We start from the raw sequence: 49,561 nt of genomic DNA on the forward strand, positions 1-49,561 counted from the left end.
AGGATCAAACTCTCCATAGAAAAGTTATCCTTAGCTTTTGTACGCTTTTCGCTTCGTTCAGTTTTCAAGGAACATCTCGTCGCTTTTGAAGCGACCTTTTTAATATAACATTTACTGTTTTCTTTGTCAACATTTTTATTCATCTTTTTCCGTGCTATCTTCAACACGGACGATTAGTAATATATCATATTTGATTATCTTTTAGCAATATGTTTTTTTACTTTTTTCAAAAAAAGTCCCGATCGTCTCGGGACTTTCATCATTACTTATGACGCATTTGAGGGAACAGCAACACATCGCGAATCGATGGTGAGTTCGTTAACAACATAACAAGGCGATCAATACCAATTCCTAACCCACCCGTTGGTGGCATACCGTACTCTAGCGCTTCGATAAAATCTTCGTCCATCTCATGCGCTTCGTCATTTCCTTGTTCTTTTTCTTTTAATTGCGCTTCAAATCGTTCCCGTTGATCAATTGGGTCGTTTAATTCTGTGAATGCATTTGCATGCTCACGGGCAACGATAAATAGTTCAAATCGATCTGTAAAACGAGGATCTTCTGGATTTTTCTTCGCTAAAGGCGAAATTTCAACCGGATGACCGTAAATAAATGTCGGCTGAATGAGGTGTTGTTCTACCTTTTGCTCAAAAAATTCATTTACAATATGACCGAATGTCATATGCGGAGCTACTTCTACTCCGTGTTCTTTCGCTAGTTGACGAGCTTCTTCATCGCTCATATGCTTCCAAAAGTCAACACCAACATACTCTTTAATCGCATCAACCATATGAAGTCGTTTCCAAGAAGGAGTTAAATCTACTTCATATTCTCCATATTGAATTTTTGTAGTTCCAAGCACTTCTTGGGCAATATGCGCGATCATATCTTCTGTCAATTTCATAATGTCTGTATAATCAGCATAAGCTTCATAAAGCTCAAGCATTGTAAACTCCGGATTGTGGCGCGTTGAAATACCTTCGTTTCGGAATACACGACCGATTTCATATACCTTTTCTAATCCACCAACAATTAAACGTTTTAAATGTAATTCGATCGCAATACGCATATACAACGTCATATCTAAAGCGTTATGATGCGTAATAAACGGACGAGCCGCAGCCCCTCCAGCAATCGAATGCATCATAGGGGTCTCTACTTCTAAATATCCCTTTTGATCTAAATAGCGACGCATGGACTGAATGATTAAGCTGCGTGTAATAAATGTTTTTTTGCTTTCTGGATTCATAATTAAATCGAGATAACGTTGGCGGTAACGTTGCTCAATGTCTTTAAGCCCATGGTACTTTTCAGGGAGTGGACGCAACGATTTTGTTAACATTTCATATGCATGCACTTTAATAGATAGCTCGCCCACTTTTGTTTTAAATACTGTGCCTTGGACACCAACAATATCCCCTAAATCTGACGTATCGAAAATTTCATACTGCTCTTCGCCAACATCGTCTTTGCGCACATAAATTTGAATTTGCCCTGTTAAATCTTGAATATGTGCAAATCCAGCTTTTCCTTTGCCACGCTTTGTCATAATGCGACCGGCTACAGAAACATGAATTTGTTTCTCCTCAAGTTCCTCTTTCGATAAATGACCGTATAGCGCAAACAACTCTTCAGCTTTATGTGTGCGCTCGAATCGTTTCCCGAATGGATCAATTCCTTTTTCGCGTAACTTATGTAACTTTTCACGACGAACTAACAGTTGATCATTTAATTCTTCATGTGACATAACAAAGTTCACTCCAATGACCTTTTATTTTTTAAGCCATACTGCCAGCATGAGCTGACAGTATGCTTTATACTTCCATCACAACATCACTTTCTTTTGCTTCAACTTCTTCGACAAAATTCATAAGTAACGTCACAAGCTCATCGCGCGTCTGGCATTCGTTAATCGCATTGCGTACTTTGGCGTTTCCGCGAATACCTTTTAAGTACCACGCAGCATGTTTGCGCATTTCTTTTACAGCGATATACTCGTTTTTCAAAGCGATTAAACGATCTAAATGCAAAATGCATACTTCGATTTTTTCACGCACAGATGGTTCCGGAATGAGATCACCTGTTTCCAAATAACGAACTGTACGATAAATCATCCACGGATTACCAAGGGCAGCTCGGCCAATCATCACACCATCGACGCCCGTTTGCTCTAACATTCGTTTTGCATCTTGAGGAGTCTGGACATCGCCGTTACCGATAACAGGAATGCGAACGGCTTCTTTTACTTGTTTAATAACGTTCCAATCCGCTTTTCCTTCATACATTTGTACGCGTGTTCGCCCATGGACCGCAACAGCTTGTCCGCCTGCTCGTTCCACCGCCTGAGCATTTTCAACAGCATAAATGTGGTTTTCATCCCAACCAATCCGCATTTTTACCGTTACAGGCTTTTCTACGGCATCAACAACCGCCGCTACCATGTCGTAAATTTTATTTGGATCTAATAGCCATTTTGCCCCCGCATCACATTTTGTAATTTTCGGAACAGGGCATCCCATGTTAATATCAATAATGTCCGCATTCGTATGCTTATCTACATATTTGGCCGCTTGTACAAGCGTTTCTTTTTCTCCACCAAAAATTTGCAAGCTTAATGGTTTTTCACGCTCATCAATATAGAGCATGCCCATTGTTTTTGGATTATTAAATAAAATCGCTTTATCGCTAACCATCTCTGCACAAACAAGTCCTGCACCAAACTCTTTTACAGTTAGACGAAAAGCTGAATTACATACGCCCGCCATCGGAGCAAGCACGACAGGATTATTAATTTGTACATTTCCGATTTTAAACATTAAACTCCCTCCTTTCTTTCTAACATAAATTGTTCCTCCACCGCTTTGCGACTTTTCCATATACGAACGCCTTGGTCCGATAACTGTTCAACGTACGAACGTAAAGGACGTTGAACTGAAGGAATAATTAGCGATTCATCTATTTCAAACAACGGGATTAATACAAACGCCCGTTCATACATGCGCGGATGCGGAATGATAAGTTGTTCTGTTTCAATATTTTCGTGATTATATAGCAAAATGTCAAGGTCTAACGTTCGTGGCCCCCAATGAACTTCTCGTTTGCGACCAAACTGTTTTTCAATGTCCATCGTTGCTTCCAACAAAGCAAATGGAGATAGCGACGTAGCAACTTTTACAACCATATTTAAAAAACAAGCTTGGTCGACATATCCAACCGGATCTGTTTCATAAACGGAGGATGTCGCTAAAACCGAAATACATGGGTGGTTATTTAAAGCCGCGACCGCTTTACATAAATAATCAAAACGATCTCCTATATTTGAGCCTAATGCAATATAAGCAATATGTTCCATTTGTTAACGCCCTCTCGTCATTTCAACTGCCACATACGCATAGTGACCTTTAATAGGTGGATTTGGCTTCGTCACCTTGACTGTACACGACGAAATCGTTGTATACGTAGATAAAATTTGCTCAGCAATACGTTCCGCTACTGCCTCGATCAATTTAAACGGCTTTCCTTCAACGATACTTTGACATATGTCATATATATGTGCGTAATTAACCGTTTCACTTAAATCGTCCGTTACACCTGCTTTTCTTAAATCCGTTTCAATCATAACATCAACGTAAAAACGTTGACCGAGTTTATTTTCCTCAGGAAACACCCCGTGATAACCGTAAAACTCCATTTGCTGAACGTAAATTTTATCGCTCATGCTCCCACCCTCTCCCGATCATCGCATCCATCATTTTAGCCATTCTAGCGATCGGTAAAACGTCATGTACGCGAACGATATGCACGCCTTTCGCAATGCCGAGACAAACGGTTGCTCCCGTTCCTTCTACTCGTTCGTGGACGGGTAAATCAAGCACATGCCCAATAAATGACTTTCGTGATGTTCCTAACAAAATAGGATAATCAAGGACTGCAAACTCATCTAATCGACGCATCACTTCTAAATTATGCTCTACTGTTTTAGCAAAACCAATACCTGGATCGATAATAATTTGTTCATCGGTCACACCTGCTTGTTTTACAAGATGAATACTCTCTTTTAAATCATTGATCATATCTGAAATAAAATGTTTATAATTGCGATCGTGACGATTATGCATTAATACAATCGGAACACCGTAATTAGCCGCTACTTTAGCCATATTCGGATCGGCTTTTGCTCCCCAAACATCGTTAATCATCGTAGCCCCTGCTTCAATGGCTTGTTTTGCGACTTCTGCTTTATACGTATCGATAGAAATTGGCACATCCACCGCTTTGGCTACTGCTTCCACAATGGGAATGACGCGACGCAATTCTTCTTCAAGCGGTACTTTTTCAGCCCCGGGGCGAGTTGATTCCCCCCCGATATCAATGATGTGCGCTCCCTCAGCTACAAGTTGTTTTGCCCGTTCAATTGCCTGCTCTACGTGATTGAACTTCCCACCATCAGAAAAAGAATCAGGAGTTGCGTTTAAAATGCCCATAATAACTGTTTGTTTTCGTAAATCTAACTTATGCTTTCCGCAATAAATGACATCAATCAATTGACGTACCCATCCTTTCTGTCGTACCTTGTCCATAAATGCGTTGTAAACGATGCGTACGCACGTTGTAGACGTTTTGTTATTTCCCCACATTTCCCGGGATATATATCCTCATCTAGCCGACAAACCGGCACAACTTCTTGAATGGAATTTGTTAAAAAGATTTCATCTGCGCTTTTTAGCTGTTGTAGCGAATAAAAACCTTCTTCCACACGAATGCCCCATGAGTGTAGTAAATCGATCACAAACATTCGGGTCACACCGTTTAAAATCCCCGTTTGTACGGCAGGGGTGTACACAACACCATCTTTCACCCAGAAAATGTTAGAAACAATCCCTTCTGCTACACATCCTTCTTCTGTAAGGAAAATGCCTTCTACATTTGGATGATGACCAATTTCCCTTTTACCTAAAATATTGTTTAAATAGTGATGCGATTTTAAGCGAATACACCCTTCTGGCGTATTTCGTTTCACTTGTAAAGTTTTACATACTTTCTCTTCCGCAAAGGCTGGAATACGTTTCATATACATAATGATCGTCGGATGTGTATATTGTTCCACTTGCAACCCAACATCTCCGATTCCAGCTGAAACGTTTAAACGAACATATGCATCGCGATAACCGTTAGCCTGTAACAATTGGGAAAGAATATGCAAAACATCATTTCGAGTGATAGAACATGAAATGTTGAGCATATCGAGTCCGTTATGAAGACGAGCTAAATGATCATCGAGCAAAAATGGATGTCCATCATATACGCGAAACGTTTCAAACACCCCAAGCCCATACATAAATCCATGATCAAACGGAGAAATACGAGCATCTTCCTTTTTTACAACTTGTCCATTTACATAAACGAACATAAGGCATCACTTTCGTCTATATAGTGTAATGAAATTTTTAAGCATCTCTAAACCATATTCCGTCATGATCGACTCAGGATGAAACTGCACCCCTTCAATCGGCAATGTTTTATGGCGAATGGCCATAATTTCTCCTTCTTCTGTCCATGCGGAAATGTCAAAGCAATCGGGCAATGTTTCTCTTTTTACAATTAACGAATGATAACGCGTAGCGGTAAACGGATTCGGAATTTGAGTAAAAATCGTCTTTCCATCATGAAAAATGGGCGATGTTTTCCCGTGCATTAAACGTTCCGCCCGAACAACTTCCCCGCCAAACACTTGCGCAATCGACTGGTGACCAAGACATACACCAAAAATCGGGATCTTCCCTGCGAAATATTGAATCGCCTCCATGCTGATGCCTGCTTCATTCGGACTGCAAGGACCAGGCGAAATCATTAAAAAATGTGGCTGAATTTGTTCAATTTGAGCAATCGTTACTTCATCGTTTCGTTTAACGATTAATTCTTCCCCTAATTGCCCTAAATATTGAACTAAGTTATACGTAAATGAATCATAATTATCAATCATTAAAATCATTTTGCTCACCTCATGCTTAATTGTACATACTCTTCTTCGCTCAGCTCTTTTGCTTTCCATAAGGCAAATGCTTTCTTTAAACATTCTTTATATTCATGTTCTGGTTGAGAATCAATAACGATCCCTGCCCCCGCCTGTACATAGGCAAGACCATCTTTCGCAATCATCGTTCGAATCGCAATGTTTAGCTCCATATCGCCGTTAAATCCGATCCAGCCAATGGAACCTGTGTAAACACCACGTCGAACAGGCTCTAGCTCTTCAATAATTTCCATCGTTCGTACTTTCGGTGCCCCTGTAATCGTTCCACCTGGAAACACAGCTGATATCACATCAAACGCATCTTTCCCTTCTGCAAGTCGTCCAGAAACATGGGAAACGAGATGCATTACATGAGAATATTTTTCAATTACCATAAACTCGTCTACGTGTACCGTCCCATATGCACATACACGTCCAAGATCATTACGCTCCAGATCAACAAGCATTAAATGTTCCGCTCGCTCTTTTTCGTTTGCTAATAATGACTGCGCAATTTGTTCATCTTCTTGAATCGTTTTGCCGCGTGAACGCGTTCCTGCAATCGGACGTGTACTTACATACTCCCCCCTTTTTTTCACGAGTAGCTCTGGGGAGCCGCTCACGATTTGAAATTCAGGAAAATGCATATACGCCATGTATGGTGATGGATTTAATGTACGTAATTTTTCATAAATCGCAAACGGATGAGTAAGTAACCGTTTCGACTGTCGCACAGACAAGTTCACTTGAAAAACATCGCCTTGCGCAATATACGCCCGCACTTTTTCGACAGCTTCCATAAACTGCTCTTCGCTGATTGACACCGTTTCTTCTTTTTCATAGTTCGGAATAAACGGACGAGAAGCATCTGTAAATTCCGTTGTCCATAATCGCTCGTACCGTTCAAGACGTTCACGCGCTTGGCGTTCTTCCCCATTTACATAATGAGTAATAAAATAAAGAGATGATTCATCATGGTCATATACAAACACATCGTCAAATACTAAAAAATATAAATCAGGCATGTTTAAATCGTCACGTGCGATCGAAGGGAGCTTTTCAATATACCGGGCACAATCGTAACTAATGTAGCCGATCGCCCCACCTTGAAAGTCTGGACCTTCCTCTAATTTGTCTATCTTCCATTGATTCAACCATTTTTTTAATGATTGCAATATATTCCCTTCAAACGTCTCTGTGCGATGCTTCTGCCACACTGTCAACTTGTCATCTTTTCCAATGACAACCGCAAATGGTTGTAAGCCGATAATACTGTATCGGCCGTCCCGACCGCTTTCAAGCAAAACATGATGCAACTGTTTTCGCGACAATGCTTTATATTGCAAAAACCAGTCACGTTGTGCGTATGAGATTTTTTTCATCATCGGTCGTCGCTTTTGCTGGCTCAAAGATGTCACTCCTCTCCATCAGTCCATACGCTTATTGTACAACGAACATATAGAAACAATCACGAAAAAAAATTCGGCAAGAATGTCCTTGCCGAATTATTCTTCAAACTGATATAGTGGTGTGCTCAAATAACGTTCACCGTTACTCGGAATAATTGCTAACACTTTCTTTCCTTTTCCTAATTTTTTCGCCACTTGCAATGCTACATGAATCGCTGCACCAGATGAAATGCCTCCTAAAATACCTTCTTGGCGAGCAGCTAGACGAGCCGCTGCAAATGCTTCTTCTGTCTTTACAGTGACGACTTCATCGTAAATGGATGTATTTAAAATATCTGGAACGAATCCTGCACCGATACCTTGTATTTTATGCGGACCTGGTTTTCCACCTGAAAGCACAGGAGAGTCAGCTGGTTCAACAGCATAAATTTTAATGTTTGGGTATGCTTGGCGCAACACTTCTCCAGCTCCTGTAATCGTTCCACCCGTTCCAATGCCAGCTACAAACGCATCTAATTGATCGCCCATTTGTTCAACGATTTCTTTTCCTGTCGTTAAACGATGCACTTCCGGATTTGCTTCGTTTTTAAATTGTTGCGGCATAAAATAACCGTGCTCTTGTGCAAGCTGCTCTGCTTTTTGAATAGCACCTCGCATCCCTTCGCTCCCTGGGGTTAACACAAGCTCCGCTCCATAAGCGCGAAGTAAGTTGCGACGCTCTAAACTCATCGTATCAGGCATAACAAAAATGGCTTTATATCCTTTTGCAGCAGCAACCATCGCTAAACCAATTCCCGTATTTCCACTTGTCGGTTCAATGATTGTATCCCCAGGCTGAATTTTTCCGGCTTTTTCTGCTGCTTCAATCATCGCAAGCGCAATTCGGTCTTTTACGCTGCTTCCCGGATTCATAAACTCTAACTTCAAATATACGTCTGCGCTATTTTCATCAACGATGCGATTTAACTTCACTACCGGTGTTTGACCAATTAACTCTGTAATGGATTGTACTACACGCGCCATTTCATCCACCTCTAATCCCGAGTATTTTTATAGAATTTGTAACCAATTTATCAGTTATTTTCGAAATTGTCAATCATTTATTTTTGTTTTGCTAATTTTTTTAACTCCTCAAGATCTTCGGCCGAAAATATGTACGTTTCATTACAAAAATGACAAGATGCTTCCGCTTTCCCTTCCTCATCAATCATTTGCTGAATTTCTTCCGCTCCCAAGCTAATAATAGCATCTGCTACTCGTTCACGCGAGCAACGACAAACAAATGACACGGGCATCGTTTCGAGAATTTTTACATTTTGTTCCCCACCGAGCAGTTCATATAAAATTTGTTCCGGCGTCAAACCACTTTCGATCATTTTGGAGATCGGCGGAATAGTAGCTAAATTTTTTTCAATGTCGGCAATTGTTTTTTCTTCTGTTCCCGGCATGAGTTGTAAAATAAAACCACCAGCCGCTAATATCGTATAATCTGGGTTAACTAACACACCAACCCCAACGGACGATGGCGTTTGTTCAGAGGAGACGAAATAGTATGTAAAGTCTTCACCAAGTTCTCCAGATACGAGCGGAACTTGTCCTGTAAAATAATCGCGTAACCCTAAGTCTTTCACCACTGTTAATGTCCCATTTGTCCCAACTGCCCGGGCGACATCGAGCTTCCCATTCGCATTTACATGTGGATTGGATACGTAACCACGCACATGTCCTTTGGCGTTACTATCAACAAGAATATGTCCAATAGGTCCGCCACCTTCAATTTTAATTGTAATTTGGCTATCTCCTTTTAACATGGCCCCCATCATCACACCCGCCGTCATGGCACGACCTAAAGCAGCAGACGCTGTTGGCCACGTTTCATGTCGCCTTTGTGCCTCCTGAACCGTTTCTGTTGTTCGTGCTGCATACGCTCGCACTTGACCATCGTATGCCAACGCTTTTACTAAATAATCTCCCATTGCTGTCACTCACCTTTCTTGTTTCGCTCATATAACAATTGCAATCCTTTTAACGTTAAAAACGGATCGACGATATCAATCACACTCGATTCATGGGCAATTAGTGATGCTAATCCACCTGTTGCAATTACTTTTGGAGGAATAGTGCTTTTTTCTTTCATCCGTGACACAATTCCTTCTACTTGTCCGACATATCCATATAAAATACCAGCCTGCATCGCACTTACTGTATTTTTCCCAATAATATCGTCTGGACGGGCAATTTCAATACGCGGAAGTTTAGCGGCTCGAGAATAAAGCGCTTCTGTGGAAATCGTAATACCTGGCGCAATAGCTCCTCCCATATATTGTCTATGCTCGTTAATATAACAGTATGTTGTTGCTGTACCGAAATCAACGATAATAAGCGGTGCACCGTACAAATGAATGCCCGCTACAGCATTGACAATTCGGTCTGCTCCGACTTCTTTCGGATTGTCATACTTAATGTTCAGCCCTGTTTTAATGCCTGGACCGACAATGAGGGGCTTAATATGAAAATATTTTGTACACATTCGTTCTAACGCAAACATAATTGGCGGAACAACGGAAGAAATAATGATGCCGTCAATGTCAGAAAAATGCAATCCGACATCTTGCAACAACATTTTCACAATCATCCCGTATTCATCTTCTGTTTTGCTTCGGCTCGTTTCAATGCGCCAGTGAAACTTCAGTTCGTCTCCATCATATACACCTAGTACTGTATTTGTGTTTCCAACGTCTAATACAAAAATCATCACTCATCCCCACTTTTCGCAATTTGTTCCTTTTTTCATCATACCATACTCGTTTGAACGGACGGTAAAAAAAGATGCCTCTTATAAAAAGAGACACCTTTATTCTTCTTTTTTCGTTTGAATATTTACTTTTACCTCATCTTGTTGATTGCCATTTCGATTTGGTAACGTACCGTGCTCGAACAAATGCTTAATTTGCTCCGCATCAAGTGTTTCAACTTCAAGCAACGTATTCGCAATGAGGTTTAGCTTGTCGCGATTTTCTGTTAATACACGCTTAGCTTTTTCATAACATTCTTTAATAATGCGTTGCATCTCAAGGTCAATTTCGTATGCGATTTGATCGCTGTAGTTTTGCTCGTTATGCAAATCACGACCTAAAAACACTTGACCGTGAGATTGACCAAACTGCATCGGTCCAAGTTTATCGCTCATACCAAACTCCGTAACCATGCGACGAGCGATGCTTGTTGCACGTTGGAAATCGTTATGTGCTCCTGTACTCACCTCGCCAAAAACAATTTCCTCCGCCACGCGTCCACCGAGAAGACCTGTAATTTTATCAAGCAATTCTGGTTTTGTCATAAAATAACGATCTTCTTTTGGCAACATGACCGCATAGCCACCTGCTTGACCGCGCGGTACAATCGTTACTTTATGTACCATTTCCGCATCAGCAAGCACCATGCCAATGACTGTATGACCTGCTTCGTGATAAGCGACAATTTTTCGTTCTTTTTCAGAAATGACGCGACTTTTCTTAGCAGGACCAGCAATGACACGATCCGTTGCTTCATCAATATCGCTCATATCAATTTTTTTCTTGTTACGTCGAGCAGCAACAAGTGCAGCCTCATTTAATAAGTTTTCTAAATCTGCACCAGAAAAACCAGGTGTACGCATCGCAATCGCTTTTAAATCAACAGATTCATCAAGAGGCTTGTTGCGCGCGTGCACACGAAGAACCGCTTCACGTCCTTTCACATCTGGACGGTCAACCGTAATTTGACGGTCAAAACGACCCGGACGTAAAAGGGCAGGGTCTAAAATGTCTGGACGGTTTGTTGCGGCGATAATAATAATGCCTTCATTTCCGCTAAATCCATCCATTTCAACAAGCAATTGGTTTAATGTTTGCTCCCTTTCATCGTGACCTCCACCTAAGCCAGCACCACGTTGACGCCCGACCGCATCAATCTCGTCAATGAAAATGATACAAGGAGCATTTTTCTTCGCTGTTTCAAATAAATCACGTACACGCGAAGCACCGACACCGACAAACATTTCAACGAAATCTGAACCGCTAATAGAGAAAAACGGGACACCTGCTTCTCCAGCAACAGCTCTTGCCAATAACGTTTTCCCTGTTCCTGGTGGTCCGACGAGAAGAACCCCTTTTGGAATGCGAGCGCCAAGCTCGACAAACTTGCGAGGATCTTTTAAAAACTCAACAATTTCAACAAGTTCTTGCTTTTCTTCATCCGCACCGGCAACGTCTTTAAAGCGCACGCGCTTCTTATCTTCGTTATACAGTTTCGCACGGCTTTTGCCAAAATTCATCACTCGGCTGCCGCCGCCTTGCGCTTGATTTAATAAAAAGAAGAACAAAATAAAAATGATGATAAACGGAATAATGGACGTAAAAAACGTCACCCATCCGCTCGTTTCATCAGCAGGCAACACTTCTACCTTCGCCTGCTTCGCTGCCTCATCGATTCGCTGAAGAACTTGTGGGCTATTTGCTACGTATGTCGTAAAAAACTGCCCTTCAGCATAAGTTTTTAATTGCCCACGAATTTCATAAACGCCTCGCTCCGGCTTCAACGAGACATACTTTACATCACCATTTTCTAGATGGGTAATGAACGCATCGTACGTCATCCGTTCCGCCCGTTGGTTGCCGCCATTTAAAAAGCTCACAACGCCAATGACGACAAGGAAAATAAGCAAGTAAAAGATTGTATTACGGAAAATGCGGTTCATTTCCTACCTCCTCCCACACTTAAAACACGCTATAGTCAATAGTATCATAGAAAAACGTTCCAAAACAAACGATGTGCACGAAAAAATTATTTGCTGTATACTTCTGGCTTTAACACACCGATGTACGGAAGATTTCTGTATTTCTCACAATAGTCTAACCCATAACCGACAACGAATTCATCCGGAACGATAAAACCGATATAATCTGCTTCAATACTCGCTTTGCGACCAGACGGTTTATCGAGCAAAGTCACGATTTTAATCGATTTTGCTTTGCGATAGCGGAATAAGTCGGCTAAATAGCTGAGTGTTAAACCACTATCAATAATATCCTCAATAATGAGCACGTCACGACCTTCAACGGATGTGTTTAAGTCTTTCAAAATTTTCACTTCTCCAGACGATACTGTCGCATTTCCATAACTCGATACATCCATAAAATCAATTTCTAAATATGTATCTATATGCTTAATTAAGTCTGCCATAAACGGCATAGCACCTTTTAATACACCAACCGCAAGCGGAAAGCGCCCTTCATATTCTTTCGTCAATAATGCTCCTAACTCTTTTACTTTTTGTTGAATTTGTTCTTCAGTAATTAAAATTTTTTCCATATCTTGATGCATACCCATATTCTTTCCTCCTACTATCATTCATTGCTTTTTATAGTGTAATACAATATAGCGATTTTTTGTAATATTTGTTGCTGTATAAACTGATTTTTTTACACCAGGAATCCATATGATGTTCCCATTTGCATCTTCAACAATTGGCCATTGTTCCCGCTCGCTCGCTGGGATTTTTTCGTCAATAAAAATGCGAGCTACTTTTTTCGGATGCTCCATTCCTTTTACTTTCATGCGGTCTCCACGCTTTCTCGTTCGAACCCGGAGCGGCAACGCTAATTGATCAACATCAATCACTACATGCTCATCGTCTTCAATGACAGGATAACGATCAACAAACTGACTAGTGAGTTGACATCCGTTTGGTAATACGAGCGTCTCAGGAACACGGAAAAGAAACTCATATTCACTCGTTTGTTCCTGTTGAAACGTAAATATACACACCTCGTATTGACGAATGACTTTTAAACCATTTGGAAAATGAAGCATACCTGAAGGATGTTGTCGTTTTAAAAAAAGTAGCGCCTGGTTTATATGTATAGAAGATAACGACGATGGAACATTCCCATAAAGATAGTTTAATATTAGTTGAATCCCTCGCCTTTGTAAAGGTTTTGGCATGCGCATAAACAAAGGAATATGGACACGGACATGCCCTTTTTGTTGGTCAACAACATCTTTCAATTTTTCTTTCGTTAATTGCTCTAAAAATGCTTCATCTTCGCTCATCGTCTCGCTAAATTGTTGAACATGCTCATGAGCACGACTGTTTTCACTTTTTAAAAAAGGGAGAACGTAACGACGGAAACGATTGCGCGTGTAATCATCTTTGTCATTGCTTGGGTCGTGACGAGCACGCAAGCCATTATTCTGACAATACTGTTCAATTTGCTGTCGATCAATGCATAAAAAAGGGCGAATAATATATCCGTTGCCAAATGGCCGCTTGATTGGTATGCCTGCATATCCTTTCGATGTGCTTCCGCGCACAAGTCGCATAAGCACCGTTTCCATCTGATCATCACCGTGATGAGCTAAAGCGACACAATGCGCTTTGTACTTATGCATCACTTGTTCAAAAAAGGCGTAGCGGCAATCACGAGCTGCTTCTTGCACCCCTTTTCCGGTTTGCTCCATATATAATTGGACGTTCAGCTGTTTCGCCTCACATATAATACTACGTTGATCGCAAAAATGTTTCACAAAATGCATATCTTCTTCCGACTGTTTTCCTCGCAACATATGATCAACGTGTGCCACAACGATTTGAATGTCATATCGCTCCCGTTCGCTCCATAAAAAATGGAGCAACGCTAACGAATCCGGACCACCCGATACACCAACAACGACAGTCGTATGACGTTCAAGCAATTGATGCTTTTCAATAAATTGATGTACAATGTCTAACATACTCTCCCTCTTAACAACGTCGTTTTTTACAATCGTACCATATCCCATTCCTCATACTCAAAACGAACGCAGAAAAAATTAAAGAATTTGGACATACAAATAAACGACATACATAAATAAGACGCAAACAAATAAAAACATCGTCTCTACCCAGCGAAATTTTTTCTTTTCTTTTACGTGCACGACTCTCTCTCCCCGTTTTTTTTCTGTCTGCATAGACGGTTGTTGCATACATTGCAATAACTCTTTTCTCATTTCGTAAGCGCAAGTATACTTTCCATCTAGTGCACGCCATAATATTTTTTCATATGTTTTTAAGTACGGATGGGAGCAAATCATGAGACGCAACTGCTCTCGTCCGTTTTCTTTTCTTTCAAATCGCTTTGGATAGCACATATTAATCATAATCATCGCTACGGCAAACAAATCATATGATGGATCTGCTTTCCTTGTTCCCATTCCCCAATACCCTCGATCAAAAAACTCTGTAAATTCTTTAATCGCCCTCCCGCGAATCGTCGTCCCCCCCACATCAATTAACCGAACTTTTGGAACCTTCCCGGAAACGATTAAATTTTCTGGTTTTAAATCACCAAACACCCATCCTTTTTCATGTAACTTATGCAAATCACCTAGCAGCTGCAATATAATAACAATAATCCATTCTTTCCCACGTTTTTGAATAAAAGTTAACAAATCATCCCCTTCAATATACTCCATCACATAAAATGAATAAATCTTTTTTTCTTGCGGATGAATCCAATCATCTACATCTAATAAACAAGGTCCGAGGGCGACTCCCTGGACCTCTAAAAATCGTTTCAGTACATTTACTTCTGACATCATAGCTGTTGCTTGGTTGCTTATTTTTAGCGCGACAAACGTTCGTCCTTCTTTCGCTAAATAAACAACTCCGTTTGCTCCTTTACCGAGCTGCTTAATAATTTCATAGCGATGTTTATGCCACTTTCCTTGTATAACCGTTCCTGTTCGGATGTTACATAGATTGTTCGATGTATACATCGTCATCACCATCGTGAGTAAATAAGCTTTTTAATGAACGTCTTTTTTGGAATTGTTGTAGCGCCTCGCGGATGGCTGGACCGGTCGGTGTAATTCCCCCGGATGTTAGCTTCGGAAACACACTTGAAATCGACTCCATTTTCGGTGTCCAATCTAAAATGCGGTCCACTTCTCCTTTTTTCCCGGGAAATACGAAAACAGAAAACTCATTATTTCCCGAACGAGCATTTAAACTAATCGATAAATCTAACAATGCTTCTTTCACTGTTTGCAACTTCGTCTTCATACTCCCGCTTGTATCTACTAATATTAAAACTTGTAAGTTAACGGTTTCCCCTAATTCTTCGACAACTTCCATCACTTCTCCCCTTTTTTCTGGTGGGAGTTGCTCGATCGAAGCTTGCGATCCTAAAATTTGTTTCAACTCTCGATTAATGACTCCTTGCAACGTCTGTGTCATCGCTTTTCTTGTTACCATTTGGACCGTCTGTGACAATTGTTTAGCGTACACGACTTGACTAATTCCACCACCCGATTGGGCAATGCCTTCAATTTCACGCAACCCTTGCTCATCAATAATGTCTTGATCAAGAACACCGATCACATTTACTGTAATTCCTTGTTCTTTCGCTAATGCCGCCATAGCAATTGGATCTTCACCGTGGTTAGAACAACCATCTGTAATTAATAAAATTTGACGTAACGTTCCTTTTCTCATACGTTCATCCCCTCCGAAAAAAGTAGTATACTCCCATCATCGACGTTCAGAGGGGATTTTATACCTTTATCTCATATATTGATATGCGGGAATGACCGCCCATTTCGGTGTATTATGCTTAATGCGCGCAACAACAATTGTCATATCATCTTCAATTTCTCCGCCGTTGACACGAATGACCTCTTCTAAAAGCAACTCTGATACTTCTTGCGGATCATTCGTTTTTAATTCTTTAATTTTTCGTTTCATCCATACATCATGATTTTCAATGTGCGACACTCCATCTAAAATGCCGTCGCTCATCATAATAAGCAAATCGCCTGCTTTTAATTGTTCTTCAATCATTTCAAACTCTACTCCAGTAATAATGCCAATTGGCAAATTGCTCGATTCAATTTTCATCACGTTGTTTCCCCGTTTAATAAAGCTTGGTGAAGACCCGACTTTCAAAAATTTTGTCGTTGCATTTTGCAAATCGACAATCGCTAAGTCTAACGTCGAAAAAATTTCCTCTGTCGTCCGTAAAGCTAAAATAGAGTTAATGGATTTAATCGCAATTCGCTCTTCAATGCCTGATTGTAAAATTTTTTGTAGTAGCTTGAGCGTCTCTTTACTTTCATAATGCGCTCGTTCACCATTCCCCATTCCGTCGCTAATAGCTAACGCATATTTTCCTCCGCCAATTTCCATCATTGCATAGCTATCACCTGAAATGAATCCGCCCCCTTTTGCAACATACGCAACACCTGTGTCAATGACAAACGCTTTCGAAGAACTGAACGTCACCCGACAATCTCCGTTTGGATATATAGAACAATCTTCTTGTTTCACAACGATCGTCTCACCTAAAATATCAGATAGCATCGGTGCAATAAGCTTTTCGCACTCCCCTCTTCCGTCGCAATACGGAACGACCATCTCAATGTCAACGCTTCCTTTGTCTAAACTATAAATTTCAACATCGTTTACATCGACCCCAAACTGTTGAAGGGCATGTAAAATTTGTTCTTCCTGCACATAATAATTTTCACGTTCTTTTTGAATTTCTTTCGCGAAGTCTTCCATGACTTGTGATACACCTAATAACTGTTCTGCGACAAGTCTTCTACTCTCTTTCATTTGTTGCTTTAGTTTTTTATTGGCTTTATAAAATGACACGTCTTTTTCAATAATTTGAACGACTTTATTTGCTTTCACACAATGTTTATTCCATTCGCGTAACAACTTCGTATTCGTCATTTGATCATTTTCGCCTGCTTCTTGCATAATCTTTTTCATATAATCATATGTTTTATCAAAGTGGGTCATCCAACATTGGTCTTTCTTAAAACATGTTTGACACGTTTTAGCAGCAACATCGCTCAAAAAGTAATCAATTTCACGCTCTTCCTCTTCCTCATGCGTAAGCACACCGTATGAAGAGAAACTTTTCGATAACGCTTGAAACACATGAGAAAATTGTTCGACTCGCTGGGCTGTAACATCGCGAATTTTTCTTACATATTGTTGTTGCTCATTTGTATGCTCAACCGTTCCCGGCACATACTTCGCCATTTTGCTCGTTAACGATTGTGGCGTCATCAAGAAAAGTAAAACGGCAAATAACGACTCGACGACATTTGGCACAATGTTCGCTACCCCTTCGCTATAAAGGGTGATTAACAATGTTGCAACGACGAGCCCAAACGAAACACCTAGCTTTCTCCCTTCTTTCAATAGCCCACCGAGCAATCCAGCGAATGCTAGTAGACTCATTTGGTATAAATTTGATACATTCGCTAAACTTAAAATGAGCCCTGTCACAACACCAACAGTTGAACCGACGGTCGCACCAGCAACAAAAGCAAACAAAAGCAATAAATAGCGTGACGCAACATGTTCTAGTGAAAGATCATAAATCGACCAACCAACCATCCCTGTCATCATCGAAGCAAGAAGAATGACAAAAGAAATGACTTCTTCTGGCTTTAACGTTTGTTTATATTTTTGATGGTCAAATAACGGAACACTTTGTAAAAAAATGAGCGTTAAGATGGAGGCAAGACCTGCTTCAATAAACATCGTCATTCCTTCGTATATCGTCCATTCATCATTCCACGTATAAATCATGATCGTTTTCGCAAACACAGAGGCAGAAAACACGACAACTGGCAATCTTTTCGGCGGAGCATCAATCCAGTACAACAAACGATAAAAAATGAGAAACATAACGATCGAAGCAACTATAAATAGAGAGGTGTAAAAAGAAATGGTCAACGCTCCCGCAAATAAAGCAATAAACACAAATCCTAACTTATCACGACGAAGTAAATAAATGGCTGCAAAAAAAGGTAAAGCAAACGGTGTCATTTTTGTTAAAATGAGAGCTCGTCCAAGCAAAAAACCGATGATTAAAAACAAAAACCCTTGCTGGAATAACAAATGGCTTAAACGAACCGTAAACCGTTGAAACCACTGAGAAACTGTTGTTCTTGTCTCACTTAAAGGTACTTCCGCCATGCGATTGACTAACTTCCGTTCTAATCTCTCCATATTCATACTCTCCCTTTTTCCATATATTCGTCTATTAACTTGTATTATACAGACTGAATTATCAAAATTTTGTCAAAAAAAGAAGATGAATCATATAAATCTTTCGACGGAATACCACAAAAAACGGGTTATACAAACAAAAAAACACCAATTTCGTGACGAAATTGGTGTTTTTTGATGACCCGTACGGGATTCGAACCCGTGTTACCGCCGTGAAAGGGCGGTGTCTTAACCACTTGACCAACGGGCCACTATGTCATTTGGTAGCGGCGGAGGGAATCGAACCCCCGACCTCACGGGTATGAACCGTACGCTCTAGCCAGCTGAGCTACGCCGCCATGCAACGACATTTTTTATACTAACATGTTCTTTAAACAAAGTCAATAGTTTTTTCACTATGAAATTCAAACGAAAAAGCATCCACTCATGAAATGGATGCTTATATAAACTGCCTCATGTCTCGTTCGGCAGCAAGTTAACCGCGTCGAGCACCACGACCTCCTCGTTTCGATTCAGTATGGCGTTTAAGGGATGCTAAACGATCTTCACTTTCTTTCAAGAAACGGCTAATTTTTTGCTCAAAGCTTTCTTTTGAAGCGCGATCATTTCCTTTATTGCGCGGACGTGAAGCTTGTTCTTTTGCCTTTTTGATCGATAAGCCAATCTTTCCATCTTTCTCAACATTAATGACACGAACTTCGACAACATCGCCTACTTTAAGATGTTCGTTAATGTCTTTTACATAGCTGTCAGCTACTTCACTAATGTGCACTAAGCCTGTCGCGCCTTCTGGTAACTCAACAAACGCTCCGAATTTTGTAATGCCCGTTACTTTTCCCTGTAACTTGCTGCCTACTTCAATTGACATAAAAAAAGTGCTCCTCCTTAAAATCTGAAAAATCGTTTCTTTCATTATACATAATGAAAAAAACAAGTGTCAATAAGCCTTATGCCTATCTCTTTTACTCATCAGGAGTGATGAAAATAATTTCTCCTTCTTTCGACAAAAAATATTGTTTTCGCGCCAATTCGGCAATATATTTATCATCATTTAATTTTTTGATCTCTTCTTTTAATCTTTTTTCATCTTTTTGCAACGTGCGCAACTTTTCTTCTAGCTGCTCTTTCGTTTTTATTTGTTGATCGATTGCGGAAGATTGTTCCATCATCGTATATAAAAACAGCGAAGAAGCGGCTAACGCTATCGTTGCCACAAAGCTAAAACGAATAACAATTTTTTTACGACGCCGCGCCTTTTTATGTTCTTGTTTTTCTTGTTGAATAACATACGACGTTTGAATTTTTTTTACTTTGCTTTTTTGTGGGGCGCCCATGTTTTTCACCGCTCCTTCTTCATTACCCTTTTTTCCTAAATATATTCGTGATTTTGATGAGAAACCCTTTTCCAATATGAAAGAAACGTCCAACCGCTGCTTGAAAGCGAAGCGGAGTTTTTCGCCAAATGAAATGTCCAATCCATATAAAAGGTTGCAATAAAAAGCGTATACATACATATACGACTTTATATAAAATTTTACCAATGGATAAAACAAAATGACAAGTAGCGATCAATAAAAAAACAAAAAAACGGTAAAGAAGTCGGAGTGGAAATACGATGATGTAATAAAATAAACGCATAAGGAAACGATATAACATCACAACGATGCGAATGATGTGTTGCAACAAGCGAACATACATATTTTGAAATAACGCTTGATAAGCAGCGTACCCACATAAAATAGCTAAAAAAATGTACAAGCGAATCTGCCCATTATTCACGAGCAACAACGTGTAAAATACATATAACGCTTGCACAATCCAAAAAAGAATATCTGCAATCCATACGATCAGCCGATGACGTTCGGAACGATTGAATATATGTGCGTATGTATCAAAAGATGCACCGATGACGATCCCTGTTCCAATCATCGCAAGCAAAGTCGTAAATTGCACATGTAAACTCATTTAAACAACTTGCTAAAGAATCCTTTAGCTTTCTCCGTATGATGTTCGTCCAAATAAACGATCTCGAAAATTTTTCCCTTAATTGACACAATTCCTTTATCTACATCTAAGTTTTTCATTTGTAAACTTTGTCCTTTAATAGACAAAAAACCCATAACCGTTTCTAATAAAAATTCTTCATTATCAAAGCTTTCGACTTGCTTCACACCTGTAATTTCTAACGTGCGGCGACCGCGCATCATAATGTCGTGTTCTTGAATCGGTCCTTTATTTCCGATATTTTGTGTCATCATTGTCTCCCCCTCACAACGATCATTTGTACAAGTGTATGAGGGGGGGAAATGGTTTAGAACAAGCTATTCCACTCGCTCTTCTTTTACGATTTCGTATAAGGCGCTCGCTTCTTCTTTTTTCGCATGCTCCTGCAATCCGAGCACTTTTACTGTCACATGTTTTTGACCAAATTGGATCATCATTTCATCGCCTATTTTTACTGTTGAACTTGCTTTCGCTTGTTGACCGTTAATAAATACACGTCCTTGCTCAGCTACTTCTTTCGCCAACGTTCTTCTTTTAATAAGCCGAGAAACTTTTAAAAACTTATCGAGTCGCATATTATAACCCCTCCCTTTTTGCTTCTTCCCATATTTCATCTAGTTGGTCTAGCGAATATGATCTCCAATCTTTCCCGCTTTGTTTTACTTTTTGTTCGATGTATTGAAAACGACGATAAAACTTTTCGTTCGCCATCGCTAATGCTTCTTCAGGATTGACTTTATAGTATCGACATACGTTAATAAGTGCAAACAATAAATCACCAAACTCCATTTTTAATTTTTGTTCATCCATGCGATCGGCTTCTTGTTTCACTTCATTCATTTCTTCTTCCACTTTACGCCACATCGACTCTACTTCCGACCAATCAAATCCAACTTCCGCTGCCTTTTTTTGATATTCATATGCTCGCAATGTGCCTGGTAACGCTTTAGCCACATCGTCAAGCAATGAAAGAGACTCCCTTGCTTTTTCCTCCTGCTTTATCGCTTGCCAGTTACGTACAACCTCTTCAGCATGCTCGACATGAACATCCCCAAATACGTGTGGATGACGGCGAATCATTTTTTCTGTAACGGCGCGAATAACGTCATCAATCGAAAACATTCCTTCATCTTCTCCAATTTGAGCATGAAGCATGACTTGTAATAATACGTCGCCGAGCTCTTCAACCATGTTTTCATCGTCTTGCTGATCAATTGCATCAAGAAGCTCATATGCTTCTTCAAGCAAGTATTTTTTCAGCGACTCGTGTGTTTGTTTTCGATCCCAAGGACAACCGTTCGGCCCACGCAACGTCGCAATGACACGTCGTAAAGTAATGAAATCATGGTACAAAAGCTCATCAGTTTCTACTTTCGGTACATAAACGCTCGTTAAATTGTTAACCGTCATCCCGCGATCAAGCTCGTATAGTGGAACTTTTTCGATGCGCTCTTGTTTACTTCCTGCTGCATAAACGATAAAAACCGGATAATCGTGCGGTAATTTTTCTAATAGAGCTAATTTGACATCGGATGCAATAAACGAGTCATATACTTGACAAAAAATGATATGATTTCTCAATTGAATTTCGTCCGATTGAAATGAAGTCGCATCAATCAATTGAAACCCTTCAATCGGATCGAGACGAACTGCGGCAAATAGCGCATCAAGAAAGCTTTGTCCTCCTTCAATGCGAACGGATATATGATCTCGTTTTTCAAGCAATAACTTTACTGTGCGCTCAGCAACAAGTGGATGTCCTGGCACAGCATATACGACATCCCCTTTTTTTACTTCTTCACAAAGAAAAGCAACAATATGTTCATACACTTGTTCAAATTGATCATATTTTTCATATATATCGTCAAATGATTGAGCGTATATCCCTTCTGCTTCTAATTGTGCAACAACAGGATGATCTTTTGTCCGCAAAAAGAGGCGCTCCGCTTGTTTTAACGTACGGTACACACCTAAAGACAGTTGATCTATATCTCCTGCCCCAAGACCGACAATTGTAATTGTACCCATGACTATCCAGCCTTTCTTTGTTTGATGTTTGTTAAATAACGACCAAGTGGAATGGCAAGTAATTCTTTCTCAGCGAAAACTCCCTTTTTAACGACCATTATAATATAAACAAACGCCCCTATAAAAACGCCAACAATTGCTTGAAGCGATGAAAATAGCCTTCCTTGATGAACAGGTAACTCGTTCGTTAACATGATGTATCCGATTAAAATGATTGCCATCACCGCAGCCGCTTGCATCGTCTGAATGACTGTAACGAATGAAAGCAACGGGCGAGACATTTGTTTTTGCACATAAAAAAGAGCGCTTGTACACATGACAACATAGGCAAAGAATGTCGCCACTGCTGCTCCAACCGTATGCCATAAAGGAACAAGACATATATTTAACACCCACTTCGTTACCATACCTATACATACGATGGAAAGCGGGCGAAATACATCCCCAATTCCTTGTAAAATCGCAATAAACGTTAACGTCAACGAAGTAAAAAGAATACAAATGGACAAAATCGTTAGCTCGATCGCACCAGCATGATCTTTAAACAACATGATATTCGCTTGTTTTAATATACAAACTAAACCAACTGCTGCCCCCAACCCAATAACAAAAGCTACCCGAACAGCTGTATATATCCCTTCACGTTGTGCTTGTTCGCGCGATAACATCGGCACAAGCGCTAACGAAAAAGAAGTAGCGGCTACGGTTCCAAGTTGAATGAACGGTTGACCACGGTCATAAATTCCTTTCGCCGTTTTAGCTAGCTCATGTAATCCTGCTTGTTGCAGCAAAGGTAAAAGAGTAAATGAGTCAACGAGCTGCATTAAAACGAGCACCATGTTTGCTAAGCAAATCGTCACTCCATGAATCGCTAAAAATGACAGCACTTTTCTTTTTTCCTGTTTTGGCAATTGTATTCCCGTATAGGCATTCATTCGTCTTCGCAACATATACGCAACGAGAACGAAAAGCGCTGCAAAACTTCCTATGAGCGAGCCAAACATCGCACCAGCCCCTGCTTCATAAACGGTAAATCCGCGATGAAGCAAAAGAAAAGATAGAAACAAAATAGCTACTACACGTGTGAACTGCTCCACGACTTGTGAAACAGCTGTCGGAATCATCTCCTCTCTCCCTTGAAAATATCCGCGCAAAACAGAAGTAAATGGGAGAAGCAAAAAGGCAAACGAAATCACACGAATAAGGGGAGCTAATTGATCATCTCCCATCATGATCGCAAAAAACGAGGCACCAAAATACAAAATGGAAAACATGATAACGCTGATGAATGATAAAAAATAAAAAGAAAACCGCACAACCGCAAACTCATATGTTGGCTGTTTATTTTGAGCAATCAGTTTTGAAATCGCAACAGGGTATCCATACATCGATAAAGCAAGAAAAATACCGTAAAACGGATAAACTTGTTGGTAAATATAAAATCCAACATCACCCGCAATATTTTGATACGGAATACGATAAAAAGCGCTCAATATTTTTGTAAATAAGGCCGCAAGCGTCAATATGAACGCTCCGCGCAACCAATCTTTTCTTTCCATAGCCTTTCACCTTTTCAGTCACGTATAATGATACATCAAAAAAAGGTAGCGAGATGCTACCTTTATTGTTCCATTTGACGAGCAAGGAAGCTCGCGGCTGTTTCTGCTGCTTTATGCTCCACTTCACCAAGTGTTTTATCTTTTGAGAAAATAATAACTGCCCCGATTGGATCCCCTCCAGCAATAATCGGTGCAATCACGTATGATTGCATATGCTCTTCATGGGCTTGTGCAAATGACACGTTTGTTTCTTCCGTATGCAAAACGGACTGGCGATCTTCCATCACTTTTTCAACAAGTTCACTTACGCTTTTGTTTAAATACTCTTTTTTCGATCCACCTGCTACTGCGATAAATACATCGCGATCACAAATGAGCACAGGTTGTCCTAAGCTGTCAAATAGAGCCTCAGCGTACTCTTTTGCAAAGTCGCCTAGTTCGCTAATCGGCGAATACTTTTTCAAAATGACCTCACCATCACGGTCAACAAATATTTCAAGCGGGTCTCCTTCACGAATGCGAAGTGTTCTGCGAATTTCTTTCGGAATGACTACTCGTCCTAAATCATCAATTCGTCGAACAATACCTGTTGCTTTCATCTATCGATGCCTCACTTTCATGTAGTTATTAAAAATGGCACTGGTGAAGCAGTTGAATAATTCACCATTGTTGTGATTAGTATCCGTAACAAGCGAAGTTATATACACAATGAAGGGGGATTTTTTTTAAAAAGTGAAAATCCCCCATCTTCATCATTGCCACTTATTTATAAACAGTAAACATGTATTAATCAATTATTTTTTAGCATATTTTAACCCTTTTAGCAACTCATAAATGATCATCATCCATTGTTGTGGTTTCATCCCTTTCGTATGAACGACAATTTTAAATTGATCGCCGTCCATGCCAAACCCAACGTCTCTTCCATACGGCTCACCGAGTTTAAACAATTTGCTGACATCGATTTGCTTTGTCGTTTCTTGTGAGAACAAAATCGTAATTTCTTGTTTCGTTTGCTTAATAGACTGAACGAGATGCTGTTTTGCATATATTTTCATTTCTGCAATTTGGAATAAATACGCCACTTCATCTGGATACTCACCGAAACGGTCTAACATTTCTTCTCGCAGTTGTTCGAGTTCCTCTAACGAGTCAAGTGCGCGGAATCGTTTATACATCTCGATTTTTTGTTGTTCATTTGAAATGTAGTGCTCCGGAATATACGCATCAACTTCTACATCAATTTCTACTTCAAACGGTTTTTCTTGCTTCATTCCTCGTCGTTCTTCAATAGCTTCTTTCAACATTTGGGAATAAAGCTCAAAACCGACGGAATCAATAAACCCGTGTTGCTGTGCCCCTAATAAGTTTCCAGCTCCTCGAATAGACAAATCGCGCATCGCAATTTTAAAACCAGATCCAAGCTCTGTAAACTCCTTAATCGCTTGTAATCGTTTTTCGGCTATTTCATTTAACACTTTATCTTTTCGATACGTAAAATACGCATACGCAATACGATTGGAACGCCCCACTCGCCCACGCAATTGGTACAGTTGGGAAAGACCCATTTTGTCGGCATCATAAACAATTAACGTATTTACATTTGGAATGTCGACGCCTGTTTCGATAATCGTCGTACTTACTAACACATCGTACTGTCCTTCTAAAAACGCAAGCATGACCGCCTCTAATTCATGTTCGGACATTCTTCCGTGCGCATACGTGACGCGCGCATCAGGCACGAGCATCGAAATTTCTTCCGCTTTGCGATCGATATCTTCAATGCGATTATAAAGGAAAAACACTTGTCCTCCGCGCGCCATTTCGCGCTCAATCGCTTCTCGCACAATGATCGGACTATATTCCATCACATACGTTTGTACGGGGAAACGATTTTCCGGAGGTGTTTCGATGACAGATAAATCGCGGACACCGATAAGCGACATATGCAACGTGCGCGGGATCGGTGTAGCGGTTAATGTTAATACATCAATATTTGTTTTTAATTGTTTAATTTTTTCTTTATGAGCAACACCGAATCGTTGTTCCTCGTCAATAATTAATAAACCTAAATCTTTAAACGATACATCTTTTGATAAAAGCCGATGCGTACCAATCACCATATCGATTGTGCCGTCTTTTAAGCCTTGGATCGTTTCCGCTTGTTGTTTTTTTGTACGGAAACGACTTAATAAACCGACGTTAATCGGATATCCTTGGAAACGTTCACGGACCGTTTCATAATGTTGCTGGGCTAAAATCGTCGTTGGAACGAGAAATGCGACTTGTTTTCCGTCCATAATCGCTTTAAATGCGGCACGCAACGCGACTTCTGTTTTCCCATAACCAACATCCCCACATAATAGCCGATCCATCGGGCGCTCGCTTTCCATATCTCGTTTAATTTCACGAATCGAACGAAGCTGATCTTCCGTTTCTTGATATGGGAACGCTGCTTCAAATTCCCGTTGCATTTCATTATCAGGTGAGAAGGCATATCCTTTGCTCGCTTCTCGCTCCGCGTACAATTTCATTAAATCTTCGGCAATATCTTGAACGGAAGACTCTACTTTCTTTTTTACTTTCTTCCATTCTGTTCCGCCTAGTTTATAAATTTTCGGTTCTTTTCCTTCTGAACCAACATATTTTTGGACGAGATCCATTTGATCAACAGGAACGTATAACGTATCATTCCCTTGATATTGAATATGAATGTAATCTTTATGGATTCCGTTAATTTCTAACGTTTCGATTCCTAAATATTTCCCGATTCCGTGATTGACGTGAACGACATAGTCACCAACTTTTAAGTCCGTATAACTTTTAATACGCTCCGCATTCGACAATTTTTGACGTCGCATGGGACGTTTCAGTCGTTTTTTAAATAGCTCTTCTTCAGTAATGACGGCAAGCTTTTGCATTGACAATTCAAATCCTGCGACGAGCCCAGACGGAACGATTTGACATTTCCCATGGAATAATGCATCGTCTTTTCCGATTTGAATGGCATCAATCTCATAATCTTCCAACGTTCGTTTCAGCTTTTTCGCTCGTTCTTCGTCCCCCGCTAGCAACACAACAGCATAGTTTCCCTTTTGCCAACGTTCAATTTCCACCTTTAACAATTGCATTTGACTATAGAACACTTGCATTTGCTTGCAAGATATATTGACAATATTTTGCGGGTGTGTATATGGGATATGACGTAAAAATAAAGACAAATAAATCGTTTGCCTCATCCGCTTTTGTAACACTTCAGGAAACGAATGAGAAATCGATACGTTTTGTACAATTTTTCCTTCTTCCAATAATTTCGTATACCACTCTGCCTCTTCTTGCTCGAGTTTTTCTGCTACTTCTTGAATGCGACTCATTTCATCAATGACAACTACACCGTTGTCTGGAATATAATCTAGCAAACTCGCAGCCGAAGGGTAAAAGAACGAGAAATACTTGTACATTTCTTCGATTGATTTTCCATTTTTCAGCTGTTCCAATTCAAACGACATATGTTCGTATAAACGATTTTTCGTCTTTTCATCATGAATATGCTGCAACGTATCATGAAATTGTACTTCTAGCTTTTGAATAGCTTCAGCCATATGTTGTTGTTCAATAATGAGTTCCGTCGCTGGACCGATGAATACCTCATCTATTTCAGCTACCGAACGTTGATCGTCAACTGCAAACGTCCGAATCGACTCAATTTCAATATCAAATAACTCAATGCGATAAGGAAGCTCTGCAGTAAGGGGATAAATATCAATAATGCCTCCTCGAACGCTAAACTCCCCTGGCGTTGAAACGACTGATACGCGCTCGTATCCCATCGCAACAAATTGTTTTAAACAACGTTCGACGTCCACTTGCCCACCAACGCGAAAATGAAGTTGATAACGTTCCCATACATCTTTTGGTGGAAGTAGTCGTCGCAATGCGGCAATTGGAGCGATGACGATTCCTTTTTTCCGTTCACACCAATAGTTTAATACTTCTAAACGTTGTGCTCTCAATTCTGGACTAGCTACAGCTAATTCAGCTGCAATTAATTCATTGACGGGATAAAGAAATACTTCCTCCTCATCCACTAATTGAATCAGATCGTCATATATTTTTTGTGCTTGAAATAAATTGTGCGTTACAATGCATAAAGGCCGTTCTGTCTCCTCATACAAAGAAGAAATAAAAACAGAACGGGCCGAGCCAGATAAACCTGTCACAAGCTGCTCTTTTAACCCATTGCGAATGCCCTCTGCAACCGATTGCATGTCCGCATGATTAATAAAATACTGTCTTAAGCCTCGCAAAAAATTCCCTCCTCTCCAACATAAATACAAAAACGCTTTGGGACCCCCAAAGCCAATTATTGAATAAACTTTTCATATTGATGAAGATCAGGATTCTGATCTAATGCTTCTTGGCAATGTTCACAAATGGACTTTACGTAAATTTCTCCTGAAGGGAGATACTGGATCATATCTAATTTTTCTTCTTCCGTTAAGCGATGAAAACCTAATTGCTCACTTTCTAAATCGAGCACATCAAGCGTCCCCATTTTCATGCCGCAATGACGGCAATAATAGTGTAATGCCATATCGCATTCCCTCCTAAATGGTTGATTTAATCGAATACATTTTGAACCATTTAGGAGGAAATTATTCAATTATTTATTGAATTCATTCATCACTTGAGCGAATGGAATGTGTAACGATCTCTCGCACGCATCAGCTGCCTTTTGAATCGCTTGATCGATATTTATTTTTTCTTCAGCTGTAAACCGACCTAATACGTAGTCGCTCACTTTCATGCCATTTTTCGGGCGATCGATACCGATACGGATGCGTTTAAATTGCTCTGTCTTCAAATGATGAATAAGTGATTTCATCCCATTATGCCCGCCCGCACTTCCTTTCGGGCGTAAGCGAACCGTCCCTGTCGGTAAGTCTAAGTCGTCATAAATGACAATCACATCATCGACATCAATGTCATAATAATCCATCAACGGACGAACACATTCGCCCGATAAGTTCATATATGTAAGCGGTTTGCACAATATGACTTTTTCCCCCGAAATGATACCACTTGCAAATATACCTTGAAACTTCGTTTGATTAAGGGCAAAACCCCAGCGATGAGCAAGCTCGTCAACGACCATAAAACCTACATTATGTCTCGTTTGCTCATACTCTTTCCCGGGGTTGCCTAAACCAACAAACAGTTTTGCCATTTCTTCTGCTCCTTCTCTCCATACTGCAAAAGACGTAACCAATGATGGCTACGTCCGTCACGGCGTTGTTTCGCGTCCTTCTTCCGATTCCGGTTTTCCTGGTTCTTGTTCTTCACCGCTATGAATTTCTTCTTCTTGCTTCGGTGGCAAGATCGACGCGATCACTTCTGTCGGATCATGATTGATTTCATAAACACCGTTCGTTTGAATATGTGAAACTGTAACAACATCGCCTACTTGTAAATTTGCTATGTCTATATCGATGGACGGTGGAATATTTGACGGTAACGCCCGAATGGACAATTGATGCATCGCCTGCTGCAGTACACCACCGTCTTTTACACCTGCTGCTTCACCAACCAAATGAATAGGAACGTGAACATCAATTTCTGTCTTTGCATCAACCGCTAAAAAGTCAATATGAATGACATCATGGCGAATCGGATGCTTTTGCATATCACGAACGATGATGCGAATATGATCGCCATTTAGTTTCGCGTCTAAAAGACCGCTCCCGCCAACAGCCCGCCATTGTTTCAAAAACTCGGCCGCATCAACAAAAACCGATTGGCTATTCGTTTTTTTTCCGTACAAAACAGCTGGGATGTGACCATGTTTTCGCATTTGTTTAACATAAGAGCGTCGATGATCTGTACGTAATTGAAGTTGTAACAATGAAATCACCTTCCTATTTTAGAATCGCTCATAGCTTCCCCTAAAATAGGAAGGTCTAAACGCCATTAATCGAACAATGCGCTAATTGATTGTTCTTCGTGTACGCGAATAATTGCTTCACCGATAAGCGGGGCAACAGATAGCTCTACAATTTTATTCGTTTTCTTTTCTTCAGGAATAGCAATCGTATTCGTTACAACAAGCTCTTTAATTTTCGAGTTTTGAATTCGTTCAATCGCTGGACCTGATAAAACAGGGTGCGTACAACATGCATACACTTCTTTCGCCCCATGCTCAGCTAACGCATTTGCTGCTAAAGTAATTGTTCCAGCTGTATCAATAATATCGTCCACTAAAATTGTCGTTTTCCCTTGCACATTACCAATAATGTTCATCACTTCCGCCACATTTGGTCTTGGACGGCGTTTGTCAATAATGGCAATAGGCGCTTTTAGGCGATCTGCCATTTTCCGCGCGCGCGTCACACCGCCGTGGTCTGGAGAAACAATGACAATGTCATCAAGCTGTTTTTCTTTAAAGTAATCTGCTAAAATCGGCACACCCATTAAGTGGTCGATTGGAATATCAAAAAATCCTTGAATTTGTGGTGCGTGCAAATCAAGTGTAATGACACGAGAAGCACCCGCTGTTTCTAATAAATTAGCAACCAATTTTGCAGTGATCGGCTCGCGAGAACGGGCTTTCCGATCTTGGCGAGCATATCCGTAGTACGGTATAACAATATTAATGGTTTTGGCAGACGCTCGCTTTAATGCGTCAATCATAATAAGCAATTCCATCAAATGTTCATTTACAGGGGCGCTTGTTGATTGAATAACATAAACATCGCAGCCACGAATACTTTCTTCAATGTTAATTTGAATTTCCCCGTCGCTAAAACGAGAAACGGAGCATTTTCCTAGTTCAACGCCAATGACTTTTGCGATTTCTCGGGCTAAAATCGGATTCGAATTTAACGAAAATAACTTTAAATTAGAATTCAAATACTGAGACATGGGTAAGTAAACCTCCATTAGGATTTTTTCTTTTCTTGTAGACGCTCAACATAATTTTCTTTATTTGTTTGCCGAGCGCGGGCAATAGCTAAAGCTCGGTTAGGTACATCATCGGTAATAGTTGATCCGGCCGCTACGTATGCTCCGCTTCCTACAACGACAGGGGCAATTAAGTTTGAGTTACAGCCGATAAACGCACCATCTTCAATTTTTGTCACATATTTATTTACCCCATCATAATTTACCGTAATCGTACCACAACCGATATTCACATCAGCACCTACTTCAGCATCCCCGATATAGCTTAAGTGCGATGCTTTACTTCCATTTCCAAACGTCGCTTTTTTAATTTCGACAAAGTTTCCGATTCTCACATCGTCGCCAATTTTAGATAGCGGACGAATGTGGGCAAATGGACCGATCGTTACATCTTTGCCTACTTCGCTGTCATGTACAACAGAATGACGAATCGATGTATTGTCACCAATACGACTATTTTTAATTTCGCTATTCGGTCCGATGATGCAATTTTCACCAATTACCGTATCGCCTTCAATCCATGTCCCAGGATAAATGACCGTATCCTGTCCAATGTACACATCAGGTGCTATATACGTATGCTCAGGATCAATGATTGTCACGCCATTTGCCATATGTTTACGATGAATGCGCATACGCATAATTTTTTCTGCTTGCGCAAGTGCAATGCGGTCATTCACGCCTAACGTTTCTTCAAATATTGGTGTTTCGTACGCTGAAATAATTTCGCCTTGTTTTTTCAAAATTTCGATGACATCTGGTAAATAATATTCCCCTTGCGCATTATCGTTCGACACTTTCGTCAGCGCTTCAAATAGCGCACGATTATCAAAACAATACGTTCCTGTATTAATTTCACGAATCATTCGCTCTTCTTCTGTTGCATCTTTATGTTCTACAATTTTTTCGACATGTCCATCTTGATTTCGGACAATGCGACCATATCCAGTTGGATCTTCTGCAAGGGCGGTTAAAATCGTTGCTTTCGCTTTCGTCTGTAAATGATGTTGTAAAAGCGCTTCCATCGTTTCTGAGGTGATCAGTGGTGTATCTCCACAAACAACGAGAGTTACACCATCTTTATCAGCTAAATGAGGTGCTGCTTGCATGACAGCATGCGCCGTCCCAAGCTGTTGTTCTTGAATGACGTACTCACTTTGATTGCCAAGTTGTTCTTTCACTCGTTCTGCTCCAAAACCAACAACTGTAATTAATCGATCGACATGTAACGTAGAAATGGCATCCACTACATGTTGTACCATCGGCTTTCCACAGACAGGGTGCAACACTTTATACAGCTTTGAACGCATACGCGTTCCCTGTCCAGCCGCTAAAATGATCGCATATCGTTTCATCGTAAGGCCTCCATACCTCTCTTTATCCATATTGAATATATATCAATTATGTATGTATTTCAAGGAAACATTGTCATCTACCAAAAAAATTCATCATTTTCACTATATGTTCTTTATTAATAGGATGAACATTATTTTGCATATGAAAAGGACCCTCTTGTAACGAAAGGGTCCTCTCTTATGATTTACGAAGCACCTGCTTCTTCAAGCTCTTTTTCCAACTCACCAGCACGGTGATATTCAGCTAAAACAGCTTCTTGAATTTTCCCGCGGGTTGTTGAGTTAATTGGATGAGCGATGTCACGGAATTCCCCGTCAGGAGTACGCTTGCTTGGCATAGCGACAAACAAGCCGTTATTGCCTTCAATCACGCGGATGTCATGAACGACAAATTCATGATCCAACGTAATCGAAGCAATCGCTCTCATACGTCCTTCGGTATTCACGCGGCGTAATCTCACGTCAGTCACTTCCATTCTGTTCACCACCTTTTCCCTATATAAGAACTTAAGTGAATTTATTCCACGTCGTTTTTTATTTTCCTGCTAACATGAAAAAAATTTTTTTACGATTGTTTGACAAGTGCAACGACTTCAATTTCAATTAACGCATCTTTTGGCAAGCGGGCAACTTCAACAGCGGAACGCGCTGGTTTATGATCGCGAAAATATTGGCCGTATACTTCATTCATCGCTGCAAAATCATTCATATCTTTTAAAAATACTGTTGTTTTTACAACTGTTTCTAAAGACGCCCCTGCCGCTTCAAGCACGGCTTGTAAGTTTTTGAATACTTGATGCGTTTGTGCTTGAATGTCCCCTTGTACCATTTCTCCTTCCGGCGTTAAAGCAATTTGCCCAGAGCTGTAAAACATATTGTTAACGATAATGCCTTGAGAGTATGGTCCAATCGCTTGTGGAGCTTGATTTGTGTGCACAACTTTCATGTCTCTTCCTCCTGTATGTAAAAATCATTTATTTTATTTGACAAAATGAAAGTAGTTTCCTTCTTCTACGGTAATTTGTTTTTCTTTGACATTCACAGACGTTAGTTTCACAAGGGAAACATATTCATCAACGAGTCGCTCTTCTGCTTCTTCCGACTCGACAAGCACACCAATGCCAACAACGTTTGCACGAAACTCTGAAAGCAAACTAATCATGCCGTTAATTGTTCCGCCGGCTTTCATAAAATCATCAACAATTAAGACGTTTGCTCCTTCTTTTAAACTCCGCTTAGATAAAACCATCGTTTGAATGCGTTTCGATGAACCGGACACGTAATTGATGCTGACCATTGATCCTTCCGTTACTTTACTATCACGACGAATAATGACGACAGGTACATTTAAAAAACTTGCAACCGCATAAGCTAACGGAATTCCTTTTGTAGCAACCGTTACAACAAAATCAATATGTTCATGCGCAAACGCAGAAGCATATAAACGCCCAATTTGGTTGACGATGCGCGTATCACCGAGCAAATCCGTCATGTACAAATAACCCCCTGGTAATAATCGATCAGGGTCTGCTAAGCTTGTACATAATTGCTGAATAAACTGTTTTGCTTCTGCTTCTGACATTTTCGGGACATATTGCACTCCTCCGGCAGCTCCAGGAAGCGTGCGCAACAAACCGATTCCTTGTTGCTCAAACGTTTGCTTAATAATAGCTAAATCTTCGCTAATAGACGATTTTGCTGATCCATATCGCTCTGCAAAAAAAGTCAGCGGTACAAGTTGATGTGGGTGATAAAGCAAATAGTGCGTCATATCCACAAGCCGACTGCTTCGCCTTAATTTCATGTGATAACCTCCTTATTGTTCGTGCCTTTCCCCGATTAATCGAACAGCATATACGTGTTCACAAAAGCCCCGCAAACCGTTATATACACGTTGCAAACGCGAATCGTGTTGAACAAGGCCAAATACGGTTGGACCACTACCACTCATTAATGATACATCTGCTCCAAAACGCTTCATTTGTTCTTTAATTTGAGCTACTTCGGGATGCATGTTTAATGTGACACTTTCTAGCACGTTCCCCGCGAGCGCACAAATTTTTTCGTAATCTTTTTCTTTAATGGCAGCAACCATTCCGTCTACATTCGGATGATCAACAGATTGTAAATTCAAATTGCGATACACATCCGCCGTTGATACACCGATTGTTGGCTTCGCTAAAATGACCCAACTTGGTGGAGGGGCAGGGATATGTTCAATTTTTTCTCCTCGCCCTGTGGCAATTGCTGTTCCTCCATACACACAAAACGGAACATCTGAACCGATTTCTGCACCAATTTCAGCAAGCTCATCTAAGCTTAAACCTAACCCCCAAAGTTTATTTAACCCACGCAACGTTGCAGCAGCATCGCTACTCCCACCTGCAAGACCTGCTGCAACAGGGATACATTTCGTAATAGAAATGGCTACACCGCGACGAACGCCAAACTTTTCTTTCAACAATTTCGCGGCTTGATACGCTAAATTTCGTTCATCATCCGGCACAAAACGATTGTGGGAGATAATTTGAATCTTATCACAATACAAATCCATTAACTCTACACGGTCAGCTAAGTCAATTGTCGTCATTACCATTTTGACTTCATGGTAACCGTCCGGACGCTTATGTAATACATCGAGAGATAAATTAATTTTCGCTGGTGCCTTCACTAACAACCTCAACTTGTTCACCTACTTTTCCGACTTCAAACTTCTATCGACATTTTACCACAAAAAATAGTGAACAAATACGTGCCTTTTCAATAGCCATAAAAAAAGAGACTACCGATATCGGTCGCCTCCTTAACCGTTATGAATGTGAGCTGCTCATCGCTACTTGTTCGTCATCTAAAAATGTAAGTTGCACCGTCTCTGTCAATATGTCTGCATAACTATATGATACACGTTCAAAAGCGTTTTCTTCTTGATCAAGTTCAACGACAAATACGGACGGATATGTTTGGGCTAACACGCCGCAACGCTCGATTGTCTTTCGACGCCCACCGTTCGCCTTTAACGTCAATCTTTTACCTAGGTTCGAATCCAGAACTTTTTTAATTTCCGACAATGTTTTTCCCATCGTATCCACCTCACTATTATGTAGTATAACAAATACAAATAAATAAGTCAAAAAATAAGAATTATATCAACAAAAAATATTTTATGTCAATACTTTTGTCTTTATTATGGACAATAATAAAAAAAATTATGTATAAAAAACGTTAAAAACAAAATGATATTGCCTCATCTTGTCTTTTTACCATAATGGCAAAAAGACAAGAGGCATTTGTTTATGTTTGCTCAGCAATCGTCCGAAAAGGCATTCCGGTTCGCAACACACCTCGCGTCTCGACACCGCCAAGCCCTTTTTCCCCCGTTAACGTATTTCTTAATACATCCCATACATTGACACGATCCATAAAAGGAGTGAAACTAATGCGCGAGACGATATATACAGGATCAAGTGCATGAATATTGACGCGTGCAGGCGAGCTAGCAAAGTTCGCACCTGCCCGAATAAGCGATTCAAAATGAGATTGACAAGCGCCAGCGAAAATGACGAGTTGATCGAGATTCGGAATTTTTTTGCGTGCCTGTCGCACCGTTTGCACAAAATATTTCGAATGACGATACGCTTTTAAATCATCCATCGATCCTTTTGATTTTGAATACGCATCATGCCCAGTGACAACTAAAATATCTGGACGCACTTGTTCAAGCAGCGGAATAATACGATCAGGCATATCTGTTTCAGGACAATGAACCCCATATACCGGAACCCCAATTCGTTCATACAACTGCATACATTTTCGTAAATAAAGCGGGTCTCCATCAATATGAAGCACTCGTCCTGGAAGTTGGAAAAAATCCATTTTCACTTCGTATCCACCGGTCGCTTCATATTCGCTTTTTTCCCGCAACAATCGATAATCTTGACGCAGCAATTTATAACATTGCTCAATATGTTGTTTCTCCTTTTCTTCTCGCTTCTTTTTTTCCCGCTCATCAATAACAACTAAATCAGAAAATGGAGCGTCTGCGATGAGCCGAACGTCTTCTCCGTACAAAATCGCTTCTTTTTCCCCCTCTTTTTCTTTTATATCAATGACTCGAAACAAAATGTCACATTCATACGATTTCCGTGCAACAATATCCCCGATTTGAATCATACACACCCGCCCTTTCGTTTGTTTTGTTTGTAACATATGCAACGAAAGGATCGAACGTGTAAAAAAAAGAGGCTTTAAGCCTCCTGTGAAAAAAAGTCGTATAGTTGGTCGCTCAAAATAGCAAATTCAGCGATAGTAAGCGTTTCTCCTCTTCGTTTCGGATCAATACGGGCACCCTCAAGCGCCTTTTCAATTTGTTCTTTTTTCTGTTTGCCGTTTGGCAAGTGACTCATTAAATTGTTTAAAATCGTTTTCCGCCGCTGTCCAAAACTCGCACGAACAACAGTAAAGAAAAAATCTTCATTCGACACAGCAACAGCAGGTTGTTCTCGCTTCAATAAACGAATGACTGCAGAGTCCACATTCGGCTTCGGTACAAATACCGTTCGTGGCACATGCATGACCGTTTCCGCGTGTGTATAATATTGAACTGCAATCGTTAAGGAACCGTAGTCTTTCGTTCCTGGCTTTGCCGCCATGCGCTCTGCTACTTCTTTTTGCAACATAACGACCATTCCACGAATAGGTAAACGATCCGTTAACAACTTCATAATGATCGGTGTCGTGACGTAATATGGTAAGTTGGCAACAACCATAATATCTTCTACATCCGCTAACTGTTCCGATATCACTTGTTGAACGTCAGCTTTTAAAATATCTTGGTGAATAACGGATACGTTTGAATACGGGGAGAGCGTATCCGCTAAAATAGGAAGAAGCCGCTGGTCAATTTCAAACGCAATCACTTTTTTTGCTCGGCGCGCTAATTGTTCTGTAAGCGCACCGATTCCCGGTCCAATCTCGATGACACCTGTCCGTTCAGAAAGCTCAGCAAAATCAACAATACGATGTAAAATATTCGGTTCAATTAAAAAATTTTGTCCAAGGCTTTTTTTAAACGAAAAGCCGTATTTCGCTAAAATTTCTTTCGTACGAGTCGGTGTAGCAATATCTTTATACATGTTTTTCCTCCTGTACCACTTGCTTCATCGCTTCCACAAACTGTTCTTTTGAAATTTGAAACATTTGTAACCGTTTATGCAGTTGTTTTCCGTTTGTATATCCGATTTTTAATAATTTACCTAACTTTTCACGCCGGGCGCGCGCTAGCGGGCCTCCGATTAATCCTGCATCGACAAGCTGCTGAAATGAAATCTCCTCTTGCGGATCGATCATTTCTTCGTACACACTTAAAAGCGCTGTGCGAATCGCTTCAATGGAAGCATGCTCAACACCGAGACCTTTCCCGTGCTTTCCTCTCGCTTCCTCACGCGTTAAAAATGCGTGTTTACATCCCGGTACACGCTCAGCAATTGTTTTGCGAATTTTTTCCCCTGGGTAATCAGGATCGGTAAAAATAATCACCCCTCGCTGTTGCTGGGCTAAACGAATGCGCTCAATCGTTTCCTCATTAATCGCTGCTCCGTTCGTTTCAATCGTATCTGCATCTACCGCACGGCGAATCGCCACTGTATCGTCGCGTCCTTCGACAACGATAATTTCCTTAATTTTCATAAAAACCTCCATCTGTTAACTGTTCTTCACCCATTATAACGAAAAAAACAGAGGATCGTGAAATCCTCTGCAGTTATTTTAAAATTTTAATTTTCACACGTTTCGTTCCCCAACGATATGCCGTCGATTTATCGGGAAAAAATACGTCGATTTTATATCCTCTTACATTCGCTCCTGTATCTGAAGCAACAGCATATCCATACCCCTCTACGTATACTTTTGTTCCAAGTGGAATGACACGCGGATCGACAGCGATCACCTTGGCGTTTGGATTTGAACGTAAATTCACACCTGTTGCAGTCGTTCCAGAACAGCCACCACAATACGCCGTATACGCTGTGGCAATCACATAAAGATCTTCAGCTACCTCACCGCTTCCACGGGAAGCTAATATTCTCGGAGCTTGTTTTGTGCCGATGGCAACAATACGATTTTTACTTTGTTTAATCGTCTCTGTTTTAATAAGCTCGCGCGATACTTCTTTTCCGTTTTCTAAAATCACTTCATATTGCTTCGCGACAAGCCCTTTTTCTCCCTCGCTAATCACTTTTTGTTTCCCTTTTTCCAATCGTGCATCTTTCTTTTCCACAACAGTATAATTGACTGGTTCTTCCACTACATCGGTGACTTTTTCAACTCGAACAATGTTTATTTTCGTGTTTGGTTGAATCATGTCATTCAATTTTGGTTGAACGCGATCCAGCTCCCGCAATGTAATATGTTGTTTAGCTAAAAAGTCAGCGACCGTAGTCGAAGTAGACCAAACTTGTTGCTGTTTGCCGCCGTCATTTACCGTAATCGGAAACGCTTTACTTATCACTATTTTCATGTTGTCTTTTACTTTTTCGTCAATGTTTGGTGATATTTCGTCATAATCACGAAGCTGGATTTGCTGAATATGCAATACATCCTTCACCGTTTTCGCCGTCGTCCTTAATCTCTTTTCTACCCCATCAACGACTAATACAATCGGCTTACTTGCTTCCCACTTAACGGTTAAATGGTCAACAATTTTAGTTTGTGGGGAAGGAGAGATAAAATCTTCTTGTTTTAACTGAATATTTTGTTCTTTTAGTAGCTCAGCAACCGTATTGGCATGCGTACGTACTTTTTGTTCTTTTCCGTTTGCATACAACGTCACCGTCTCTTTTGTCCATTCATAACTAGCATATCCCGTCATGCCAGATAAGGCTAAAAACCCTCCAGTAGCAAGCGCAATCTTCTTTTTTGATGTTGATTGCAATAATTTTTTTACATACGTAATCAAAATAAAAACGCCTCCTTTTCCGATAGATGATCGCGACGACCCTCCCTTTCTATGAAGCTTATTATCTATTATTCAAAATATTCTTTCATAAGGGAAGGAAGACTTGTCGACAAGCTCATTGTATGCTTGTAAAAAAAGTTGTAGAACAATCTCGTTTCATCTTTTATTTAGACAAGTCTTCCTAATCATCGACACGATTCTCTATCAAATGATGCCGAATAATCGCTTCGCATTGTCGGACGTTTTTTGGGCGACTTCTTCAAAAGATAAACCTTTTAATTCGGCGATCGCTTCGGCAATATATTTGACGTAGCTCGGTTCATTCCGTTTTCCTCGAAACGGATGTGGCGTTAAATACGGACAGTCCGTTTCAATAAGCAACCGATCAAGCGGAATTTCTTTCGCCACTTCTTTCGGTTTTTTGGCATTTTTAAACGTCACAGGACCGCCAAACGAAATATAAAAATTCATATCCATACATTGACGCGCCACTTCTATGCTTCCGCTAAAACAATGCATCACGCCTCCGACTTCCTCAGCGCGCTCTTCTCGTAAAATATCAACAATATCGGCTGTCGCATCGCGATTATGTATAATAATCGGCAACTTCACTTTTTTCGCTAAACGAATTTGTTTTCGAAATACTTCCTTTTGTACGTCTTTCGGTGATTGATCCCAATAATAGTCAAGCCCCATTTCACCGAGCGCGACAACTTTCGGATGCGCAGCCAAACGCTCAATCATGATGAGATCTTCATCAGTCATATGAATCGCATCGACAGGGTGCCATCCGACAGCTGCGTAAATAAAAGAATATTGCTCTGCTAACTCCATTGCCCGTTGAATAGTTGGTCGATCAAAGCCGACAACAACAATATGTGACACACTTTCTGCACGCGCTCGTTCAATTACTTGTTCAACATCTTCGTTAAATTGTGTCGCATTTAAATGTGCATGTGTATCAAATAACATATAACCCCTCTTTTCTTCCGATGTTCAGTTTACCACACAATCCCGTTACATAAATCACAGCTATATAACAATTACATTACAAAATAGAAACAAAGAGGTGTTTTTGCAACACCTCTTTACTTCACTTTAGCTCCGTTTGGAAGCGATTCGTCCACTGTCGCCAATGACAATACCCCATCTTTTTCCCCAGCTAAAATCATCCCTTGCGACAGCTCTCCGCGCAATTTCACAGGCTTTAAATTCGTCACGCAAATGACTTTTTTCCCAATTAAATCTTCGGGTTTGTAATGTTTTGCAATACCTGATACGACTTGACGCTTTTCATAGCCTAAATCAAGTTGCAATTTAAGCAAGCGATCCGCTTTTGGAATTGGCTCAGCATGAATTACTTGTGCGACGCGCAAATCCACTTTCATAAAATCATCAATCGTAATTTCTTCGCTTTTCTCTTCATTTTGTTCCTGCTTTTCTTCTACGTTTGCTGACGTCCCTTTCATTTGTGCTTGAATATATTGCACTTCTTCTTGAACGTCTAAACGTGGGAACAGTGGGGCCCCTTTTTCAACCATTCGCTCATGTTGTGAAGAACCAAACGTTTGTAAGCTGTCCCAGCCCATTAGTTGTTCATCTCGAACGCCAAGTTGAGCAAACATTCGTTTTGGTGTTGCTGTTAAAAACGGTTGCAATAAAACAGCTACATACCGAAGAGACTCCGCTAAGTGCGACATGACGGAAGCTAACTGTTCACGCGCTGCTTCGTCCTTCGCTAATACCCATGGTTGCGTTTCATCAATATATTTGTTCGTGCGGCTAATAAGCTGCCAAACAGCTGTTAAAGCTTGTGAAAATTGCATTTGTTCCATCGCTTCTTCATATTGTTTAACGGTATCATACGCCGTTTGTACAAGCTGTTCATCAAACGGGGTGTGCGTGCCACTATACGCAGGAATACGGCCTGCAAAATATTTTTCAATCATCGCTACCGTCCGGTTAAGCAAATTACCTAAATCGTTCGCTAAATCATAGTTTATACGCTCAACAAAACCTTCTGGTGTAAACACACCGTCTGAACCAAACGGCACTTCACGAAGTAAATAATAACGTAACGCATCTAAGCCATACCGATCAATTAACGTAACTGGATCAACGACATTTCCTTTCGACTTCGACATTTTTCCGTCTTTCATGAGCAACCAGCCGTGCGCAAACACTTTTTTCGGAAGCGGAAGATCTAAAGCCATTAACATAATTGGCCAGTAAATCGTATGGAAACGTACAATTTCCTTCCCAACAAGATGAACATCTGCCGGCCAATACGTTTTATATTTTTCATCATTTTCTGTTCCATACCCTAACGCAGTAATATAGTTTGACAGCGCATCAATCCATACATAAATGACGTGCTTTGGATCGCCTGGAACAGGAATGCCCCAATCAAACGTTGTCCGTGACACAGCTAAGTCCTCTAAGCCCGGCTTAATAAAGTTATTAATCATCTCATTTTTGCGCGATTCCGGCTGAATAAATTGCGGATTTTCTTCATAAAACGCTAATAAGCGATCGACATATTTGCTCATGCGGAAAAAATATGATTGTTCTTTTACTTTTTCTACAGAACGTCCACAGTCTGGACAATTGCCTTCAACTAGTTGTCGCTCAGTATAAAACGATTCACACGGAGTACAATACCATCCTTCATATTCGTCTAAATAAATATCCCCTTGTTCTAAAAGACGGGCGAAAATTTTTTCAACAACTTGCTTATGGCGCTGTTCTGTCGTACGAATAAAATCGTTATAAGAAATGTCGAGTTTTTTCCAAAGTTCTTTAATTCCAGCAACAATGTCATCCACATATTGCTGTGGAGTAACCCCTTTTTCCTCTGCTTTTCGCTGAATTTTTTGGCCGTGTTCATCTGTTCCTGTTAAGTACATCACATCATAGCCGCGCATCCGCTTATATCTTGCCATCGCATCGCCAGCTACCGTCGTATAAGCATGGCCGATATGTAATTTATCGCTCGGATAATAAATGGGTGTGGTAATGTAAAACGTCTTTTTTGTCACTTGTACCCCTCCTTGTTGCACGTTTAGTAGAAACGCTCTCGCCCAAAGGACGAGAGCGATCGCATATTTCTTATTCTTGATCAGTACATCTATTCCTCTTATCTCACCAAAATATACATAAAAATAAAGAGCGCTGTCAACTATTCGACATGGGATTGTCGATAAATCGCATGTTTTTGTCGAATTTTGTCGAAAAAATAACGAAAAAATTGTCGAATTTGTGTTGAATTTTGTCGAATAATATTTATAATAAGTTTTGTATCGTCTTGAAAAGCAGTTAAAAACTGTGTATGCATCTGTTGTCAAATGACTTGGATTTTGTCATTTCGACTATAATTTTGTCGAATTTTATATGCAGCTACATGTAAATCATACATTTTTTTTTATTGTTGCATATAAAAGGATTGACGCTTAATGGAAAAGTTGTTATGATAAATCCATAGAGATTTTGTCGAATATTGACGAAAAAAGGAGAGGAGAATAAAGATGAAATCAACAGGTATTGTTCGTAAAGTCGATGAATTAGGTCGTGTAGTTATTCCAATCGAATTGCGCCGCACATTAGGTATTGCAGAAAAAGATGCATTAGAAATTTATGTAGATGATGAGCGTATCATTTTGAAAAAATACAAACCAAACATGACTTGCGTAGTAACTGGGGAAGTATCTGACGACAACTTTAAGCTTGCAGATGGAAAAATCATTTTAAGCAAAGAAGGCGCAGAAACGTTATTACAAGAAATTCAAAACCTTCTTCAACAATCAAAATAAAAAGTTTCTCTAGACTTTTCTAGAGAAACTTTTTTTTACTTATGATACGCCTCATACACATCCCGCTTCGGTAATTGGCGATCTTTTGCTACTTGTTTAATCGCTTCTTTCGATGTATATTGCTTCGCTTCTATATAATAATTTACATGTTCAACAATAGTTAAATCATTCCACCATATCGGTTCTTCATCATGTATGTGATTCCCTTCAACAAGAAGACAAAACTCTCCGCGAACTTCATGATGTTCTGCCCAATGCATTACTTCTTCTATCGTTCCGCGAATGAACTGTTCAAATTTTTTCGTTAGCTCGCGCGCCACAGCCATTTGTCGATTGCCAAATATATGATACATGACCGCTAACGTTTCTTGAAGACGATGCGGCGCTTCGTAAAAAATAAGCGTATCTTTTATATGTTTTAATTGCTCCAGCTCTTTTTTCTTTTCTTTCTTATGTCGCGATAAAAAACCATAAAAATAAAAATGATTTGTCGGTAATCCAGAAGCTGTTAACGCGGTAATGGCCGCATTCGCACCAGGAAGAGGAACAACTTTACATTGTGCACGTAACGCTTCAACTACAAGCTCATGGCCTGGATCGGAAATCGTTGGCGTTCCAGCATCACTCACTAAAGCGATATGTTTCCCTTGTAATAGAGAAGCAATAATATGCTCTCCTCGCGATTGTTTATTATGTTCATGGTAACTAACAAGCGGCGTATGAATATCGAAATGATTAAGCAATTTCTTCGTTTGCCGTGTATCTTCAGCCGCAATGAAATCTACTGTTCGTAACGTTTCAATCGCACGCAACGTGATGTCTTCTAAATTGCCGATCGGCGTCGGGACGATGTACAAAATTCCTTTTTCATCTTCTTCAATAAAACTTTTTTGTTCGTTCATCTCATCTCATTCCCCGTATAAAATATGTTTTAACTCGCTCGTATACTCTCCATTTTGTTCGTATACAAAGAGAGGAGGTAATATTTTCAACCCTTTATTGCCGTCTTTCGTTCCTTCAATTAAAATGGTGTTCGCTTCCTTTCCCTGTTTTGGATAAACAAAACGCAACCGTTTCGGTTCTAAACGATATTGTCGCATAAACGTAACGATATCTAACAACCGCTCAGGGCGGTGAACGAAGGCGGCCTTTCCGCCTTGTTTGAGCAATTGACTGCTTACGCGAATGACATCTTCTAACGTGCAGTAAATTTCATGGCGCGCAATCGCGAAATGTTCATTTTTATTCATTTCTTCTTCGTTTGGTGTTGGGAAATACGGAGGATTGCACGTCACAACATCAAACTTACTATACCCAAGATGAGCAGGCATATCTTTAATGTCACCGTGAATGATTTCAATTTGCTCCTCTAATTTGTTGTATTGTACGCTTCGTTTCGCCATATCATAAATTTTTTCTTGAATTTCTACCCCGATCATTTTCCCTTTCGTTCGTTTGCTTAACAATAGTGGAATGACCCCATTCCCTGTACATAAGTCAACTAAATTTCCTTTTTGAATCGGAACGTATACAAAATTGGCCAACAATACCGCGTCAAGCGAAAAAGCAAATACGGATGGACTTTGAATAATTTTCATATCTTCTGCTAGCAAATAATCGAGTCTTTCATCCTCACGCAACATATACAATCCCTCTTTCTACAACAAAATAGCCTTTCCAGACCATTCGTCAGAAAGGCTATTTTTTATTTAAAAATGACAAACAAAATAAACAATCCCCATCGGTCCGTAAACTTCCGTAATGTACATTGCAAATGTGAAAGCCTTCTTGGTACAAACGAGCTAAGTTGTCGTATCCTTCACCAATATCAACTAATTTTTCTTTCGTTTGTTTTTTGCCTTGTTCGACTTTTCGCTCAGACAACTGTTCGAGCCGTCTGCGCAAATGATCATTTTCAACTTGAAGGCGATGATTTTCTTCAATTAACTCTCCAAGATAGCTTTTCAACTCACCTAGCTGTTTACATAAATGAGCAATTTGTTCCTCGATGCTCGTTACAGATTGGAAAATCTCTTTTTTATTCACGCGCCATCCACCCCATCACTCTGTGGCTTGAGTAGGAAGAACTTTTTCCTTTAATAATTCGTCAATCGTATACTCAACGACCCGATCTTTCTCCACTAATTCCACTTGTAACACTCGTTCTAAAATATTCAATCCAACGACTTTTCCTAATCCGAGAGGCGTTTCAATCATTTCACCTAAATCCGGCAACTGTTCTTTCGCTGTCTCGTATTCATCATTTTCATATTTTAAACAGCACATTAATCGGCCGCATAACCCTGATATTTTTGTCGGATTTAAAGATAAATTTTGATCTTTCGCCATTTTAATGGAAACTGGATCGAAGTCACCTAAAAATGTCGAACAGCAAAGCATGCGCCCGCATGGCCCGATACCGCCTAACATTTTCGCTTCATCACGCACACCAATTTGTCTCAGTTCAATTCTCGTGCGAAAAATGGCTGCTAAATCTTTAACAAGCTCGCGAAAGTCAACGCGTCCATCAGCCGTAAAATAAAAAATGATTTTATTGCGGTCGAATGTATACTCGACATCGACAAGCTTCATTTCTAGCCCGTGTTCTTCTACTTTTTTTAAGCAAATGTCGTATGCTTCTTCGGCTGCCTTTTTATTTTCCTCTACAATAAGCTTATCTTTTTGATCAGCCATGCGAATCACTTTTTTCAATGGTAAAACAATATCTTTTTCATCGACTTGTTTTTTAGCGACAACAACCTTTCCAAATTCAATGCCGCGAACGGTTTCAACAATGACATAATCACCGTTTGAAATCGGTAAATCTCCAGGATCAAAATAATAAATCTTTCCTGCTTTCTTAAAACGAACGCCTACAACTTCATACAAATGCAGATCCCTCCCGCAACTGCAATACTAACTGTTCCATTAAAAGCTGCGGATTCATATTCGTATGCAACCGCGCTTTTGCTTGTAAAATGGCCTTCATATGTTGAGCAATTTGCTTTTCAGAATAAAGAAAACGCGACCGCCGAAATTCATTTATGCAATCATCGTATGCAATTTGTTGTTCTTCTCCTAGTAACACATATAACAAATCTTTATATAAATATAATAATAAGTCTAACCCCATGCTCATTTGTTCTTTATTTGTAAAATGACTAAGCCAATGTTGTTGAATAACGAGCAACGCTTGGACATATTGCTTGTTTAATGCTTCATATAATTGTATCACTATTTTTCGTGCTTGTGCAAACCAATCATCTTGACTTAACTGAAAAGCTTCTTGCACATTATTTGTTAATCTGGCAGCTAATATGGCTAGCTCCCGTGGTACACCTTGTTGTTGTAAATAAGCGTATATTTGTTCCGTCGGTAATGTGTGGAAAGAAATAACTTGACAACGTGAAACAATCGTTGGGAGTATGCGATGTAATTGCTCTGTTAATAAAATGGCCACCGTTTTTGCTGACGGTTCCTCTAAAAATTTTAATAAACTATTCGCTGCTTGAACGGTCATTTGATCAGCATGCTCAATGATATATAGCTTGCGGCTCGATTCAACAGCCGTTTTTGTAAACTCCTCTTGCAGCTGCTCAATTTGTTGTTTTTTAATTGAGTTTCCATCAGGAACAACAAGATGAACGTCTGGGTGATTACCAGATTGAATCCGCCGACAATTTACACATGTTTCGCAAGGTTCATCATGTACATTTGTTAAACAAAACAAACGCTTAGCGAATAAAAGAGCCGCTTCTTTTTTCCCTGTCCCCTTTTGTCCTTCAAATAAATAGGCATGAGCCACTCTTCCTTTTCTTATACTGTTGACAATCATTTTCGCTACATGTGGTTGATTTGTTTCGAGCGCTTTCCATGACATAACGATCCTCTCACTTTCTTAAAAAAGGCTCAATCAATGCCCGTACGTCTTCAAATACTTTGATTATCGACTGAGTAGCGTCTACTTTTTTTATGCGATTTGGAAAACGATCTAATAACATCATATATCCATCACGCACTCGTTCATGAAACGCTAGTTCCTCTAAATCAAGTCGATTCACTTCTCTTAATCCATTTTCGCGAATACGCGCTAACCCAAGCGCTGGATCAATATCAAAGTAAATCGTTAATGTCGGCATCCAATTTTCAATCGCAAACGCATTAATAGCCAATATCTCATCTATTCCTAAACCACGCGCGACCCCTTGGTAAGCGAGAGAACTGTCAATAAAGCGATCACAAAGAACGATTTTTCCTTCCTCCAACGCAGGAATCACTTTTTCAACTAAATGTTGTCGTCTTGCGGCTGCATAAAGTAAAGCTTCTGTTCGTGCATCCATTCGATTATTATTAGGATGCAAAATGACGGAACGAATTTGCTCGGCAATATCAATTCCCCCTGGCTCACGCGTCGCAATAACGTCAACATGTTGCTTCGTTAAGTAATCAGTTAACATGCGAACGATCGTTGTTTTCCCTGCTCCCTCGGGACCTTCAAATGAAAAAAATAAGTAGTTCATCTTAAGCCTCCTCAAAAACTTCGATATAATCCCCATTTATATCTGTTTGAAAATATGCCCCCGTTTGCTTCAAATATTGAATAAGCTCAATATGTTGCTTTGTCACAATTTCTCCAATAAGTAAAATAGGAATCCCAGGTGGATAAGGGACAACCATTTGAGCACAAACACGTCCGACTGCATCATAAAGCTGCACTTGTTCTGTTTGCCTACCTTTAATCCATTCATAACTTACAGCTTGACAATGCTTTGGTAATTGAATTTGTACATGTTCGTTTTGTCGTTCGCTTCGGATAGATTGTAGCGCGCGTTTTATTCGCTCTGTAATCATTTGAAATTGTTTGATTTTCGCAAGCGGATAAACAAGCAATACGTTATATGGATCAGCCATTTCTGTGAAAATTTCGTTTCTTTCTAATAGCTGTTGCAACTCATAACCTGAATGTGCACTGCGTGTTTGTAGCGTAATCTTTAACAAGTCTGTTCGAACGAGTGGATGCTGCGATTCTACAACATGAATTGCCTCAATTCCTCGCAACTGTTGCTTAAATAATTGAATTTGCCCAACCATTTCATTAATCGTTTCACGTGTCTGTTGCGCAACATAAGCGCGAGCCAAATCAAGCGAAGCCATAATTGGATAAGATGGGCTGCTTGTTTGAAAAACTTGCAAAAAGTATCTTAACGTACGTTCATCTATAAGATCACTATTAAAGTGCAAAAAAGAACCCATGGTCATAGCTGGAAGTGTTTTATGGGCTGATTGTACAACAATGTCTGCCCCACACTCAACAGCCGATTTTGGAAAAGGTTCCCCGAGCACAAAATGAGCTCCATGTGCCTCGTCCACTAAAACAGGCATGCGATAAGAATGGGCCAATTGAATAATTTTTGTTAAATCAATAGACATCCCATAATAGTTTGGATTTGTTAAAATGAGCGCAGCGGCATCCGAATGCTCACGCAATGTATTATAGATTGTTTCAAACGATACAAAAGACATCACTCGAACATCTTCATCAAATTCCGGGGAAATAAAAATCGGTGTTGCCCCAACGAGATGTAGCGCATGTAAAATGGATTTATGGCAATTACGTTGTACAATAACTTTTTTATTTTTTTCACATGCAGCTGTAATCATTGCTAAATTACCAGAAGTAGAACCGTTAACTAAAAAGTATGTCTGTTTAACCCCATACAGTTTTGCCGCTAATTGTTGCGCCTCTTCAATCGCTCCCGTTGGATGATGCAAGTCATCTAAATGCGAAAGTTCCGTTACATCTAAATGTAACAACGGTACAAAAGTAGAAAGAGCCTCTTCATAAAAAACAGCTCCATATTTATGCCCTGGTACGTGAAATGAAATCGGTTGTCTCGAGGTATGTTCACATAAAAGTGTATATAGAGGTGTTTTCGTTTGGTCCATCTTTATTCGTTTCCTCGCTCACGTTTTTTATATATTTATATTAAAATAAAACAGGCCCTAATCATAGTAGGGGCCTTTTGTTATGAATATATTTTATTCTCTCCTATTTTTTTCAGCCGATCAACGTAAAATTTGTATTTTTCATCATTTGTTTCCGTTTGAATGAGATCGTTATGACAATCCATGCATATAAAATGATGAAAAACATGAATCCCTTTTTTATTTTGTCCATCACATACAATGCAAGTTTCTTTATAAGACATTTGTTCTCCACCTCCCGCTAACAGTTTTCCCAGTTTCATATAACAATATACTTCGAAAACAATCATTTGGTGCGGGAGTATAACAAAAGCGAAAGTAAAAAGACCAAGACGAAATCGTCTTGGCCTTCTCTTTGCCCGGCAACGTCCTACTCTCGCAGGCGGTGTCCCGCCAACTACCATCGGCGCTGGAGAGCTTAACTTCCGTGTTCGGGATGGGAA

Annotated in this window: 50 protein-coding genes, 2 tRNA genes, 1 rRNA gene and 1 pseudogene; 1 reads left to right on the forward strand and 53 read right to left on the reverse strand. The window is 40.1% G+C overall.

The genetic code is table 11. From position 1 onward, the window contains the following. Window positions 1-262: 262 nt before the first annotated feature. The 44 genes and pseudogenes from lysS to metG all read right to left on the reverse strand — a co-directional run bounded on the left by lysS (window position 263) and on the right by metG (window position 42,362). On the reverse strand, window positions 263-1,747 hold the full coding sequence (gene lysS, locus HNR63_RS12925; protein ID WP_021095798.1) for a lysine--tRNA ligase: 1,485 nt from the start codon (window positions 1,745-1,747) through the stop codon (window positions 263-265). A gap of 67 nt (window positions 1,748-1,814) precedes the next feature. Beyond that, on the reverse strand, window positions 1,815-2,816 hold the full coding sequence (gene dusB / locus HNR63_RS12930; RefSeq protein WP_021095797.1) for a tRNA dihydrouridine synthase DusB: 1,002 nt from the start codon (window positions 2,814-2,816) through the stop codon (window positions 1,815-1,817). Further along, window positions 2,816-3,352, reverse strand: a complete 537-nt coding sequence (folK, locus tag HNR63_RS12935; protein ID WP_085788880.1) for a 2-amino-4-hydroxy-6-hydroxymethyldihydropteridine diphosphokinase — start codon at window positions 3,350-3,352, stop codon at window positions 2,816-2,818. Before folK ends, dusB begins: the two co-directional genes overlap by 1 nt. Window positions 3,353-3,355: 3 nt before the next feature. Further along, entirely contained in the window at window positions 3,356-3,718 is a 363-nt protein-coding gene (gene folB, locus HNR63_RS12940; protein WP_042535943.1) for a dihydroneopterin aldolase, read from the reverse strand. Next, window positions 3,708-4,484 carry a dihydropteroate synthase gene (gene folP, locus HNR63_RS12945; RefSeq protein WP_246316804.1) on the reverse strand — a complete coding sequence of 259 codons (777 nt, stop codon included), beginning with the start codon at window positions 4,482-4,484 and terminating at the stop codon, window positions 3,708-3,710. Before folP ends, folB begins: the two co-directional genes overlap by 11 nt. 56 nt (window positions 4,485-4,540) lie before the next feature. Then, the gene (gene pabC, locus HNR63_RS12950; protein ID WP_042535939.1) at window positions 4,541-5,410 is read right to left on the reverse strand and encodes an aminodeoxychorismate lyase; all 870 of its coding nucleotides are present in this window, start codon (window positions 5,408-5,410) and stop codon (window positions 4,541-4,543) included. 6 nt (window positions 5,411-5,416) lie between these two features. Next, complete coding sequence (pabA, locus tag HNR63_RS12955; protein ID WP_181520953.1) at window positions 5,417-5,992, reverse strand: aminodeoxychorismate/anthranilate synthase component II; 576 nt, start codon at window positions 5,990-5,992, stop codon at window positions 5,417-5,419. 5 nt (window positions 5,993-5,997) lie between these two features. After that, window positions 5,998-7,398, reverse strand: a complete 1,401-nt coding sequence (gene trpE / locus HNR63_RS12960) for an anthranilate synthase component I (RefSeq protein ID WP_181520985.1) — start codon at window positions 7,396-7,398, stop codon at window positions 5,998-6,000. A 120-nt stretch (window positions 7,399-7,518) separates the two neighbouring features. Further along, entirely contained in the window at window positions 7,519-8,445 is a 927-nt protein-coding gene (cysK, locus tag HNR63_RS12965; protein ID WP_021095790.1) for a cysteine synthase A, read from the reverse strand. A gap of 77 nt (window positions 8,446-8,522) precedes the next feature. Next, entirely contained in the window at window positions 8,523-9,398 is an 876-nt protein-coding gene (gene hslO, locus HNR63_RS12970; RefSeq protein ID WP_181520955.1) for an Hsp33 family molecular chaperone HslO, read from the reverse strand. 5 nt (window positions 9,399-9,403) lie between these two features. After that, window positions 9,404-10,177 (reverse strand): type III pantothenate kinase, encoded by a 774-nt coding sequence (locus tag HNR63_RS12975; RefSeq protein WP_181520956.1) that lies wholly within the window; start codon window positions 10,175-10,177, stop codon window positions 9,404-9,406. A 99-nt stretch (window positions 10,178-10,276) separates the two neighbouring features. Beyond that, complete coding sequence (gene ftsH / locus HNR63_RS12980) at window positions 10,277-12,160, reverse strand: ATP-dependent zinc metalloprotease FtsH (RefSeq protein ID WP_181520958.1); 1,884 nt, start codon at window positions 12,158-12,160, stop codon at window positions 10,277-10,279. An 86-nt stretch (window positions 12,161-12,246) separates the two neighbouring features. Then, on the reverse strand, window positions 12,247-12,792 hold the full coding sequence (gene hpt, locus HNR63_RS12985; protein ID WP_085788876.1) for a hypoxanthine phosphoribosyltransferase: 546 nt from the start codon (window positions 12,790-12,792) through the stop codon (window positions 12,247-12,249). Window positions 12,793-12,813: 21 nt separating this feature from the next. Continuing rightward, window positions 12,814-14,196: a tRNA lysidine(34) synthetase TilS gene (tilS, locus tag HNR63_RS12990; RefSeq protein WP_181520960.1), complete on the reverse strand. Its 1,383-nt coding sequence runs from the start codon at window positions 14,194-14,196 to the stop codon at window positions 12,814-12,816. Between the two features lie 78 nt (window positions 14,197-14,274). Further along, window positions 14,275-15,231, reverse strand: coding sequence for a serine/threonine protein kinase (locus HNR63_RS12995; RefSeq protein ID WP_181520962.1), 957 nt, complete (start codon window positions 15,229-15,231; stop codon window positions 14,275-14,277). Further along, window positions 15,194-15,949: pseudogene (locus tag HNR63_RS13000) on the reverse strand (vWA domain-containing protein); the annotation flags it as partial. The gene HNR63_RS12995 and the pseudogene HNR63_RS13000, both read right to left, overlap by 38 nt. 54 nt (window positions 15,950-16,003) lie before the next feature. Then, a complete protein-coding gene (gene spoIIE, locus HNR63_RS13005) occupies window positions 16,004-18,469 on the reverse strand; it encodes a stage II sporulation protein E (RefSeq protein ID WP_181520963.1) in 2,466 nt (821 codons plus the stop codon). Between the two features lie 178 nt (window positions 18,470-18,647). Beyond that, window positions 18,648-18,719 (reverse strand) — tRNA-Glu (locus tag HNR63_RS13010). A gap of 11 nt (window positions 18,720-18,730) precedes the next feature. Further along, window positions 18,731-18,807: transfer RNA gene (locus tag HNR63_RS13015), tRNA-Met, on the reverse strand. Between the two features lie 137 nt (window positions 18,808-18,944). Continuing rightward, window positions 18,945-19,337, reverse strand: a complete 393-nt coding sequence (locus HNR63_RS13020) for a S1 domain-containing RNA-binding protein (RefSeq protein ID WP_006323664.1) — start codon at window positions 19,335-19,337, stop codon at window positions 18,945-18,947. A 94-nt stretch (window positions 19,338-19,431) separates the two neighbouring features. After that, the gene (locus tag HNR63_RS13025) at window positions 19,432-19,803 is read right to left on the reverse strand and encodes an FtsB family cell division protein (RefSeq protein ID WP_085788873.1); all 372 of its coding nucleotides are present in this window, start codon (window positions 19,801-19,803) and stop codon (window positions 19,432-19,434) included. A gap of 22 nt (window positions 19,804-19,825) precedes the next feature. After that, entirely contained in the window at window positions 19,826-20,422 is a 597-nt protein-coding gene (gene yabQ / locus HNR63_RS13030; protein ID WP_262982022.1) for a spore cortex biosynthesis protein YabQ, read from the reverse strand. Between the two features lie 8 nt (window positions 20,423-20,430). Continuing rightward, complete coding sequence (yabP, locus tag HNR63_RS13035) at window positions 20,431-20,724, reverse strand: sporulation protein YabP (protein WP_042535926.1); 294 nt, start codon at window positions 20,722-20,724, stop codon at window positions 20,431-20,433. A gap of 66 nt (window positions 20,725-20,790) precedes the next feature. Beyond that, a complete protein-coding gene (locus HNR63_RS13040) occupies window positions 20,791-21,048 on the reverse strand; it encodes an RNA-binding S4 domain-containing protein (RefSeq protein ID WP_042535924.1) in 258 nt (85 codons plus the stop codon). A 1-nt stretch (window position 21,049) separates the two neighbouring features. Further along, entirely contained in the window at window positions 21,050-22,501 is a 1,452-nt protein-coding gene (gene yabN, locus HNR63_RS13045) for a bifunctional methyltransferase/pyrophosphohydrolase YabN (protein WP_181520964.1), read from the reverse strand. Between the two features lie 2 nt (window positions 22,502-22,503). After that, complete coding sequence (locus HNR63_RS13050) at window positions 22,504-24,060, reverse strand: putative polysaccharide biosynthesis protein (protein ID WP_181520965.1); 1,557 nt, start codon at window positions 24,058-24,060, stop codon at window positions 22,504-22,506. A 62-nt stretch (window positions 24,061-24,122) separates the two neighbouring features. Next, window positions 24,123-24,659 carry a stage V sporulation protein T gene (gene spoVT, locus HNR63_RS13055; protein WP_009360768.1) on the reverse strand — a complete coding sequence of 179 codons (537 nt, stop codon included), beginning with the start codon at window positions 24,657-24,659 and terminating at the stop codon, window positions 24,123-24,125. A 195-nt stretch (window positions 24,660-24,854) separates the two neighbouring features. After that, window positions 24,855-28,367 carry a transcription-repair coupling factor gene (gene mfd / locus HNR63_RS13060; protein WP_181520966.1) on the reverse strand — a complete coding sequence of 1,171 codons (3,513 nt, stop codon included), beginning with the start codon at window positions 28,365-28,367 and terminating at the stop codon, window positions 24,855-24,857. Window positions 28,368-28,423: 56 nt separating this feature from the next. Continuing rightward, window positions 28,424-28,654 carry an anti-sigma-F factor Fin gene (gene fin / locus HNR63_RS13065; protein WP_042535916.1) on the reverse strand — a complete coding sequence of 77 codons (231 nt, stop codon included), beginning with the start codon at window positions 28,652-28,654 and terminating at the stop codon, window positions 28,424-28,426. A 69-nt stretch (window positions 28,655-28,723) separates the two neighbouring features. Continuing rightward, entirely contained in the window at window positions 28,724-29,287 is a 564-nt protein-coding gene (gene pth, locus HNR63_RS13070) for an aminoacyl-tRNA hydrolase (RefSeq protein ID WP_042535914.1), read from the reverse strand. A 57-nt stretch (window positions 29,288-29,344) separates the two neighbouring features. Further along, window positions 29,345-29,971 (reverse strand): 50S ribosomal protein L25/general stress protein Ctc, encoded by a 627-nt coding sequence (locus HNR63_RS13075; protein ID WP_181520967.1) that lies wholly within the window; start codon window positions 29,969-29,971, stop codon window positions 29,345-29,347. A gap of 56 nt (window positions 29,972-30,027) precedes the next feature. Next, window positions 30,028-30,978 (reverse strand): ribose-phosphate diphosphokinase, encoded by a 951-nt coding sequence (locus HNR63_RS13080; protein ID WP_042535909.1) that lies wholly within the window; start codon window positions 30,976-30,978, stop codon window positions 30,028-30,030. 17 nt (window positions 30,979-30,995) lie between these two features. Next, window positions 30,996-32,372, reverse strand: a complete 1,377-nt coding sequence (gene glmU, locus HNR63_RS13085; RefSeq protein WP_181520968.1) for a bifunctional UDP-N-acetylglucosamine diphosphorylase/glucosamine-1-phosphate N-acetyltransferase GlmU — start codon at window positions 32,370-32,372, stop codon at window positions 30,996-30,998. Between the two features lie 185 nt (window positions 32,373-32,557). Then, the gene (spoVG, locus tag HNR63_RS13090) at window positions 32,558-32,848 is read right to left on the reverse strand and encodes a septation regulator SpoVG (protein WP_003398210.1); all 291 of its coding nucleotides are present in this window, start codon (window positions 32,846-32,848) and stop codon (window positions 32,558-32,560) included. A gap of 89 nt (window positions 32,849-32,937) precedes the next feature. After that, on the reverse strand, window positions 32,938-33,318 hold the full coding sequence (locus HNR63_RS13095; RefSeq protein WP_004888532.1) for a RidA family protein: 381 nt from the start codon (window positions 33,316-33,318) through the stop codon (window positions 32,938-32,940). 33 nt (window positions 33,319-33,351) lie between these two features. Then, the gene (purR, locus tag HNR63_RS13100) at window positions 33,352-34,176 is read right to left on the reverse strand and encodes a pur operon repressor (RefSeq protein ID WP_021095770.1); all 825 of its coding nucleotides are present in this window, start codon (window positions 34,174-34,176) and stop codon (window positions 33,352-33,354) included. A 12-nt stretch (window positions 34,177-34,188) separates the two neighbouring features. Continuing rightward, entirely contained in the window at window positions 34,189-35,055 is an 867-nt protein-coding gene (ispE, locus tag HNR63_RS13105) for a 4-(cytidine 5'-diphospho)-2-C-methyl-D-erythritol kinase (protein WP_181520970.1), read from the reverse strand. A 127-nt stretch (window positions 35,056-35,182) separates the two neighbouring features. Continuing rightward, on the reverse strand, window positions 35,183-35,452 hold the full coding sequence (gene veg / locus HNR63_RS13110; protein WP_181520972.1) for a biofilm formation stimulator Veg: 270 nt from the start codon (window positions 35,450-35,452) through the stop codon (window positions 35,183-35,185). A 211-nt stretch (window positions 35,453-35,663) separates the two neighbouring features. After that, the gene (gene yabG, locus HNR63_RS13115; protein WP_085788863.1) at window positions 35,664-36,542 is read right to left on the reverse strand and encodes a sporulation peptidase YabG; all 879 of its coding nucleotides are present in this window, start codon (window positions 36,540-36,542) and stop codon (window positions 35,664-35,666) included. Window positions 36,543-36,616: 74 nt separating this feature from the next. Next, complete coding sequence (gene rsmA, locus HNR63_RS13120; protein WP_085788862.1) at window positions 36,617-37,504, reverse strand: 16S rRNA (adenine(1518)-N(6)/adenine(1519)-N(6))-dimethyltransferase RsmA; 888 nt, start codon at window positions 37,502-37,504, stop codon at window positions 36,617-36,619. Next, window positions 37,497-38,069, reverse strand: coding sequence for a ribonuclease M5 (gene rnmV, locus HNR63_RS13125; RefSeq protein ID WP_181520974.1), 573 nt, complete (start codon window positions 38,067-38,069; stop codon window positions 37,497-37,499). Before rnmV ends, rsmA begins: the two co-directional genes overlap by 8 nt. A gap of 61 nt (window positions 38,070-38,130) precedes the next feature. Continuing rightward, window positions 38,131-39,324, reverse strand: coding sequence for a resuscitation-promoting factor (locus tag HNR63_RS13130; protein ID WP_181520976.1), 1,194 nt, complete (start codon window positions 39,322-39,324; stop codon window positions 38,131-38,133). Window positions 39,325-39,528: 204 nt separating this feature from the next. Beyond that, window positions 39,529-40,296 carry a TatD family hydrolase gene (locus tag HNR63_RS13135; protein WP_043967571.1) on the reverse strand — a complete coding sequence of 256 codons (768 nt, stop codon included), beginning with the start codon at window positions 40,294-40,296 and terminating at the stop codon, window positions 39,529-39,531. Between the two features lie 116 nt (window positions 40,297-40,412). Continuing rightward, window positions 40,413-42,362: a methionine--tRNA ligase gene (gene metG / locus HNR63_RS13140; RefSeq protein ID WP_181520978.1), complete on the reverse strand. Its 1,950-nt coding sequence runs from the start codon at window positions 42,360-42,362 to the stop codon at window positions 40,413-40,415. A gap of 480 nt (window positions 42,363-42,842) precedes the next feature. On the opposite strand from metG, the gene abrB reads away from it, so the two are divergent. After that, window positions 42,843-43,133 (forward strand): transition state genes transcriptional regulator AbrB, encoded by a 291-nt coding sequence (gene abrB / locus HNR63_RS13145; RefSeq protein WP_171335231.1) that lies wholly within the window; start codon window positions 42,843-42,845, stop codon window positions 43,131-43,133. 35 nt (window positions 43,134-43,168) lie between these two features. Here the strand turns inward: abrB and rsmI are convergent, their stop codons facing one another. The 9 genes from rsmI to rrf all read right to left on the reverse strand — a co-directional run. After that, the gene (rsmI, locus tag HNR63_RS13150; RefSeq protein WP_181520980.1) at window positions 43,169-44,035 is read right to left on the reverse strand and encodes a 16S rRNA (cytidine(1402)-2'-O)-methyltransferase; all 867 of its coding nucleotides are present in this window, start codon (window positions 44,033-44,035) and stop codon (window positions 43,169-43,171) included. A gap of 6 nt (window positions 44,036-44,041) precedes the next feature. Next, window positions 44,042-44,776, reverse strand: coding sequence for a tRNA1(Val) (adenine(37)-N6)-methyltransferase (locus HNR63_RS13155; protein WP_021095963.1), 735 nt, complete (start codon window positions 44,774-44,776; stop codon window positions 44,042-44,044). A 55-nt stretch (window positions 44,777-44,831) separates the two neighbouring features. Continuing rightward, window positions 44,832-45,179: a DNA replication initiation control protein YabA gene (gene yabA, locus HNR63_RS13160; protein WP_085788855.1), complete on the reverse strand. Its 348-nt coding sequence runs from the start codon at window positions 45,177-45,179 to the stop codon at window positions 44,832-44,834. 15 nt (window positions 45,180-45,194) lie between these two features. Continuing rightward, window positions 45,195-46,022 carry a PSP1 domain-containing protein gene (locus tag HNR63_RS13165; protein WP_021095961.1) on the reverse strand — a complete coding sequence of 276 codons (828 nt, stop codon included), beginning with the start codon at window positions 46,020-46,022 and terminating at the stop codon, window positions 45,195-45,197. After that, window positions 46,015-47,013 (reverse strand): DNA polymerase III subunit delta', encoded by a 999-nt coding sequence (holB, locus tag HNR63_RS13170; RefSeq protein WP_181520982.1) that lies wholly within the window; start codon window positions 47,011-47,013, stop codon window positions 46,015-46,017. Before holB ends, HNR63_RS13165 begins: the two co-directional genes overlap by 8 nt. Window positions 47,014-47,023: 10 nt before the next feature. Beyond that, window positions 47,024-47,653: a dTMP kinase gene (tmk, locus tag HNR63_RS13175; RefSeq protein ID WP_021095959.1), complete on the reverse strand. Its 630-nt coding sequence runs from the start codon at window positions 47,651-47,653 to the stop codon at window positions 47,024-47,026. A 1-nt stretch (window position 47,654) separates the two neighbouring features. Then, the gene (locus HNR63_RS13180; protein ID WP_181520983.1) at window positions 47,655-49,079 is read right to left on the reverse strand and encodes an aminotransferase class I/II-fold pyridoxal phosphate-dependent enzyme; all 1,425 of its coding nucleotides are present in this window, start codon (window positions 49,077-49,079) and stop codon (window positions 47,655-47,657) included. A gap of 80 nt (window positions 49,080-49,159) precedes the next feature. Next, on the reverse strand, window positions 49,160-49,342 hold the full coding sequence (locus HNR63_RS13185; protein ID WP_019418065.1) for a sigma factor G inhibitor Gin: 183 nt from the start codon (window positions 49,340-49,342) through the stop codon (window positions 49,160-49,162). A gap of 133 nt (window positions 49,343-49,475) precedes the next feature. Next, window positions 49,476-49,561 (reverse strand): 5S ribosomal RNA (gene rrf / locus HNR63_RS13190); the annotation flags it as partial.

It is taken from the genome of Anoxybacillus ayderensis (assembly GCF_013761015.1).
Taxonomy (GTDB): domain Bacteria; phylum Bacillota; class Bacilli; order Bacillales; family Anoxybacillaceae; genus Anoxybacillus; species Anoxybacillus ayderensis.

Bases quoted from the DNA above. Each gene is read 5' to 3' on its own strand.
- HNR63_RS13180 (WP_181520983.1), bottom strand. From the start codon at position 49,079: ATGGACCAAACGAAAACACCTCTATATACACTTTTATGTGAACATACC.
- ftsH (WP_181520958.1), bottom strand. From the start codon at position 12,160: ATGAACCGCATTTTCCGTAATACAATCTTTTACTTGCTTATTTTCCTT.
- pabA (WP_181520953.1), bottom strand. From the start codon at position 5,992: ATGATTTTAATGATTGATAATTATGATTCATTTACGTATAACTTAGTT.
- glmU (WP_181520968.1), bottom strand. From the start codon at position 32,372: ATGAAACGATATGCGATCATTTTAGCGGCTGGACAGGGAACGCGTATG.
- yabP (WP_042535926.1), bottom strand. From the start codon at position 20,724: ATGACACAAAATATCGGAAATAAAGGACCGATTCAAGAACACGACATT.
- trpE (WP_181520985.1), bottom strand. From the start codon at position 7,398: ATGATGAAAAAAATCTCATACGCACAACGTGACTGGTTTTTGCAATAT.
- yabN (WP_181520964.1), bottom strand. From the start codon at position 22,501: ATGGGTACAATTACAATTGTCGGTCTTGGGGCAGGAGATATAGATCAA.
- rnmV (WP_181520974.1), bottom strand. From the start codon at position 38,069: ATGGAGGTTTTTATGAAAATTAAGGAAATTATCGTTGTCGAAGGACGC.
- tilS (WP_181520960.1), bottom strand. From the start codon at position 14,196: ATGTTAGACATTGTACATCAATTTATTGAAAAGCATCAATTGCTTGAA.
- yabG (WP_085788863.1), bottom strand. From the start codon at position 36,542: ATGATTCAAATCGGGGATATTGTTGCACGGAAATCGTATGAATGTGAC.
- rsmI (WP_181520980.1), bottom strand. From the start codon at position 44,035: ATGAACGAACAAAAAAGTTTTATTGAAGAAGATGAAAAAGGAATTTTG.
- HNR63_RS13185 (WP_019418065.1), bottom strand. From the start codon at position 49,342: ATGTCTTATAAAGAAACTTGCATTGTATGTGATGGACAAAATAAAAAA.
- folK (WP_085788880.1), bottom strand. From the start codon at position 3,352: ATGGAACATATTGCTTATATTGCATTAGGCTCAAATATAGGAGATCGT.
- HNR63_RS13155 (WP_021095963.1), bottom strand. From the start codon at position 44,776: ATGTTGCGTGAGGATGAAAGACTCGATTATTTGCTAGCAGAAGATATG.
- lysS (WP_021095798.1), bottom strand. From the start codon at position 1,747: ATGTCACATGAAGAATTAAATGATCAACTGTTAGTTCGTCGTGAAAAG.
- holB (WP_181520982.1), bottom strand. From the start codon at position 47,013: ATGTCATGGAAAGCGCTCGAAACAAATCAACCACATGTAGCGAAAATG.
- hslO (WP_181520955.1), bottom strand. From the start codon at position 9,398: ATGGGAGATTATTTAGTAAAAGCGTTGGCATACGATGGTCAAGTGCGA.
- fin (WP_042535916.1), bottom strand. From the start codon at position 28,654: ATGGCATTACACTATTATTGCCGTCATTGCGGCATGAAAATGGGGACG.
- HNR63_RS13135 (WP_043967571.1), bottom strand. From the start codon at position 40,296: ATGTTATTTGATACACATGCACATTTAAATGCGACACAATTTAACGAA.
- HNR63_RS13025 (WP_085788873.1), bottom strand. From the start codon at position 19,803: ATGGGCGCCCCACAAAAAAGCAAAGTAAAAAAAATTCAAACGTCGTAT.
- HNR63_RS13020 (WP_006323664.1), bottom strand. From the start codon at position 19,337: ATGTCAATTGAAGTAGGCAGCAAGTTACAGGGAAAAGTAACGGGCATT.
- HNR63_RS13095 (WP_004888532.1), bottom strand. From the start codon at position 33,318: ATGAAAGTTGTGCACACAAATCAAGCTCCACAAGCGATTGGACCATAC.
- HNR63_RS13040 (WP_042535924.1), bottom strand. From the start codon at position 21,048: ATGCGACTCGATAAGTTTTTAAAAGTTTCTCGGCTTATTAAAAGAAGA.
- hpt (WP_085788876.1), bottom strand. From the start codon at position 12,792: ATGGGTATGCATCAAGATATGGAAAAAATTTTAATTACTGAAGAACAA.
- HNR63_RS12975 (WP_181520956.1), bottom strand. From the start codon at position 10,177: ATGATTTTTGTATTAGACGTTGGAAACACAAATACAGTACTAGGTGTA.
- spoIIE (WP_181520963.1), bottom strand. From the start codon at position 18,469: ATGGAGAGATTAGAACGGAAGTTAGTCAATCGCATGGCGGAAGTACCT.
- rsmA (WP_085788862.1), bottom strand. From the start codon at position 37,504: ATGTATAAAGATATTGCTACACCGACTCGTACGAAAGAAATTTTAGCG.
- veg (WP_181520972.1), bottom strand. From the start codon at position 35,452: ATGGGAAAAACATTGTCGGAAATTAAAAAAGTTCTGGATTCGAACCTA.
- spoVG (WP_003398210.1), bottom strand. From the start codon at position 32,848: ATGGAAGTGACTGACGTGAGATTACGCCGCGTGAATACCGAAGGACGT.
- dusB (WP_021095797.1), bottom strand. From the start codon at position 2,816: ATGTTTAAAATCGGAAATGTACAAATTAATAATCCTGTCGTGCTTGCT.
- HNR63_RS13050 (WP_181520965.1), bottom strand. From the start codon at position 24,060: ATGGAAAGAAAAGATTGGTTGCGCGGAGCGTTCATATTGACGCTTGCG.
- pabC (WP_042535939.1), bottom strand. From the start codon at position 5,410: ATGTTCGTTTATGTAAATGGACAAGTTGTAAAAAAGGAAGATGCTCGT.
- purR (WP_021095770.1), bottom strand. From the start codon at position 34,176: ATGAAATTAAGGCGAAGCAGTCGGCTTGTGGATATGACGCACTATTTG.
- folB (WP_042535943.1), bottom strand. From the start codon at position 3,718: ATGAGCGATAAAATTTACGTTCAGCAAATGGAGTTTTACGGTTATCAC.
- HNR63_RS12995 (WP_181520962.1), bottom strand. From the start codon at position 15,231: ATGGTGATGACGATGTATACATCGAACAATCTATGTAACATCCGAACA.
- cysK (WP_021095790.1), bottom strand. From the start codon at position 8,445: ATGGCGCGTGTAGTACAATCCATTACAGAGTTAATTGGTCAAACACCG.
- folP (WP_246316804.1), bottom strand. From the start codon at position 4,484: ATGGGCATTTTAAACGCAACTCCTGATTCTTTTTCTGATGGTGGGAAG.
- spoVT (WP_009360768.1), bottom strand. From the start codon at position 24,659: ATGAAAGCAACAGGTATTGTTCGACGAATTGATGATTTAGGACGAGTA.
- tmk (WP_021095959.1), bottom strand. From the start codon at position 47,653: ATGAACTACTTATTTTTTTCATTTGAAGGTCCCGAGGGAGCAGGGAAA.
- HNR63_RS13080 (WP_042535909.1), bottom strand. From the start codon at position 30,978: ATGTCTCAGTATTTGAATTCTAATTTAAAGTTATTTTCGTTAAATTCG.
- pth (WP_042535914.1), bottom strand. From the start codon at position 29,287: ATGGCAAAACTGTTTGTTGGTTTAGGCAACCCCGGGAAAGAGTATGAG.